The organism is Kitasatospora phosalacinea (assembly GCF_000716545.1).
Lineage (GTDB): Bacteria > Actinomycetota > Actinomycetes > Streptomycetales > Streptomycetaceae > Kitasatospora > Kitasatospora phosalacinea.
In genome coordinates this window covers 1-45505 of sequence record NZ_JNWZ01000056.1, presented here as the reverse complement: position 1 = coordinate 45505, position 45505 = coordinate 1, and the positions used below count along the sequence as shown (strand labels likewise).

Sequence of the window (45505 nt, the reverse complement as noted above, 5' to 3'; positions counted from 1 at the left end):
TTCGCCTACAACACCGCCGCCCTGCCCCTGGCCGCCACCGGACTCCTCAACCCCATGATCGCCGGCGCCGCCATGGCCTTCTCCTCGGTCTTCGTGGTCGGCAACAGCCTGCGCCTGCGGACCTTCAAGGCCCGCTGAACCGTCCGAGCACCGATCGGTCCGGCCCGGGAGCCCCCTCCTCGGGCCGGACCGGTCAGTTTCCGAGAAGCCCCCGGCCCCGGCCCGTTCCTAGGATTGGGGACGTCAGCAGGGAACGGGAACGGGAGGACCGGTCATGGCGGAGAAGCACGAGGGTTTCACGGCGGACGAGCGCGCGGCGATGAAGGAGCGCGCCAGGGAGCTGAAGGCGGAGTCCAAGCGGGCGTCGGCGGCGGCGAAGGCCGCCGAGGCGGAGAAGGACCTGCTGGAGAAGATCGACGAGATGCCGGAGGAGGACCGGGTGCTGGCCCGGCGCTTCCACGAGATCGTCACCGAGGTCGCGCCGCAGCTGGCCCCGAAGACCTGGTACGGCATGCCGGCCTACAACAACGCGGACGGCAAGCCGGTGTGCTTCTTCCAGAGCGCCGCCAAGTTCAAGTCCCGCTACGCGATGATCGGTTTCAGCGACAACGCCAAGCTGGACGACGGCGCGATGTGGCCCACCTACTTCGCGATCGCCGAGCTGGGCGAGGCGGAGGCGGCCCGGGTCGCCGAGCTGGTCGAGCGCGCGGCGTCCTGAGCCGCCGTCAGCCGGTCCGGCGTCAGCGTCCGGCGAACAGGCCGTTGAGGGTGCCGTAGTCGAGCGCGCCGTCCAGCGTCCCGTACGTGCCGGGGCCGAGCAGTTCGGCGGCGGCCCGGTGGGCGGCGGTGTACGCGGCCTGGGCGAGCGCGGTGCCCAGGCTGATCCGGCGGACCCCGGCGGCGGCGAGCTCCGCGACGGTCGGGCCGCCCGGGACGGCCATCGCGTTGACCGGCAGCGGGGACGCGGCGGTCAGCTCCTTCAGCGCGGCGAGGTCGAGCAGGCCGGGGACGAACAGCGAGTCGGCCCCGGCCGCCGCGTACGCCCCGGCCCGGCGCAGCACCTCCGCCGGGCGGTCCCGCTCGGCGCCGATGCCGAACAGGTGGACGTCGGTGCGGGCGTTGACCAGCAGCCCCGGCAGTCCGGCCTCGGTGGCGGCCGTCCGGGCGGCGCGCAGCCGGGCGGACTGCTCGTCGACGGTGAACAGCGGGCCGCCGGGGGCCGTCGAGTCCTCCAGGTTGACGCCGACCGCGCCCGCCGCGACCACCGCGCGGACGGTCTCCGCCACGTCCTCGGGGGCCGGCCCGTAGCCGCCCTCGACGTCGGCGGTCACCGGGACGTCCACGGCGGCGGCGATCCGGCGCACCATCTCGGCCATCGCCGCCCGGTCCAGGCCCTGCCCGTCGCCGCGCCCCGCCGACCAGGAGACGCCGCCGCTGGTGGTGGCGATCGCGGACGCCCCGGCCGAGGCGATCACCGCCGCGCTGCCCGCGTCCCAGGCGTTGGGCAGCAGCAGCGGCGCGTCGGCGGCGGCCAGCGCGCGCAGGGCGGCGGCGTGCTCGGCGGAACGGGCGGGGAGGGTGTGGTTCGGCATGGGGGGCTCGCTTCCGGTGCGGTGCTCGGGGTGACGCGACCATCCTGGCGGAGCCGACCGGGCGGGGCCGACTGATTAAGCTGGGGCCGAATCGGCGGTGGCGTACGGCGGAGGTGGCGGGGTGCGGACGGGGCTGCCGCTGTCGGTGGGCGACCTGGCGCTGACCAGGTTCGCGGTCTCACCGATGTGGGAGGTGGTCGCCGCCTTCCGTGCGCTGGCCGCCGACCCGGTGCCCGCGCCGCACCGCCGCTGGGCCGCGCAGGTCCGGCCGCGGCTGGCCGCCGCCGGGCTGGACCGGGGCTGGCTGGCCGAGCTGATCCCGCCGCACGGGCACCTGCCGGACTTCCTCAACCCCGTCCCCGGCGTGCCGGTCGCCGAGCTGGCGGCCGAACTGGCGGCGATCCGGGCCACCGGGCCCGAACTGCTCCGGCACGACCTGGACTGCCTGCGCACCGACCTGGGCGCCCGGGGCGGCGGGCGGGGCGTCCGGGCCGGCGGGCGGGGCGTCCGGGCCGGCGGGCGGCTGCGCGTGCTGGAGCGCGAACCCGAGCAGGCGCTGCGCCGGATCACCGTCGAGATCGAGGCGTTCTGGCAGCTCGCCCTGGCCCCGTACTGGTCGCGGATCCGCGCGGTGCTGGAGGCGGACGTCCTGCGGCGGGCCCGGCAGGCCGCCGAGCGGGGCAGCGCGGCGATGCTCGGCGAACTGCACGGCACGGCGCGCTGGGCGGACGGCACCCTGCACCTGTCGGAGCGGCACTGCGCCGTCACCCGGATCGCGACCGGCGCCGGGCTGCTGCTGGTGCCCTCGGTGTTCGCCTGGCCCCGGCTGCTGACCCGCACCGTCGCCCCCGACCCCCCGCAGCTGTGCTACCCCGCGCTGGCCGCCGCGACCGTCTGGGAGCACCGCCCGGGCCCGCGCGCCGAAGCGCTCGCACCGGTGCTCGGCCGCACCCGCACCCTGCTGCTGGCCGAGCTCGACGCGCCCGCCTCCACCACCGAACTCGCCGCCCGCTGCGGGCTCTCCGCCCCGGCGGTGTCCCAGCACCTCACCGCGCTGCGCGCCGCCGGGCTGGTCTCCTCGCACCGGGCCGGGCGCTGCGTGCTGTACGCCCGGACCGGTGTCGCGGACGCCTGGTTGGACGTCCTGCCCTGATCTCACCCCCCGTACGCGCGGAGGGTGAGCAGGGCGGCCAGGGTGACGCCCGGGCGGGCCTCGTTCTCGGTGGCGGCGGACCAGCGGGCCCAGTTGACCGGCCAGCCGCCGTCCGGGAGTTGGGCGGCGGCGAGGTGGTCGAGGCCGCGTTCGAGTTCGGCGTCGGTGAACCAGGCGCGGGCCAGGCTGTCCGGGCGGGACGCGTAGTCGTGCGGGAAGTGGAACTCGCCGGGCGCGTAGCCGGGGGCGAGCCGGGCCTGCTCGGGGCGGGCCGGGTCGAGCAGCACCAACCGCTGCTCGCGCACCGACTCGCCCAGCCGGGCGGCCTGTTCGGCGGCCCAGGCCCGGTCCGGCGCGGCGTCCAGGAAGCCGACGGCGGTGATCACCTCGTACGGGTGGGTGGTGCCGATCGCCTCGATCGCCCGGCGGCAGAAGGCCTCCGCGCCGGTCAGCCAGGGGTGGCGCAGGCCGGCCCGGAGCAGCGGGGCGGCGATCTGGCCGGTGGAGAGCAGTTCGGCGGGAGGGTCGTCGGCGATCGGCAGGAAGGGCGGGTGCGGGTAGCGGCGCAGGCTGGGCAGGACGGCCGGGACGCCGCCGTCCGGGGTGGTCGACGTGGCCGCCCAGTCGCAGAGTTCGGCACCGCGCGGGCCGTCCAGGGCGCCGGCCTCGGCGAGGATCCGGGCGGCCGCGCCGGCCGCGAGCGGTTGGGCGGCGGGGCCCCGGACGTCCGGTTCCAGGCCGTACGCCCAGCCGCCGTCCGGGGCCCGGTAGGCGTCCAGGGCGGCGAGGACGCCGGCCGGGTCGGGGGCGGGGCCGAAGAGGTGCGCGAAGCGCCGCTGTTCGAGGACCCGGCCCGCCGTCCACAGGTAGTCGGCTGCCCGCCCGATCGTGCTGTCGTCGATGCGTGTCACGGCCCGACCGTACGGGCCGGAGGGGATTTCCGCACGGACCGATGAGTTCCGCCGGTGCGCCTCGTCCATCCCTGTGACAGCAACAGGCAGCGCGGCGAGCAGCGCGCGGAACGGACGGAGCGGCAGGATGGGCGAGCAGAGGACGGGCGTCAAGGGACCGGCGAGCTACTTCCCCTCGATCGAGCAGAAGTACGGGCGTCCGATCGCCGAATGGCAGCAGTTGATCATCGACTCGCCGCTGACCAAGCACATGGAACTGGTCGGCTGGCTCAAGTCCGAGTACGGGCTCGGCCACGGCCACGCCAACGCGCTGGTCGCGCACACCCTCGCCACCGCGGGCAAGTAACCACCGACGTTCACAGGGGAGTTGGAATGACCGAGTACACGACCTCCGCCGACGGCACCCGCATCGCCTACCAGGTGGCCGGGGACGCCGGCCCGGCCGTGGTGATCGTGGACGGCGCGATGTGCCACCGCGCGTTCGGGCCCTCGGGCGGGCTGGCCGCCGAACTCGCCGACGCGCACCGGGTGTTCAGCTACGACCGGCGCGGCCGCGGCGAGAGCGGCGCCGGCGGGCCGTACGCCGTGCGGCGGGAGGTGGAGGACCTGGCGGCGCTCGTCGCGGCGGCGGGCGGCCGGGCGACGCTGCTGGGCCTGTCCTCCGGCGCGGCCCTGGCGCTGCGGGCCGCCGGGGCGGGCGTCGGGGTGGAGCGGGTGGTGGCGTACGAGCCGCCGTTCAGCACCTCCGAGGAGCAGCGGGCCCGGTTCAAGGAGTACCGCGCGGGCGTCGAACAGGACGTGCTGGCGGGCGAGCCGGGCGAGGCGGTGGCCCGGTTCATGGCCTTCGTCGGCACCCCCGGACCGATGGTCGCGCAGCTGCGCGAGTCGCCGGCGTGGCCGGCCTTCCTGGCGGTGGGGCCGACGCTGGTGAACGACGCCGAGGTGCTGGACGGTGCGGAGGGCGCGCCGGTGCCCGCCGGGCTGCTGGCCGGGCTGCCGGTGCCGGTGCTGGTGGCCGACGGCGGGCTGAGCCCGGCCCTGCTGCGGGACGCGGCCGCCGCGACGGCCGCCGCCGCGAACGCCTCCGCCGGGGGTGCCGAGTACCGCACCCTGGAGGGGCAGACCCACGAGGTCGCGCCGGAGGTACTGGCGCCGGTGGTGGCCGAGTTCATCGCCCGGGGCGCCCAGGGCTGAGCCCGGGCCGAACCGGGCCGGGGCTGGGACAGGACAGGGCCGGACCGGGCTGGGGCAGGACCGGGCTGGGACAGGGCTGGGACAGGGCTGGGACAGGGCTGGGGCGGGCCCGGGCCGTCAGGGCGCGTCGACCAGGCGGCGCAGCAGTCGGCTGAGCCCGTCCCCGTCGAGGGCCGGTGAGCCGTGGGCGGCGGGGGCGAAGAAGGCGCGGTCGACGGCCTCGACGGCCGGGATCGCGGCGCGGGCGAGGGCGACGCCGCGCGGGGTGATGCGCAGGCGGCGGGCCCGGGTGTCGTCCGGGTCGGTGGTGCGGTCGAGCAGGCCCTTGGCCTCCAGCTTCCGCACCACCTGGGAGGTGGTGCGGACATCGGTCCCGGCCTGCGCGGAGAGCTCCTGCTGGTTGGGGGTCTCGCCCCGTTCGTTGAGCCACCAGGCGCAGGAGAGCAGCACGAACTGCGGGTGCGTCAGGTCGTGCGGGGCGAGGGCGGCGGCGACCTCACGCTGCCAGCGCAGGGTGGTGTGCCACAGCCAGAACCCGGGGCTGTTCGCCGGGCCCTCGACCAGTCCGTCCATGCCGCTCTCTCCTCCGCGCGTTCCAGTCGCTCCGGCCGCTCCGGCCGGACAGTCAAGCACGGCCCGGCGGTCAGACGGTCCGTCCGGGCCGCTCGGGCCGCTCGGCGCGGGCGAGCAGGGCCGCCATCGCCTCCGGGAAGTCCTCGGTGATCATCGGGCCGAGTTCGGGGCCGAGCAGGGCGGCGTCCGGGCCGGTGATCTCCAGGCGGTGGACCACCCGGGTGCCGCCGCCGGGGAGGGCGGTGAGGGTGTGCGAGAAGTCCAGCACCGCGCCGCCGAACTCGGTCCGGTCGGCGTAGGCGCGCTCCGGCTCGATCCGGGTGATGACGGAGACGATCGGCTGCTGCCCGGCGGGCGTCATCGTGACCTTGCCGCCGACCTCGAACGGGCCGTCCAGGGCGACCGCCTCCATCGAGGTGTCCCAGTCCGTCCAGTTGTCCAGGTCGCTGAGCACGGCCCAGACGGCGTGCGGCGCGGCGGCGGTCTCGGCGGTGTACTCGTGCTGCCACATGGCGGTTCCCCCTGGTTCGGCGGCCGGGCGGCCGACTCCGCCCGACTTCATCTACGCAGAGATTATCTCCGCAGGGATCATCGCCGCAAGGCAGGGGCGCGCACCGCGTGCGACGGGGCGGAAAGGCACTGCACCGGCTTCCCCGGCCCTGCTACGGTCGGGACGAATCCACCCCGCCGAAACCGTTGCGACCCGAGGAGAACCGACTCCGATGCATGATGCCCGCGTCCTGATCGACCTGGGGGACGAAGCCGTCCGACTGCTGGCGCGTCGTGGCTACCGGCTCGACCTGTCCGCGCTGGAGGCACTGCAGTCCCGCCGCAACAGCGGCATCCAGGCCGGCGACGAACTGCGGGCCCGCTCGAAGCAGGTCGCCCAGGAGGTGCAGCGCACCGCGAAGCAGGGCGGGGACGTCACCGAGCTGAAGGAGACCGCCCGGGCGCTGAAGGAGCAGGTTCAGCAGAACGAGGCGGAGTTGGAGCAGGTCCAGCAGGAGCTGACCGACCTGCTGCTGACCATCCCCAACCTGCCGGCCGACGAGGCCCCCGACGGCTTCTCCGACGAGGACGCCCGCGAGCTGCGCCGGGTCGGCGAGCCGCAGCGCTTCGGCTTCGCCCCCAAGGACCACGTCGACCTCGGCGAGACCATGGGCATCATGGACTTCGGCCGGGCCACCAAGTTGTCAGGCTCGCGCTTCAGCGTGCTGCGCGGCGCCGGCGCCGCCCTGGAACGGGCCATCGTCGCCCTGCTGCTGGACGTGCACACCCGCCGCCACGGGTACGTCGAGCACTCGGTGCCGTACCTGGTGAACCGGCGCACCATGACCGGCACCGGGCAGCTGCCGAAGTTCGAGGAGGACCTGTTCAAGACCGGCGTCGCCGACCGGGACCTCTTCCTGATCCCGACCGCCGAGGTCCCGCTGACCAACCTGTACGCGGACGAGATCGTCCCGCCGGCCGACCTGCCGCTGGCACTCACCGCGCACACCCCGTGCTTCCGCTCGGAGGCCGGCTCCTACGGGCGCGACACCCGCGGCCTGATCCGGCTGCACCAGTTCTCGAAGGTCGAGATGGTGCGGATCTGCGCGGCCGAGCAGTCCCGGGAGCAGATGCAGCTGATGGTCTCGCACGCCGAAACCTGCCTCCAGGAACTCGAACTCGCCTACCGCGTCGTGGCGCTGGCCGCCGGCGACACCGGCTTCTCCGCTCGGCTGACGTACGACCTGGAGGTGTGGCTCCCCAGCCAGGACACCTACCGGGAGATCTCCTCGGTGTCGGACTTCGGCACCTTCCAGGGCCGCCGGGCCGGCATCCGCACCCGGGACGAGAAGGGCAAGCCGACCCCGGCCGCCACCGTCAACGGCTCCGGCCTGCCGCTGGGCCGCACCATCGCGGCAGTGCTGGAACAGCACCAGCAGGCCGACGGCTCGGTGCTGCTGCCCAAGGCGCTGCACCCGTACCTGGGCTTCGCCCGGATCGCCGCCGACGGCACGCCCGTCGCGGAGTAAGGCTGCCGGAGCGGCCGGTGGCGCGCGGCGGTCGGCCGCGCGCCACCGGCGCGCTCGGGCTCGGCGTTCAGTCACCGGTACCGCGTCACCGGTACCGCGTCACCGGTACCGCGTCACCGGTACGCGAGCGTCGACGCTCACGCACCGGCGTTCACGCACCGGTGGGAACCCGAGCGACGACCCGCCAGCCCGGCCCCTCCGGACCGGCCGCCAACTCGCCGCCGAGCGCGGCGATCCGCTCGCGCAGCACGGCGAGGCCGGTGCCGCCGCCCGGGTGCGGGCGGGGGTGGGCGGGGCCGTCGTCGGTGACGGTGGCGGTGAGGCCGGTGCCGGGGGCGTGGGCGAGTACGACGGTGACGTGCCGCGCGGCGGGGGCGTGCCGGCGGACGTTGGTGAGCGCCTCCAGCACGACCCGGTAGGCGGCGTCCTCGACGGCGTCCGGCAGCGCGGGCAGTCCGGCCAGGCCGTGCAGCTCCGGCGGGGTCGCGGAGTCGCCGAGCAGTTCCGGGAGTTCGGCCAGTGCGTGGCGGCGGGGCGTAGCGCCTCCGGGATCCCGCAGGGCGTCCAGGGTGTGGTCCATGGAGGCGAGGGCGCGCTGCCCGGCGGCCTCCAGCCGGGCCAGCAGCCGGTCGTCCTCCGCCTCGTCGCGGCCGCCGGCGAACCGTGCGGCCTGCACCTCCAGCAGGATGCCGGTCAGCTCGTGGGCGACGTAGTCGTGCAGGTCCCGGGCGACGGCCAGGCGCTGTTCGCGGCGGGCGTCGTCGACCGCGCGGGCCCGGCGCTCGTCCTGCCGGCGCAGGTACAGGCCGGTGCCGACGGCGGCGGCGACCGGGAAGGCGGCGAGGAACAGCCCGGCGACCGAGGCGTCCAGCGGCGCCGGCTGCCGGAGCGTGAACCGCAGCGGCAGCGCCGGCGCCGCGAACGCCCCCAGCCCGCCGCCCCACCAGACCCGGCGCCCCGGCAGGACGCGGACCGCGCGCACCGTCAGCACCAGCAGCGCCGCGTACTCGACCGGCATCCAGAGCAGTGTCAGCCCGTTCTCGCCGACGTAGCCGACGTAGCCGAGGTCGACGGCGAGCGACAGCCCGGCCGCCCCGAACACCGCCGACGGCCCGCCCAGGACGGTGAGCGCGAGCACCACGACGGCCGTCAGCGCCGGGATCCAGGACTGCCACGGGCCGAACGGAGCGGGTGCCAGCAGCAGCGGCGCGGCCGCGGCGGTCAGCACCCGGCGGGCGGTCACGGCAGGTCCGCCAGGTAACCCAGCTCGAACGCCCGCATCGCCACGCCCACCCGGTTGCGGACGCCCAACTTGCGCTGCACGTGCGCGACGTGCGTCTTGACGGTGCCCGGCGAGATGAACAGCGCGGCCGCGATGTCGGCGTTGGTGCGGCCCTCGGCGACCTCCCGGACGATCTCGATCTCGCGCGGGGTGAGCGGCTCCGGCAGCGGTTCGGCGTCCGGGCGGCGGCCGGTGACGTGGCGCAGCAGCCGGACGGTCACGGACGGGCTGATCAGGCTGTCCCCCGCCACGGCGGCGCGCACCGCCTCGATCAGCAGCGCCGGCCCCGAGCGCTTGAGCAGGAAGCCGGACGCGCCGCCGCGCAGCGCCGGGTACACGTACTCGTCCAGGTCGAAGGTGGTCACCACGACCACCTTGACCTGCGGGTCGGCGCCCGGCCCGCACAGCCGCCGGACCACCTCCAGGCCGTCCATCCGGGGCATCCGGACGTCGACCAGGGCGACGTCGGGGCGCAGCGCCCGGGCGGCCTCGACGGTGGCGACGCCGTCGCCCGCCTCGCCGACCACCTCCAGGTCGGGCTGGGTCCCCAGGATCCGCCGCAGCCCTCGCCGCACCATCTCCTGGTCGTCGGCGATCAGCACCCGGATGGTCACCCGCGGATTCTGCCACAGGGGCACCCGTGGGGATGCGGGGCGCCGGGCGGGGTAGCTGACAGGACGTTACCGTCGATGGATGGGAGAGGCGGCGATGGTGGAGCAGCCGACGAGGGCGGTGTGGCTGGCCCGGGCGGCGATCGGCTGCGGGCTGCTGGCGGTACTGGTGCTGGCCGCCGGAGCCGGGTTGCGCGGGGCGCTGGTGGTCGCGGTCGGGGTGGCCGCGCTGGCGCTGATGGCGATCGGCGTGTGGTGGGCGCTGTCGCGGCGCGGGCCGCTGCGCTGGCTGGGGGTGCTGCTGGCGGCGGCGGCCCCGGCGGGGGCGGTGGTGCTGTACGTCGGCGGCGGGACGTGGCCGTGGGTGCTGGGCGCGGTGGCGCTGTGGGCGGTCGGCCTGTGGCTGGCCCGGGTGGCGCTGCGTTCGGCCCGGGGCGCGAAGGAGATGCCGGAGCGGGAGGTGGACGCGCCGCGCAGGCCCGTCCTGATCATGAACCCGAAGTCCGGCGGCGGGAAGGTGGAGAAGTTCCGGCTGGCGGAGCGGGCCCGCCGGTCGGGCGCGGAGGTCGTCCTGCTGGACCCGGACGCCCACCAGGACGTCGTGGAGCTGGCCGAGCGGGCCGTCGCGGACGGCGCGGACCTGCTGGGCGTGGCGGGCGGCGACGGCACCCAGGCGCTGGTCGCCCAGGTCGCGGCGCGGCACGGGCTGCCGTTCCTGGTGGTCTCGGCGGGCACCCGCAACCACTTCGCGCTCGACCTCGGCCTGGACCGCGACGACCCGGCGCGCTGCCTGGACGCGCTGACCGACGGCGTGGAACTGCGGGTCGACCTGGGCGAGGTCGCGGGCCGGGCCTTCGTCAACAACGTCTCCTTCGGCACCTACGCGGAGATCGTCCAGAACCCCGAGTACCGGGACGCGAAGACCTCCACCGTCCTGGCGATGCTGCCCGACCTGCTGGTCGGCTACGCGGGCGCGAAGCTCACCGCCGAGGTCGGCGGGGAGCTGCTGGAGCACCCGCAGGCCGTCCTGGTCAGCAACAACCCGTACGACGCGGGCGACCTGCTCGATCCGGGGCGGCGCTCGCGGATGGACCGCGGACGGCTGGGCGTGCTGGGCGTGCGGGTGGACGGCGCGGCGCAGGTCGCGGACCTGGCGCTGCGTGGTACGAGTGCCGAGGCGGTGTCGGTGCTGGCCGGCCGCGAGGTGCTGGTCACGGCGGACGTGCCGAGCATCCCGGTCGCGGTGGACGGCGAGGCCCTGGAACTGGACGTCCCGGTGCGCTGCGTCATCCACCCCGGTGCGCTGCGGGTGCGCGTCCCGCGTGACCGGCCGGGCACGGTGGCCCCGGCTCCGGCCTTGAAATGGAGCCGCCTGGCGCACCTCGCGTCGGGCCGAACGAACACGAACGGCGGTGTGTGGTGAAGGCGTTGACGCAGTGGGTGCTGGCCGGGCAGCGAGTGGTCGCGGACCTGTCGGCGGTCGACCAGGCGGTGTACGTCGCGGTGGCCGCGACCCCGACGCCGACCCTGGACCTGCGGCTGCGGCAGCTGTCCACGGCGGCCAACCACTCGAAGATCTCGATCGCGGTGGCCTGCGGACTGGCCCTGGTGCCGGGACGGTCCCGGCGGGCGGCGGTGGTGGGGCTGGCGTCGGTGGCGACGGCCTCGGCGGCGGCGAACCTGCTGGGCAAGTCGCTGGCCCGGCGCAAGCGGCCGGACCGGGTGGCGGGCAAGGTGCCGGAGGCCCGGTTCGTGCCGATGCCGGAGTCGGCGTCCTTCCCCTCCGGGCACACCGCGTCCGCCTTCGCCTTCGCCACCGGGGTCGCCTCCCACCTGCCCTGGGCGGCGGCCCCCCTGGGCCTGCTGGCCGCCTCGGTCGGCTACTCCCGCGTCCACACCGGCGTGCACTACCCGGGCGACGTGGTCGCCGGCGCGCTGCTGGGAACGTTCGCGGGGAGCGTGGTGGCGGGCATCGACGAGTGGTGGCCGCAGCGCTGAGCGGCGGGAGGCGCGCGTTCCGGGCCTCCGACCGGCTGCTACGCCGCGAAGGAGGCGGCCAGGGCGGTCAGGGTCTCGCCGAGCGGGCGGTCGAGGCGGACGGCGGCCAGGTCGTCGCCGCGGGTGGTGCCCCGGGTGACGATGGCGACGGGTTTGCCGGTCTTCGCGGCGTGGCGGACGAAGCGCAGGCCCGACATCACGGCCAGCGAGGAGCCGAGGACGAGCAGGGCGCGGCCGTCGTCCACCAGGCGGTAGCAGTGCTCGACGCGGTCCTTGGGGACGCTCTCGCCGAAGAACACCACGTCCGGTTTGAGCACGCCGCCGCAGGAGGCGCAGGGGGCGACGGCGAACGAGGCGACCAGGTGGTCGGGGAGTTCGACGTCCCCGTCCGGGTTGATCCGCGAACCGGCGTCCCGGAAGGCCGGGTTGAGGGCGGCGAGGCGTTCGTCGAGGGCGGCGCGGGGGGTGACGGCGCGGCAGTCGAGGCAGACCACCCGGTCGAGGCCGCCGTGCAGTTCGACGGCGTCGGCGGTGCCGGCGGCGCGGTGCAGGCCGTCCACGTTCTGGGTGATCACGGCGGCGATCCGGCCGGCCTCGCGCAGCCGGGCCACCGCGAGGTGGCCGGCGTTCGGGCGGGCCCGGGCGATCACCGAGCGGCCGGCGTGGCTGCGCGCCCAGTAGCGGCGGCGGGCGTCCTCCCCCGCGACGAACTCCTGGTACGTCATCGGGGGGCGGTTGCGGCGCACGCCGTCCGGTCCGCGGTAGTCCGGGATGCCGGACTCGGTGGACAGCCCGGCCCCGCTCAGCACCACCACCCCGCCGCCCTCCAGCAGTCGGGCCACCTCGGGGAGTCCGTCCTCGTGCACGCTCATGCCGTCCATTGTGGAACGTCCGGCTCGGGAGCGGAGGAACCCGGCGGCCCAGGCAGTACCCCCACGCACCGCCCGGGCCGCCCCGGGTGCGGCCGTTCCGGCCCCCACAGCCCGAACTTCCGCTGCCTCCTTTGTACTTCCATTCACCACCTGGGCAGAAGGCGCGTACGGACCTTTCTTGGGAGCGCTTCCACGCGGCCACCGCGCGCCGGTCGGCCACCGCGCCGGAAACCGCCCCGCGCGGGCAGGTCGAAATGTCAACTCGCTTGTCATACAAGCAAGTTGACTGGAAACACGGAAGCGGTTCGAATGGTTCCGGAACCTGTCAGACCGAGCCTTCAGCACCGCCCCGGGAGCGACACCATGCACGTCACGCTGTTCCGCCGGGTCCGCCCGTTCGGCGGCCCGGTCACCGACCTGGTCGCCGTGGACGGCGTCCTGGCGGCCGGACCCCCGCCGGGCGCGCGCCCGTCCGTGGTGGAGGGCGGCGGCCGGATCGCGCTGCCGACGCTGGTGGACGCGCACGTCCACCCGGACAAGACCGGCTGGGGCGAGCCCTGGTACAGCCGCCGTCCGGCGCACAGCCTCCCGGAGTACGTGGCCGCCGACGTCGAGCTGTACGAGCACCAGCGCGCCCCGGTCGGCGTGCGCGCCCACCGGCTGCTCGCGCACGCCGTGACCCGGGGCACCCGGGCGGTGCGCGCGCACGTGGACGTCGCCCCCGCGTACGGCCTGGCCGGCGTCACCGGCCTGCGCGAGGCCGCCGAGCGGCTGGCCGGGAAGCTGGACGTGCAGTCGGTGGCGTTCCCGCAGCACGGCGTGGTGCGCACCCCGGGCGCGGCCGAGCTGCTGACCGAGGCGGCCCGCGAGCACCTGGTGGACGCGGTCGGCGGCATCGACCCGGCCGGGTTCGACGGCGGCGCCCCGGACGGCCACGAGCAGCTCGACCTGCTGTTCGGCCTCGCCGAGCGGTACGGCGTGCTGCTCGACGTGCACCTGCACGACCGCGGCGCGGCCGGCCTGGGCCCGCTGCGCGCGCTGGCCGAGCGGACGGTCGCGGCCGGGCTGCAGGGCCGGGTGACGGCCAGCCACGTGTTCTGCCTGCCCGGGCTGCCGCCCGCCGAACTCGACGCGGTGGCCGACCTGTTGGCGGCGGCCGGGATCGCGCTGACCACCGTCGCCCCGTCCGCGCACCAGGTGCTGCCGTTCCGCGAGCTGCGGGCCCGCGGCCTGCGGGTCGGCCTCGGCTCGGACGGCGTCCGGGACTCCTGGAGCCCGTACGGCAACGCCGACATGCTGCACCGGGCGCACCTGCTGGGCTGGACCACCGACGCCCGCACCGACGCGGAGCTGACCGACTGCCTGGAGCTGGCCGCGCACGGCGGCGCCGAGCTGCTCGGCCTGCCGAGGGCCGACCTGGCGCCCGGCTCGCCCGCCGACTTCCTGCTGGTGGACGGCGAGTGCGTCCCGCAGGTGGTGGTCGACCTGCCGCCGCGCGAGCTGGTGGTGAAGGCCGGCCGGGTGGTCGCCGAGCACGGGAGGCTGGTCGGCTGAGGCACGCCGCGACGGCGGCGCCCGCCCCTTCGACAGGGCGGCCGCCGCCGTCCGCGCGCCCGCTCAGTCGCGTTCGACGTCGACCTCGGTCAGCCGGGCGAACCGCTCCGGGTCGGTGCGCCGGATCCGCCGGGCGACCAGCCAGCCGGCCGCCGCGACCACCGGCATCGGTACCAGCAGCAGCCAGTTCACCAGGCCCGAACGCCCGGTCAGCAGGTCGAAGTTGAACAGGGCGAGCACCGCCAGCACGCCCAGCCCGGCCGCCGCCAGCAGCGGCGCCCAGACCACCCGGAACGCCGACATCCCGCGCCGGTCGGTGCGGAAGAACGCGAACACCGCGACCGCCGCCAGCGCCTGCATCACCATGACGCCGAGCACGCCCACGCTGTTCGACCAGAGCAGCACCACCAGGTACGGGTCGACCGCGAGCACCGCGCCCAGCCCGATCACCAGCGCGTTGAACACCGACTGCACCAGCACCGCCTGCCCGGGCGACCCCGTCCGCGGCGAGACCCGGCCCAGGCGGCGCGGCAGCAGGCCCTCGCGGCCCAGCGCGTACAGGTAGCGGGCGGCGGCGTTGTGGAAGGCCAGCGCGGACGCGAACGCCGACACGATGATCAGCACGTGCATGGTGTCCGACAGCCACAGGCCGACGAACCGCTCGGCGGCCCGGAAGGTCAGGTCGGGGCCGCCGTCGGCACGGGCCTGCGCGACCGCCTCGTCGGTGCCGTACGCGCCCATCACGATCCAGGTGCCCAGGGCGTAGAACACCGCCAGGAAGCCGATCGCGATGAAGGTCGCCCTCGGCACGGTGCGGGCCGGGTCGCGGGCCTCCTCGGCGTAGATCGCGGTCGCCTCGAAGCCGGTGAAGGCGCCGATGACCAGCACGAACATGCCCGCCACGCCGGCCTGGGTGAGCAGCGAGGGGTCGAAGGAGACCGGGTCGAGCGCGGCCGTCCCCCGGTCGGCCAGCACCCCGCCCTCCATCAGCAGCAGCGACAGCACCTCCAGCACCAGCGCCACGCCCAGCACCTTCGCCGACAGCGTGACCTTCAGCCAGCCGAGCACGCCGACCACGGCCACGCACGCCCCGGACAGCAGCCACCAGGGCACGTGCGCGCCGGTGCGCTGCTCGATGTGCCCGGCCGCGAAGTAGCCGAACGCGGCCGCCACGCCCGGGGTGATCAGGTTGTAGCTGACCACCGCCACGTAGGCGGTGACCACGCCGAGGGTGCGGCCGAGCCCGCGCGCCACGTACGCGTAGAACGCGCCCGCGTTGCGCACGTACCGGCTCATCGCGGTGAACCCGGCGGCGAACAGCACCAGCAGCGCGCCCGAGATCAGGTACGCGGCCGGCGCGGACGCCCCGCCCACCCCGATCGCGAACGGGGCGATCCCGGCCAGCACGGTCAGCGGCGCGGCCGCGGCGACCACGAAGAACACCAGGTCGGTGGTGCCGATCAGGCCCTTGCCCAGTCGGCCCGGGGCCGGGTCGGGCGGTTCGGCCGGGGCGGACGCCCGGTCCACGGAGGGGTCGAGGGTCATGGTGGGGGTTCCTTCCGGGGTGCTGCGGAGGTGCGTGGGGGTGGGGAACTGCGTTACTGCGGAAGGTCGTCGAGCCGGTCCAGGACGGTGCGGCCGCGGTGCAGCACCAGCAGCCGCCCGGGGTGCGCGGCGACGGCCTCGGGCACCGAGTACGCGGCGACGGCCACCAGGTTCGCGGGCCGCCCGACGGCGATCCCGTACTCCTCGACCCCGAGCGCCCGGGCGGCCTGCCCGGTCGCCAACTCGGCTGCCAGCACGAGTTCCTGATCTGTCATCAGCTCGCCCTGCAGCCCGATGACGGTGGCCCGCTCCAGCATGTCGCCGGTGCCGTACGGCCACCACGCGTCGCGGATGTTGTCGGAGCCGGCGAACACCAGCACGCCCAGCTCGTGCAGCAGCTTCACCGGCGGCATCGTCCGGGCCGGGCCATTGGTCATCACGGCCACTCCGGCCGCCGCCAACGCCGAGGCGGTACGGGTGAGTTCGGGCTCGGCCAACTGGCCCAGGCAGTACGCGTGGCTGACCGCGACCTTCCCGCCCAGGCCCAGCGCGGCCGTCCGCCCGGCGATCGCCCGCAGCTGCGCCGCGCCGGCCCCGCCGCCGTCGTGCAGGTGGATGTCGACGCCCGCGCCGTGCCGCTCGGCCAGGCCGAACACCACGTCCAGCTGGCCGTCCACGTCGTTGTCGAAGCCGAACGGGTCGAGCCCGCCGATCAGTTCGGCGCCCTCGCGCAGCGCCGCGTCCAGCAGGTCGGCCACCCCCGGCTCGGCCACCACGCCGCTCTGCGGGAACGCCACCAGCTGGACGTCCAGCAGCTCCCGCACCCGCTCGCGCGCCTCCAGCACCGCGTACAGGTGGTCCAGCCCGGTGTCCGGGTCGACGTCCACGTGCGAGCGGACGAAGCCGGTGCCCAGCGCCGCCATCCGGCGGGCCAGCGCCTCCGCCCGGTCCGCCACCGGCGTCTGCGCGGCCACCTCGCGGCGCAGCCGCCGCTCCGAGGCGATCTGCCCGCGCAGGTCCGCCGTCGCGCGGTGCGGCTGCCAGGGCGCGCCGAGGAAGGTCTTGTCCAGGTGCGCGTGCCCGTCGACCAGCGCGGGCAGCAGCAGCGCCCCGTCCAGCGCGGCCTCGCCCGCGCCGGGCGCGACGCGCTCGCGCCCGGCCGGGACGGGGGTGATCGCCGCGATCCGGCCGTCGGCGATCCGCAGGTCGGCGCGGGTGCCGTCGGGGAGAGTGGCGTCCAGCAGCAGGTGCGGGCCTGGTGGCGGGAGGGCGGTCACGGGCGGGCTCCGGTGCTCGTCGGGGCGGTGAGCGGCCAAGGTATCTGGTATACCGAATACCAGACAAGAGGGTGTCCGCACCGATCTGGAATGATCTGATCTACTGCCCGCTCCGTCCGCCCGCTTCCGCCTGGAGCCCCCGATGACCGACACCCTCGGCGACGCCCACCAGTCGCTGGCGGACCTCGTCTACGTCCAGTTGCGCGAACGGATCATCGAGGGCGAGTACTCCGCCGGGCAGCGCCTGGTCGAGCGCGAACTCGCCGACAGCATGGGCGTCTCCCGGATCCCGGTCCGCGAGGCCATGCAGCGCCTCGAACGCGAGGGCTTCCTCGCCGTCCAGGCCCGCCGCGGCGCCGTCGTCGCCGACTTCGGCCCCGAGGAGGCCGAGCACTTCTTCGCCGTCCGCGAGTCCCTGGAGGCGCTCGCCGCCAGCCTCGCCGCCCGGCACGCCACCCCCGCCGGCGTCCGCGGCCTCGAACGCCTCCTGGCCCGCACCCGCAAGGCCGCCGAGGCCGGCCGGCTGCGCGAGACCGTCAGCCTGAACGCCGACTTCCACCGCGAGATCGTCGAACTCTCCGGCAACCCGCTGCTGCGCGACATGATGGCCCCGCTCGACGGCCGCCTGCGCCGCCTGTTCCGGCTCACCTCCGACGTCGACACCAGCCTCCCGATGTGCACCGAGCACCAGCAGTTGCTCGACGCCATCAAGGCCCGCGACCCGGAGACCGCCGCCGCCCTCGCCCGCCACCACGTCGCCGGCACCCGCGCCTTCGCCCGGCAGGCCCTCGGCGGATAGCTCCCCGGGGGCCGAAAACACCTACCCGAACTGCGCGAATGGCCGCGTGGCCCCCACCCCGGCACACCCCCTCCTCATATGATCGGAGCGACATGCGTCATCCTTGGTGGTGAGTAGCACTGCCCAGACACCAGCAGGAGGAAGCTCGTGGACGACGTTCTGCGGCGCGCCGCGCTGTTCGCGGCACTCGACGACGACCAGGCTGCCGAGCTCCGCGCTTCCATGACCGAGGTGACGCTCGCCCGCGGTGAGTCGCTGTTCCACGAGGGCGACCCGGGCGACCGGCTGTACGTCGTGGTCGAGGGCAAGGTCAAGCTGCACCGGGCCTCGCCCGACGGCCGCGAGAACATGCTCGCCGTGCTCGGCCCGTCCGAGATGATCGGCGAGCTCTCGCTCTTCGACCCGGGCCCGCGCACCGCCACCGCCACCGCCCTCACCGAGGTCAAGCTCCTCGGCCTCGGCCACGGCGACCTGCTCCCGCTGCTGCACGCCCGCCCCGAGGTCTCCATCGCCCTGCTGCGGGCCATCGCCCGCCGCCTGCGCCGCACCAACGACGTGATGTCCGACCTGGTCTTCTCCGACGTGCCCGGCCGCGTCGCCAAGGCCCTGCTCGACCTCTCCCGCCGCTTCGGCGTCCCCTCCGACGAGGGCATCCACGTCGCCCACGACCTCACCCAGGAGGAGCTGGCCCAGCTGGTCGGCGCCTCCCGCGAGACGGTCAACAAGGCGCTCGCCGACTTCGCCGGCCGCGGCTGGCTCAAGCTGGAGGCCCGCGCGGTGGTCCTCCTCGACGTGGAACGCCTCTCGCGCAGGTCCCGCTAGCGCGGAGCGCGCCCGGACCCCACCGCGAACGCGCTGCGAGGTCGCGACGGACGGCAGGTCATCGCCCCCGTCGCGACCTCGTCGGCGTTCGCTTTCCGCCCCCGGCCCTGCAGGGGGCCGGGAGGTGCCCCTCCGCGCGGTTCCCCGCGCCCCTGTTCCCGCCCCACCGTTCGCCTCAGATGAGGCCCCGGTCCTCCAGGTACGTGAGCTGGGCCCGCACCGAGAGCTCCGCCGCGGGCCACAGCACCGGGTCGACGTCCGCGTACACCCGGGCGACCACCTCGGCGGCGGTGCGGCACCCGGCCTCGACCGCCGTCTCGACCTGGGCGAGCCTGGCCGCGCGGTGGGCCAGGTAGTAGTCGACGGCGCCGAGCGCGTCCGCCAGGACGGGGCCGTGGCCGGGCAGGACGGTGCGCACGCCGTGCTCGGCGGCCATCGCGTGCAGGCGGCGCAGCGAGTCGAGGTAGTCGCCCAGGCGGCCGTCGGGGTGGGCGACCATCGTGGTGCCGCGGCCCAGGACGGTGTCGCCGGTGAGGATCGCGCCGTCCGCGGGCAGGTGGAAGGTCAGCGAGTCGGCGGTGTGCCCGGGGGTGCCGACGACCCGCAGGTCGAGGCCGCCGACGTCGAGGCGCTGCCCGCCGCGCAGGCCCTCCTCGCCGAGCCGCAGCGCCGGGTCGAGGGCGCGGACGGGGCTGCCGGTGAGTTCGGCGAACCGGGCGGCGCCCTCGGCGTGGTCGGCGTGGCCGTGGGTGAGCAGGGTGAGCGCGATCCGCTTGCCCTGCCGTTCGGCGGTGTCGACGATCCGGCGCAGGTGGGCCTCGTCGAGCGGGCCGGGGTCGACGACGGCGGCGAGGTCGGAGCCGGGTTCGGAGAGCAGCCAGGTGTTGGTGCCGTCCAGCGTCATCGGGGACGGGTTGGGGGCGAGCACGCACTGGGCGCGCGGGGTGGCGACCCCGCCGACGGCGTCGGCGGGGTCGCCGGGGAGCCGGCCGCTCACGCGGCGTCCTCGGAGTCCGTGCCCATCCGGTGCGCTGCGCTCACGCGGCGTCCCGTTCGTCGCGGCTGAGCCGGCGCGCGGGAAGCGGGCGGAGCAGGGCGCGGCCGGGCAGGTCGCGGGTCAGCGGGCGGACGGTCTCCCGGGGCGCGCTCCCGTCGCGGGCGGCGGCGCGGGGGATGACGGGGCGGGCGGGCAGGGCCGAGGTCCGGCGAGCCACGTCGTTGTGGGCCATCGGAGTCTCCTTCCGAGGTCAAGACGGTCGGTGCGGTTGCAGGTCAACGGTAGGGGCCGGCACGGGGCCCGCCCCGGAACGGGTCGCCCGGCGGGGCCGGTGATCGTTCCGGGGGAAGGTTCTCACGCCGGGAACTCTCCGTCGATAGTCAGCTCGTCATACCCGTCCCAGCGCACCGTCATGCGGTCCCCGGCGACCTCCGCGCGCCCCAGCACCGGCACCACCTTCCGGCCCTCCGCCGCCCCGGGCAGCTCGGCCGCGGCCCGCAGCGGCAGCAGCTCGCGCAGCACCGTGACGGTCGGCGGCAGCATCCCGAACTCGCCCGCCTCGAACCCGGCCACCGCCTCGGCGGGGGTGAGCCAGGCGACCCGGTCGGCCTCCCCGACGGTGTCCGCGGCGGCCTGCCCGGCCGGCAGCGCGGCGGCGAAGAACCAGGTGTCGAAGCGCCGCTCCTCGAACTCGGGCGTCACCCAGCGCGCCCAGGCCGCCAGCAGGTCGCTGCGCAGCACCAGCCGGTGCTCCAGCAGGAACTCGGCCAGCGACACCTCGTGCCGCTCCAGCGCGCCCCGCTCGGCGGCCCAGTCCCGGGGCTCGACCAGCGTCCGCGCGTCCGGCCCGGCCAGCAGCACCCCGGCCTCCTCGAAGGTCTCCCGGACGGCCGCGCACAGCACCGCGCACGCGGTCGGCTCGTCCACCCCCAGCCGCCCGGCCCACTCGGCGGGCGACGGTCCGGCCCACGGCGGGCGCACCTCCCGGTCGCGCGGGTCCACCCCGCCGCCCGGGTAGGCGTACATGCCCCCGGCGAAGGCCATCGTGGCGCGCCGCCGCAGCAGGTACGCCTCGGGGCCGGCCGCGCCCTCGCGCAGCAGCACCACGGTGGCGGAGGGCTTCGGCGGCACGGGGACGAGCTCCCCCGCGGCCAGGGCGCGGATTCGGGCGGGCCAGGACGGCGGCATCTCCAGCATGTTCACGGATGTTAACCGCACCGCCCCGGCGCTCCCCGCCCGGGAACGCGGCGGGCCCGCCACCGCGAACGGCGACGGGCCCCACGACATCGGATCCGGGTCAGTCCCGGACCCGCACCATCAGCTCGACCTCGACCGGCGCGTCCAGCGGCAGCACCGCCACGCCGACGGCGCTGCGGGCGTGCACGCCCTTGTCGCCGAACACCTTGCCCAGCAGTTCGCTGGTGCCGTTGACCACCCCGGGCTGGCCGGTGAAGTCGGGGGCGGAGGCGACGAAGCCGACCACCTTCACGACCTGCTCGACCCGGTCCAGGTCGCCGATCACCGACTTGACCGCGGCCAGCGCGTTCAGCGCGCAGACCTGCGCCAGCTCCTTGGCGTCCTCGGCGGTGACCTCGGCGCCGACCTTGCCGCTCAGCGGGAGCTTCCCGCCGACGAACGGCAGCTGGCCCGAGGTCAGCACGTGCGCGCCGTCGCGCACCGCCGGGACGTACGCGGCGACCGGGGCGGCGACCTCGGGCAGCGTCAGCCCCAGCTCGGCGAGCCTCTGCTCGACCTGGCCCATGCCCTACTCCTTCTCGCGCTTGAGGTACGCGACCAGCTGCTCCGGGTTCGGCCCGGGGACGACCTGGACGAGCTCCCAGCCGTCCTGGCCCCAGGTGTCGAGGATCTGCTTGGTGGCGTGCACGAGCAGCGGCACGGTGACGTATTCCCACTTGGTCATGGGGGTGACTCTAGCCGCCCGGGCCGGTGTGAGGTGGGACACAAAGCGGGCATGATTCGCCGGGGCCGCCGGGGTGCTCCCGGCATCCGGACCACCGGCTGGTTACGCTCGCGGTGGGGGCGGCCCCGGAGCGGCCGGCGGGCACGGCGGCGGACAGCGACGGACAGCGACGGACAGCGACGGACGGAGAACGGGCGTGGCGGGCACCAGCGGCACGGCGGGGCCGACCGATCGGGCACCGCTGCGGGAACCCGACTGGGAGGGCGTCCGGCTGCACGTGGTCAGCGGGAAGGGCGGCACCGGCAAGACCACGCTGGCCGCCGCCCTGGCCCTGGCGCTGGCCGCCGACGGCGGCCGCACCCTGCTGATCGAGGTGGAGGGCCGGCAGGGCATCGCCGAGCTGTTCCAGATCGCCGCGCTGCCGTACGAGGAACGCCGGGTGGCCACCGTGACGCCCGCCCAGCTCGGGCTGCCCGGCCGGGGCCACGGCGAGGTGCACGCGCTGGCGATCGACACCGAGCAGGCGCTGCTGGAGTACCTGGAGATGTTCTACAAGCTGGGCCGGGCCGGGAAGGCCCTGCAGAAGGTCGGCTTCGTGGACTTCGCCACCACCGTCGCCCCCGGCGTGCGGGACGTGCTGCTCACCGGCAAGGCCTGCGAGGCGGCCCGCCGCAAGGGCCCGGACGGGCGCCGCCGCTACGACGCGGTGGTGATGGACGCCCCGCCCACCGGCCGGCTGACCCGCTTCCTGAACGTCAACTCCGAGGTCGCGGGCCTGGCCCGGATAGGGCCGATCCACTCCCAGGCGCAGGCCGTGATGCGGGTGCTGCGCTCCCCGGAGACGGCGGTGCACTTCACCACCCTGCTGGAGGAGATGCCGGTGCAGGAGACCGTGGACGGGATCGCCGACCTGCGCGCCTCCGGCCTGCCGGTCGGCGGCGTGCTGGTCAACATGGTGCGCCCGCCGATACTGGACGCGGCGGCGGTGGCGGCGGCCGACGGCGACCACCGCGAGGAGGTGGCGCTGGCCCTCGGCGAGGCCGGCCTGGGCGGGCGCTCGCGCAAGCCGGAGACCGTCCGGGCGAACGTGGAACCGCTGCTCGACCCGCTGCTGGAACAGGCCAGGGAGCATGCCGAGCGGGTCGAGCTGGAACGCGCCCAGCGCGCCGAGATCCAGCAACTCAAGCTCCCCACCTACGAGTTGCCGCTGATCGGCGAGGGCATGGACCTGGCCGGGCTGTACCGGCTGGCGGGCGAGCTGAAGCGGCAGGGAGCGGCATGACCGGGCTGGACATCGACACCCTGATCGACGACCCGGCGACCCGGATCGTGGTCTGCTGCGGCTCCGGCGGCGTCGGCAAGACCACCACCGCCGCGGCGATCGGCCTGCGCGCCGCCGAACGCGGCCGCCGCGTCGTGGTGCTGACCATCGACCCGGCCCGCCGGCTGGCCCAGTCGATGGGCCTGAGCGAGCTCGACAACACCCCGCGGGTGGTCCGGGGCACCCGCGGCGAGGGCGAACTCCAGGCCATGATGCTGGACATGAAGCGGACCTTCGACGAGGTCGTGCTGGCCCACGCGGAGCCCGACCGGGCCAAGGCGATCATGGAGAACCCGTTCTACCAGTCGCTGTCGGCCGGTTTCGCCGGCACCCAGGAGTACATGGCGATGGAGAAGCTCGGCCAGCTCCGCGCCGAGGACCGCTGGGACCTGATCGTCGTCGACACCCCGCCGTCCCGCTCCGCGCTGGACTTCCTGGACGCCCCGAGCCGCCTCGGGTCCTTCCTGGACGGCCGGGTGATCCGGCTGCTGACCGCCCCCGCCAAGGTCGGCGGCCGCTCCGCGATGAAGTTCCTCAACGTCGGCATGGGGCTGATCAGCGGCACCCTCGGAAAGATCTTCGGCGCCCAACTGCTCAGCGACATCCAGACGTTCGTCTCCGCGACCGACTCGATGTTCGGCGGTTTCCGGGAACGCGCCGACCGCACCTACCAGTTGCTGAAGGCCGAGGGCACCGCGTTCCTGGTGGTCGCCGCCCCGGAACGGGACGCGCTGCGCGAGGCCGCCTACTTCGTCGACCGGCTCGCCGACGACGACATGCCACTGGCCGGCCTGGTGCTCAACCGGGTCCACTCCAGCGGCGCCCCGCAGCTCACCGCCGAACGCGCGCTGGCCGCCGCCGAGGCGCTGGAGGAGAACGGCACCCCGCACGCCGGGGTGGAGGCCGAGACGCTGGCCGCCGGCCTGCTGCGGCTGCACGCCGAACGGATGCAGATCATGACGAGGGAGCGGCGCACCCGCAACCGCTTCGCCTCGGTCTACCCGGACGTACCGATCGCCGAGGTGGCCGCCCTCCCCGGCGACGTCCACGACCTGGACGGCCTGCGGGCCATCGGCGACCGGCTCGGCTCCCCCACCGACCGGCTCGACGGCCCGCCCGCCGACGGCTCCTGACGGATCGTCAGCCGGCCTGGGCGTAGTCCCGCAGGACCACTCCGGTCGCCAGCGACTCCTCGTACTCGGTGCGCGCGGTCTCCAGCAGCCGGCGCCACGAGTCCACGGTCGGCCGACGGCGCAGCAGCGCCCGCCGCTCGCGCTCCGTCATTCCGCCCCAGACGCCGAACTCGACCCGGTTGTCGAGCGCGTCCGCGAGGCACTCGGTGCGCACCGGACACCCGCTGCACACCGCCTTGGCGCGGTTCTGCGCCGCCCCCTGCACGAACAGTTCATCCGGATCGCTCGTGCGGCACGCCGCCTGCGCGCTCCAGTCGTCCACCCAGCCCATCCCGGCGCCGTCCTCTCCCGATTCGGGGCTCCCCCACGGCGGCAACGGCATATTCACCGTTGCCAGTTGAGGACGTTACGGAAGAACGGCACGACGCAACAGCCCCTGTATGCCCAATCTCGCATGACCCGATCGGACTATGGGTGTCCAGCAGCTCACTCGTTGGAGTGACCGCAGGTCGGGGGCCTTGCCAGGGTCGAAAGAGGCGCTTTCGTCACGGTGCGCGACAGCCGCCCGCCGCGCATCGGCCCGAATCACGGACACAATGCCACGAATCGGACAAAGCTCATCACTCACAAGAGTGATGACGATGAACAGAGCGAAGCTGTCGCAGTTCTGTGACAAGCGTAGGCGAACACCTGCCGCCCTGTACGGGATTCCGCGACGTAGGGTTCTCCCCATGGCACCTTCGCGATCCACTGGCTCCTTCACGGACAAGGCAGGGCACGGCGTCAAGTTCCTGGGCGGCTCGATCCTGGCCGGCGTCCTGGTCGCCGGAATGGCGCTCCCCGCGGTCGGCGCGTTCGGCCTGACCGCCAAGGACACCGCGGAGTCGTTCGAGAACATCCCGGACGACTTCAAGCAGCCCACCCTCTCCCAGGCGTCGATGATCTACGACGCCAAGGGCGGCCTGATCGCCAAGGTGTACGACCGCGACCGCACCATCCTCACCGCCGAGCAGATGGCCCCGGTGATGCGCCAGGCCCAGGTCGACATCGAGGACGCCCGGTTCTACGAGCACGGCGCCGTCGACCTCAAGGGCGTGCTCCGCGCGATCACCAAGAACGCCGAGTCCGGCACCACCGCGCAGGGCGCCTCCACGCTCACCCAGCAGTACGTGAAGAACGTCTTCGTCGAGCAGGCCGGCGACGACCAGCAGGCGTTCCTGGAAGCCACCAAGAAGAGCCTGGGCCGCAAGATCCAGGAGCTGAAGTACGCCATCAAGCTGGAGGAGGACCTGTCCAAGGACCAGATCCTCACCAACTACCTGAACATCACCTTCTACGGCCACCAGGCGTACGGCGTCGAGGCCGCCGCCAACCGGTACTTCAGCAAGAGCGCCAAGGACCTCACCGTCCCCGAGGCCGCGATGCTGGCCGGCCTGGTGCAGAACCCCACGGCGTACGACCCGATCGCCCACCCGCAGGCCGCGCAGACCCGCCGCAACACGGTGATCAACAAGCTGCTGGAGTACAAGCACATCACCCCCGAGCAGGCCAAGGCCGCCCTCGAGGCCCCGCTCGGCATCAAGTACTCCGAGCCGCAGAACGGCTGCATCACCGCGCAGAACGGCATGGGCTTCTTCTGCGACTACGTGCGCCACGTGGTCAAGCAGGACCCGGCGTTCGGCGCGACCGCGGCGGACCGCCAGAAGCTGTGGTCGCAGGGCGGGTTGAAGATCAACACCACCATCGACCCGGACAAGCAGAGCGCGATGTACAACGCGGTCACCAAGAAGGTCTACGTGACCGACCCGGTGTCCGCCGCCGGCACCATGGTCGAGCCCGGCACCGGCAAGATCCTCGCCATGGCGCAGACCCGCCCGTACGGCCTGGACACCTCGAAGAACCAGATCGTGCTGAACCTCAACGTCGGCGCGTCGATGGGCGGCGGCAACGGCTTCTCCCCCGGCTCGACCTTCAAGCCGATCGTGGCCGCGGCCGCCCTGGAGTCCGGCATCCCGATCAGCCAGGAGTACCCCTCGCCCTACAGCATGGAGTACCCCAAGATGTCGACCTGCGAGGGCTCCACCCACGACCCGCAGACGCTGACCAACGAGTCCAGCAGCGAACGCGGCCCGTACAGCCTGCAGATCGCCATGCAGAAGTCGGTCAACACCTACTTCATCCAGCTCGAGCAGCAGATGGGCCTGTGCCCGGTGAAGCAGATGACCGACAAGCTGGGCCTCGGCACCCTGGCCAACGGCACCAAGATCCAGCAGGTCGCCTCGATGACCCTGGGCACCCAGGAGGTCAGCCCGCTGCAGATGGCCGGCGCGTACGCGGCCTTCGCCGCCCGCGGCCTCTACTGCTCCCCGGTCGCGATCACCTCGGTCACCGGCGCCAACGGCAAGTCGATCGGCGTCCCGAGCGCCAACTGCAACCAGGCGATGTCCCAGACCACCGCGGACGGCATCAACACCCTGCTGCTCGGCGTCACCGAGAAGGGCACCGGCTCCGCCCTCGGCCTCGACGACGGCCGCCAGATCGCCGGCAAGACCGGCACCACCGACAACCGCTACGCGGCCTGGTTCACCGGCTACACCCCCGACCTGGCCACCTCGGTCTGGCTCGGCGGCGTCGGCGGCAACGTCCCGATGCGCAACATCCGCATCGGCGGCAAGCCCTTCGAGGCGGTCTACGGCTCCGACGGCCCCGGCCCGATCTGGCAGAAGGCGATGAACGACGCCCTCGACGGCAGCACCCCGCGCTCCTTCCAGAAGGTCGACATCCCGCAGCCCTCCCAGTCCCCCAACCCCGGTGACAGCCCGTCCGCCCCCTCCGGCGACAACGTCCAGGGCGGGAACAACGGTCGGCCCAACGGCGGCACCACCAACGCCGGCGCCACCAACGGCGGTGCCAACGGAGGCGCCACCAACGCAGGCACCACCAACGGCGGCGCCACCGACGGCGGCACCACCGGCTGGCCCACCGGCGGCATCACCTTCCCGCCCGGCACCATCGCCGGCACCACCACCAAGCCCGGTCGGCACTGACCGGACGCCGGCGGCTCCGACGGCCCCGACGGCGCGCACGACGAAGCCGCCCGCACGAAGGACCTCCTCCGTGCGGGCGGCTTCCGCGTTCCCGGCTCCTCCGGGTCCGGCTCGGGCTCGGGGTCCGGCTCCGGGTCCGGCTCGGGCTCGGACTCCGGCCGTCAGCCGGCCAGGGCGGCCTTCACCGCGGCGGCCACCCGGCCGCCGTCCGCCTTGCCCTCCACCTGCGGGCGCACCAGCTTCATCACGGCGCCCATGCCCTGCGGACCGCTCGCCCCGGACTCCGCCACCGCGGCGGCGACCACGGCCGCCAGCTCCTCGTCCGACAGCTGCTTCGGCAGGAACTCCGCCAGCACCTCGCCCTCGGCCCGCTCCCGCGCGGCCTGCTCGGCCCGGCCGGCGCCCTCGAAGGCGGCCGCCGCCTCCCGGCGCTTCTTCGCCTCCTTGCCGATCACCTGCAGCACCTCGTCGTCGGACAGCACGCGCTTCTCCTGGCCCGCCACCTCCGCACTGGTGACCGCGGCGAGCGTCAGCCGCAGGGTGGACGAGCGCAGCTCGTCCCGTGCCTTGATCGCAGCCGTGAGGTCCTCCTGCAGCTGCTCCTTGAGCGTCGTCATGCCGCCGATTCTGGCACCTGCCCCGCCTCCCTGCCGCCCCATTTACCTCCGGTCACCTCCGGCACCGGCCCCACCACCTCCCCCGGCACCGTCACCGACCCCGTCACCGAACCGCCCCTGACGCCCCGTCGGGCCGCTCGGCACCCGGGCGCCCGTACGGCCCTGCCACCCGTCTGCGACCATGGACCGATGCGACCGCTGTACTCCGTCCCGCTCGGTGTCGCCGCCGCCGGCGCCGCCTGTCTCGTCTACGCCGCCGGGTACGAGGTGCGCTCGTTCCGCCTGCGCCGCGTCGAGGTCCCGATCCTGCCCGCCGGCGCCCGGCCGGTCCGGATCCTCCAGGTCTCCGACATCCACATGGTCAACGGCCAGGCCAAGAAGCAGCGCTGGCTGAAGAGCCTGGCGGGCCTGCGCCCCGACCTGGTGGTCAACACCGGCGACAACCTCTCCGACCCGCTCGGCGTCCCCGCCGCCCTGGACGCCCTCGGCCCGCTGATGGACTTCCCCGGCGTCTACGTCTTCGGCTCCAACGACTACTACGGCCCGGCCCGCAAGAGCCCCACCCGCTACCTCAAGGCCCTGCGCAGCGGCGTCCACGGCCTCAACAACCCCGACGGCACCGGCCGCCGCGGCATCTCCGGCGCCGTCCACAACCCCTGGCAGAAACTCCGCGACGGCTTCGACCAGGCCGGCTGGCTCAACCTCAACAACGCCCGCGGCCGCCTCGCCGTCGCCGGCCTCGACATCGAGTTCACCGGCCTCGACGACCCCCACATCCGCCACGACGACTACGCCTCCGTCGCCGGCGGCCCCTCCCCCGACGCCGACCTCTCCCTCGCCGTCGTCCACGCCCCCTACCTCCGCACCCTCGACGCCTTCACCGCCGACGGCTACCCCCTGATCCTGGCCGGCCACACCCACGGCGGCCAGCTCTGCATCCCCTTCTACGGCGCCCTCGTCACCAACTGCGACCTCGACGCCGACCGCGTCAAGGGCCTCTCCACCCACACCACCCCCCACCACCGCTCCTACCTCCACGTCTCCGCCGGCTGCGGCACCAACCGCTACACCCCCGTCCGCTTCGCCTGCCCCCCCGAAGCCACCCTCCTCACCCTCACCCCCGCCCCACGCTGACCAGCCCAAAACCGGATTTCGTCTCTGGCCCCACCTCCTGTAGAGTTCTACTCGTTGCGCCGGAGACGGAAGGCAACGAAGCAGGACCGGGGTATAGCGCAGCTTGGTAGCGCGCTTCGTTCGGGACGAAGAGGCCGTGGGTTCAAATCCCGCTACCCCGACTTCGTAGTAGCAGGCAAGGGCCCTGCCGGAGAGATCCGGCAGGGCCCTTCCTCGTTGTGCGGGTCTAACTGAGTGACTACCTCTCCGGCGCGTGTCCGAACACGTCGTCCATCACGGTCGCGCCGGTCTGGATCACCGGGCGGATCTGCTTTCGGTAGACCTCCTCCGTGACGCTGGTGCTGGAGTGGCCGACCAGCCGCGAGATCTCCTCCAGCGGGACGCCCTGGTCGGAGAGGATCGACACGAAGCTGTGCCGCAGCTCCCGGGGCGTCCAGTCGGCGGCGTTGATCCCCTCCGCCTTGGCGATGGCCGTCCGGAAGGCCCGGCGGACGTGGGACGGGTCCAGCTCGGTGCCCACGGCGGAGTGGAAGACGAGGCCGTTCTCCTGCCAGTCGTCGCCGGCGGCGAGCCGGTCCCAGCCCTGATTCACCCAGTGATCCAACAGGGCTTCGACGCACCGGGCGGGCAGCGCGAGGGTGCGCCGGGACTTCCGGGTCTTGGTGTCGCCGCCGGCCCGGACCGAGCGCCACACCGCGATGTGCGGCGGGACGCCGGCCGGGATGCCCTTGAGGAAGGCGTGGTCCCAGGTGAGCGCCCGCAGCTCCTCGGTCCGGGCGCCGGTCAGCAGCGAGACCACGATGTAGGCGTACATGCCGGTCTTCTCGGCCGCCTTGAGGACCGCCTCGGCCTGAGCCAGCGTCAGCGCCTTGGAGGGCCGTCCAGGGCGGCCGGTGGGCACCGTGCAGAGCTCCACCACGTTGCGCTTCACCTTGTCCCGGGCCATCGCCCGCTTCACCGCCCGATTGAGGCAGGAGTGGAGCGCCTGGAGGGTCCGGGTGCTCAGCTCCTTGCTCTTGGTCGCCAACCAGCGGTCCACGTCTTCGGCGCCGAGGTCGCGGAGCTTGCGGGCGCCCAGTGCCGGGATCACGTGGGTGCGGCAGAGGGTGGTGCAGGTCTCGACGGTCCCGGCGTCGCGGCCGGCCAGCCCGTAGGTCAGCCAGTCGTTCACCGCGTTGCCCACGGTGTAGTTGGTCGGCGCGATGGCAAGGCCATCCTCGTGGTCGCGCAGGATCTCCTTGAGCTTGGCCTTCGCCTCGGTCTTGGTCCGGCCACTCCCCCGCTTCACGATGCGCTTCCCGGCCGGGTCGAACCCGAGGCTCGCGCTGGCGATCCAACGTTGGCGCTTCTCGTCCCAGTGGAGGCCGCCGTCCCCGCGGCTACGACGAGTCGCCATCAGCCGATCACCTCGGACCGCGACGCCACGAAGGCTCGGTAGGCACCGTACGGAACCCGGCGCGCCCTGCCGATCGTGATCGAGTGCAGCCGCTTGGAGCGGATCAGGTCGTAGACCGCAGAGCGGCCGAGCTTGAGCCGGGCCATCACTTCCGGCACGGTCAGCAGGTCGTCATCAGCCATTCGTCGGCTCCCCTTCCGTTCCGGGTGCGGGTTGGACGGCGGCGGCCAACCAGGACTCGCCGCGAGTGAGGCCCCGGCCGGCGAACTCCCAGTGCGCGAGCACGAGGGTGGTCTCCTCGTCGGCGGGAACGTCGGGGCCATGGAGCTGTTGGAGGGTCTGCGCGCGGCGCCAGGCGGTGCGGGCGGCCCGGAGGGCGCCGAGGGTGGTCGAGTACTTCCGGGTCTTGGTGGAGAAGTGCCCTCGGAAGCCGAGCATGTGGGCCCAGGCGCGGAGGCGGAGTTCCGCGAGTTCGGGGTCCGCGCCGAGCGTCCAGCAGGTGCGGATCAGCCGCCGGGCGTGCTCGGGGATCTCCAGGTTGGCCACTTCAGCGAGCAGCCGAAGGGGCCGGTCGAGCGCACCCGTGGCGGTCTCCGCGCCCTTGGTGGCGTACTTGGCGATGTAGGCCGCGACCGCCCGCTCCGTGATCGGGACCGGGCCGGTGAAGTCCGCGCTGCGAATGATGCGGACGTCGAGTTGGCGGCCCCAACTGAATTGATGCACCCGGCCGTTGACGATCGGGCCGGGAATTTCGGTGCGGGCGGCGGCGGCCCGGACCGCATCGGTGAGCAGCTCGGCCGAGGCCCATGCCGGCGGGGGCTCGTGGCCACCCTCCGGGCCGTCGAGGCGGATCACCGCGTGGAAGTGGATCGCCCCGCGCTTCTGGTACTCGGCGACCTTCCCGAAGGACACCCGGGCGTGCTCCTGGAACTCGCGCTGCGACAGGCCGGCGCGCTTGGCGACCTCCCGGCGGAGGTAGATCGAGAACCGGGCCCAGAGCTTGCCGGCGTGGGCGTTCCACAACACGGCGGCTTCGTAGTCGTATGCCTCAGGAGCGAGCGGCGAGCCGAGCAGGGCATCGTCGGGGGCGTGCACGGTGCCGCACCTGCAACGGCCGGAGGCAGGCCGGTTGTGCACCGGGCCGAACGACGGGGCGGTGAAGGTGGCGAAGACCCGGGGATGTGCGGCGACGGACTCCGGGATGCCCTTGCCGCCGACCAGACCGGCGGTGATCAGGTGGTAAGTGTCCCGCCGGTACGTCTCGGCGCACGGGGCGCAGCGGGTGATCCGCCGGTTTCCGCACCGCACCAGCAGATGGCCGGCGGGCAGGCGCGAAGAGTCCAGGTGGTGCAGCACCTCCCCGGTCCCTCCGTTGACCTCGGTTCGCCAGCCAGCGAGCCGGATCGGCGAGGTGCACCCGGCGAGCCCGGAGAGCTGTCGGACCAACGCAGGCATGGTGCCCAGCGACGCCAGCGCGGACAGATCCGCGATGGGAGGTTCAGCGGTCAGGGGCACAGCTACTCCTTTCGAAGTGGGGCCCCGGAGGCAGCAATTGAAGCCTCCGGGGCAGAGGGGTCAGGACTGGTCGGGCGCAGACTTGGCGTGCCGCTCGGTCCACTGCTCGGCGCAGACCTTGTGGACGGGCTTGCCACGGTCGGAGCGGAGGTTGGTGGGCTTGGTGCAGACGCCGCAGGGGGCGGGCTTGTTGTCCCAGTGACGGGAGTCGCGCCAGTCAAGGAGTGCCATGTCAAAGCACCGGCAGGAAGGCGCGGGCGACGGTGCCCCGGCCGTGGCAGGTGGGGCAGTTGACCGGGGTGGTGGTGCGGGTACCGTCGTGGCGGTGGCCGGTGGTGACGGCGCGGCCGAAGCCGTCGCAGTTGTGGCAGATCAGGCGTGCCGGACGGGCGTGCTGGGGCATGATGGTGCTCTCCTTCGCGGACTTCGGTTCGGGGAGGGTTGAGGTCCTCGGCGCGGCGGGATGCTTGGCGGCTTGCTGCCGTGCCGAGGACCGGTTCGTTTTCAGCGGCGGCGCGCGGTGCGGGCGCCGGGCTTGGCGGCGTACATCTGGCGGTCGGCCGCCGACAGTGCCTCGGTGAGCAGCAGGGTGGCCGGGTGCGAGGTGCCGACGGAGGCGCCGACGTTCAGCAGCTCGGTGCCGAACGGGACCGGGTGGTGGAGCAGGTCGTTCAGGTCGGGGACGCGGTGTTCGGCGTCCAGGACGACGGCGGCGAACTCGTCTCCGCCGAGGCGGGCGGCGATGCCGTCGGTGCCGCACCAGGTGGCCAGGCGGCGGGCGGTGGCGGCGAGCACGGCGTCTCCGGCGGCGTGGCCGTGGGTGTCGTTGACGGCCTTGAAGTCGTCCAGGTCGATCAGCAGCACGGTGGTGCGCTCGGGGTGCCGGCGGATGAGGCGCTCGGCCCGGGTGGTGAAGCCGTCGCGGGTCAGGAGCCCGGTGAGGGGGTCGCGGCGGGCGGTGGCCAGGCGGCGGGCCAGGACGGTGCTGTGGGTGGTCCAGCCGAGCAACGGGACGCCGGCGACGAGGAGCGGGGCGAGTTCCATGGCGGTCCTTCCGGAGCGGGTCGAGGTCTCCGGGGCGGCGGGATGGCTTGGCGGCTTGCTACCGCCCCTGGGACCGGTTCAGATGCCGAGGGAGAGCGCGCGGGCCGAGGCCCGGTCGAGCAGGCGGTGCACGTCGGCCTGCCGGGTGCCGGGAGCGTCGTTGAAGACGTCCGGGGAGACGACGGGCCGTCCGGCGGCGTGCAGGACCTCCATCACCTGATTGCGGGCGCGGCTGACCGTGTACGGCGTGCCGTAGCCGTTGAGCAGGACGGCGGCCTGGGCGCCGAGGAGGCAGACCCGGCCGGCGGAGTCCCACAACCGGCCCTGAGTCCAGCCGAGTTCGGCGAGGTAGCGGGAGGTCAGTCGCAGGTGGTCCGCGACGGTGACGGTGACCGGTCGGGCGGGGCGGTGCGCGAGCCGGTCCAGCACGGACAGCCGAGGCTGCGGGAAGCCCGCGTTCCACCGCTGAACCGTGCTGCCGAAGTTGCAGATCAACGGCACGACCGCGCGGGCCTGGATGGGCAGCGTGGCCAAGTACGCCTGGATCTCCGCGACCAGGGCCGAGCCTTCCGGGGTGAGCGACAGCGAGTCCGGCAGCAGCAGCGTGGGTGTCATCGTCCGGCCCTCACTTGCTACCAGTGTGGTTGACGACCTCAACGCCGGAGCGGGTGGTGTCGTCGATCAGCGGCGCGGCCGGGGTGCTGGCGAGGTAGAAGCCGAGCAGCAGCAGCGCGGTAACGGCCCACCAGCGGAGGCGCGTGTGCCGGACGACCAGCCAGCCGACCACGGCGAGGACGGCGACGAACGGGAGCGTGAGCGTCATCTCGGGCTTCTCTCAGGTCAGTTCGGCGGCGAGCGCCGAGGCGAGGGGATCCGCGATGCCGAGTCGTGCGCGCAGGGTGCCGGCGTCGATCGAGTTGCCGGTCCGGGCGCGGTGGTCGTCGGCGAGCTTGCGGGCGTGGTCGAGCAGGAACGGCGGGATGGGCGTGGCCGTGGCCGGAGCGGGGGCGCTGACCGGCGGAGCGGGTGGCGGGGCCGGAGGCGTGGGCGGGGCTGCCAGCGCGGGCACCGGTTCGGCTTCCTCGATGGCGGCCGGTTCGGGCTCGGGCTGAGGTTCCGGCTCCACGACGTACATCGGAGGGAGGTCTTCCTCGACCTCGAACTCCACGGGCTCGCTGACCGGGGTGCGAGCTGCGGAGTGGACCAGCAGGGTTCCGCCGAGGAACGCGGCGGCGGGCCAACCGGCGACGATGATCCGCAGCCAGGTCGGGGTGTGGCCGAGGTCCAGCAGCCCTGCGGTGCCGATGTTGGCACCGAGCGAGGCGGCGAGGGCGATTACGAACCAGACCCAGGCGAGTCGGACGGAGGTCCTGGAGCGGAGCCGACGCCAGGCGGCGACCAGCAGCAGGTCCACCGAGACCGGGTAGGCCCACGCCTTCCAACCGGTCTGGCCGGCAGCGTCGGCCAGGTCGTGCAGGTGGGCGAAGGATAGCGCGGCGGCGATCGCGGCCTGGAACAGTACGGCGTCCAGCTTGGGCAGGCGGCGCATCGGGTCACCTCCCGTTCGGCTGTACGGCAGGCTCGACCGAGGTGGTGCCGGCGCCGAGGCAGTCCAGGCAGGTGGCTTCCTGGTCGGCGACCTGACGCCGGCGGTTTCCCCGGCCGATGTGGACCGCGACGCTGATCTGCCCGGTGCCCTCGCAGGCGGGGCACTCACGGGACGCGGGTGCGGCGGTCACGGCGCTACCGGTTCCGGCTGGACTGGTCGGCGGCGCGGCGGGCGTCCCGGGCCACCTCGGTGGCCTCGCGGTCGTGCGGGTTGCTCGCGGCGATCCGCTCCAGCAGGTCGGCCTTCTCGGCCAGCAGCGGGCCGGTGTCACCGCCGGCGCGGACGCGGGCGAGGAAGGCTCCGATCTCGGCGATGGAGGGCTTACGGGCCATGGGAGTTCAGCTCCATTCAGGCATGGCGCGGGTAGGGACGTGGCGCGATACGGTCGCGCCGGCCGTGTGTGAGAGGGGTGCTACTCGGCGACCGGGGCCGGGGCGTAGAGCGGCGGGGCGGACGGCATCGGCGGGACGTCAGCCGAGCTTCCGAAGGCCGCCGCATCCTGCGGGCAGAACGCCGCCAAGCGGTACAGGTCGGGCGTCAGGTACGCGAACTTGGCGCAGCGGTAGGCGACTTCGCCGAGCGAGCGGTACGGGGTGCGGATTTCGTACCACCGGCCGGAGGTGTCGCCCGCGATGGCCATGCCGGGCATGGTCGGGCTGATCCGGGTGGCCGCAACCATGGCCGCCTCGGAGATGTCCCCGAGGCCCATGCGCGCGGTCTCCACGTCGTTGACGCGGTGGACAGTGCGGCCGGTGAGCTGGGAGCGCAGCATGGTCGCGCCCTTGCCCAGGTCGGATCCGAAGCGCTGACCGTTGATCTCCAGGAAGATGCCTGCGGCGCGGGCGAGTTGGGCGAGCCGGATCAGCGAGGTGACGATCTGGTTCCGGCGCGGTTCGTCGGCCTTCGACGCCACGAGGAACAGTTCGGCGATCTCGTCCACCAGCACCACGATCGGCACCGGGCGGACCTTCTCTGGCAGGCCCCAGACGTCGGCGGTCATCTCCTCCGCCGGCACCGAGCCGGGCATGCCCTGGTAGGCCCGGATCAGGTCGTAGCGGTCGTCCATCTCGATCAGCAGTGCCAGCAGCAGGCCGAGAGCTTCCTCCTGGCTGGTGGCCAGCGCCGAGAGGCGAGGGGCGAACGGCCGCTGCTCGATGCCGCCCTTGCAGTCGATGCCGACCAGGGCGACCGGCTGTGCGGCCAGGCCGTGGATCAGGTTCCGGGTCAGCATGGACTTGCCGGACTGGCTCGCGCCGAGGGTCAGCCCATGCGCGACCTCGCGGAAATCCCGGACGTGCGCCGTGCCGTCCGAACGCTGGGCGACCGGGATGCGCAGCAGGCTATCGCCCTTGATGCCGGTCCGGCGCGGCATCCGAACTTCCCGGAGCACGTCGTAGCCGACGATCCGCAGGTCCACGATCCCGGGCTTGACCTCGGTGACGTACACCGCGTGGACGCCCCAGGCGTGCCGGAGCCGCTGGGCGGCGTTGGCCACGTCCTCGGTCTCCTGCCCACGGGCGAGCCGGAGACGGATCCGCAGACCGGTGGACGAACCCCGGATGCCCTTGATCTTCGGGGCGGCGGGCTTGCTCTCCCGATTGGTCGCCTGAGCAGCCATGGCCCGCCAGAACGAGGGCTCGACCGTCAGCCCGCAGGACTCCATCACGGCGTCGTAGTCGCGGTGGATCCGGGCGATGGTCAGCGGCAGTCCGACCGTGGACCAGTACGCGCGCGGGTGCTTCACCTTCGCGTAGAGCGCGGCCCCGGTGCCGGCGGCGGCCGGGATGCCGAGCTCAAGGAGAGCGGTGGTCAGCGCGGACACCGGTCATCAGCCCTTCGCACCGACGAGCGCGGGCATCGTGGCGGTGACGGCCTCGGCGCGGAAGGCGATGCCCGTGCGCTTCTGGCCGTTGAACTCGTTCTCCCAGGGGCGGGCGATCAGCTTGGTGAGCGCCACCAGCGTCCCGGGAACCAGGCCCTCCGGGAGGCCGGGCTGCGGCACGGTCAGCGACAGGATCTCGGCCTGGCCGTTGGCGACGAACGTGACGTCGAGCGTCATCAGCGGGGCGCCCGTCTCGGTGTCCATCGCCATCTCGCCGGTCCGCCGGTCCTTCAGCTTCGGCCGGGGCTCCTGGGCGACCATCACCAGCGCGCCGGTCGTGTCCACGGGGATGAGACGCATCTTCGGTACTCCTTCGCTGAGCCGGGGCATACGTCCCCGGGCACCGATCGGCCCCATGGGAGGGCCGAAGGTCATCAGCTCCTCAAGTCCTTAAGTCCTCATGAGGAGTTGATATGAACTATGACGGCGCATCAGCTAGTCGTCAACTCCTCTTGAGGACTTAAGATGTTCGGGAGACCACGACAGGACGGTGACGGCCCCATGGCCAACCAGTACGAGCGGATTTCCACCGATCTGCGGCAGCAGATCGCCAGCGGCGAGCTGGCCCCCGGCGAGAAGCTGCCGGCCGAATCGCAGCTCGCGAAGCACTACGACGTGAGCGTGCCGACGGTCCGCCAGGGCGTGGGAGTGCTCCAGGCCGAGGGGCTGGTCGAGAAGCAGCACGGTCGCGGAACGTTCGTCCGTCGACAGCCGAAGAAGGTCACCCGCAGCAACGAGCGGCACCAGTGGGAGAAGGACCGGGCCCGCCAGCCGGAGGACGTCCGCAAGAGCACCGGCGCGACCGAGCACGACACCGGCCTGACGGTGGACGACCTGGCCTTCCAAGCGAAGTACGACACGGTGCCGGCGTCGGCGGACTTGGCCGCAGAGTTCGGCGTTCCGGAGGGAACCGACCTGCTCAGGCGCGAGTACCGGACGAGGTACAGCCAGGAACGGCACCCTTTCAACCTCGTTCGCTCCTACCTCCCGCTCGACCTGGTCTCGGCGAACCCGGAGCTGCTGCGCGAAGACTGCGAACCGTGGCCCGGCGGGACGCAGAGCCAGCTCCACACGCTCGGGATCGAACTCGACCGCATCGTGGAGACCTTCCGGGCCCGGCCCCCAACGCCCGAGGAAGCCGAAGAACTCGGCCTGCCAATCGGTGTCGCGGTGGTGCTGCTCCGGAAGACTTCGTACGACACCACGGACCGCGTGGTGGAGGTCTCCGACGTGACCCTGCCCGGCGACCGCACCGAGATGGTCTATACGACCAAACTGGAGAGGTGGTGAGCATGGCCAACACCGTCAGCATCATCACGGCAGTGCACGGCCCGGCGGCGAAGTTCCTGACCGACGCCTACAAGTCGCTGTTGGAGCAGGACCTGCCCGCCGGGTGGGACTGGCAATGGGTGATCCAGGAGGACGGCGAGACCGAGGACGTGGCCCCGCACGTCCCGGACGACCCGCGCATCAGCTTCGGCCAGGGGCGCCACGGCCGCGCCGGCATGGCCCGCACGATCAGCCTGGCCCGCGCGACGGGTGAGTTCGTCAAGGTGCTCGACGCCGACGACATGCTGACACCCGGAGCCTTGGCCCGAGACCTCGCGGTACTCACCAGCCAGCCGGACGTGGCGTGGACGACCTCCCGGGTGCTTGATTTCCTCCCGGACGGCAAGACGGTCGGTTTCGACCAGGACCCGCCCGAGGGCCCGATCGAGCGCGGTGAAGTGCTCCAGCACTGGAAGGCCCACAACTACCGGGCCCAGGTCCACCCGGCCACGCTGTGCGCCCGACGTGATCTGGTGTTGGCACTAGGCGGCTGGATGGCGCTCCCCGCCTCTGAGGACACCGGGCTATTGATGGCGCTGGACGCCGTCAGCCGCGGGTGGTTCGTCGCCGACACCGGACTGCTCTACCGGAAGTGGCCGGGACAGAGCACCAGCCAGGTCGCACACGTGCTGGAGATCGAGTGGGAGTCCCGAATGGCGGTGATCGAGGCGCGGGCCGAGGCCCTGTCCGCACTGAACACGTGGCGGTTCGATGGCGCCTGATGCCTGGCATTGATCAGTACGGCCCCGGTAGCGAGGGAGACCTTGCCGCCGGGGCCGTTCGCTGTCTGCGGGTTCTATCCTTCGGTCGAACTCTCGCGTTGCTCAGGGAGAATGAGGCCACGGGCGGTGTGCTGGTCACTGACGAATCCGCCGGATACCCCGAGGTCGGCGCGAGCGACTTCGTGGAAGACGTTGATCGCGCGGAAGATCTCCGTATGGAGGGCCCGCCACTCTTCTAGAGAGCCGTCCACCAGCCGGCGGGCTCGCCAGTCGATCGCCAGCGCGGCAGCGTTCACGGCGTGAGCCGACTCGATCACCTGGTCTCCGGCGAGCATCATCAGCCGCTCGAAAGCGAGCGCGCGACGGCCCTCGGCCTCGGTGAGGTCCATCAACAGCTCGTGCTCCGTCCTCGGCATGTCGCGGATGGAGTGCGTGACCTCATAGGCCAGGACAGACGCGTAGATGCAGGACCGGACGCTACCCACGTACTCGACGTAGGCGTCGAGCTTCTTCTCGTCCCAGCGGACCCGAAGGGTGTCCCGGCGTTTGCTGCGTTCCACGAGCTGATTCGTCGCGTAGGTGCTCAGCCCACCCAGTAGCACGGCCGCGATGGTGACGAGCTGTGTAACCGTATCCATGATCCCCCGATGTGACGCGACGTCAGCCGAACCAGCCGAGCATACGGACGGTCGGGCCAGGTCAACAGGGGGCAAGGGAAGTGAACAGGGGGAGGTGGAGGGGGTGCGTAAAACTCTTCTCTACGGGTTCAAGGCGCGCACAGCGCGCCAGCGCGCGGCCCTGGCCGCTCGCCGACGCTCCTGTCTTCGCCCCGCGCCGGCGGCGCCCCGGCCGCGCCGGCGGACGGACGGCAGAAGAGGGCTGAGCCCAGAACCCCGCCGTGGCTGGGGGCGGGCGGCTCCACGGTTTTACCCACCTGCCAGGACCGGGCCCCGCGTCGAGCAAGAACGGGGGGCCACTCGGCCAAATTGCGGTCAGGCCCAAAAGCCCTGACCGAGTCGCAACAGCTTACGGCCCCCCGATCATGCTCGACCCCAGACCAGGCAGGACACCGGCCAAAACCGCTCCACCGCCCTCGTTTCCCGAGCGCGCCATTAGACCGGCTCTAGCACAACCAGGCTCTCGCGCAAGAAAGGAGATTGCCCGAATCTGCGCTTAAGCATGCGCGCGATCTTAATCTCAGAAACGCGCCAGCCGCACAACTCGGCCAGCCGAGCCATAATCACGTCAGCCGCGATGACATATTTTGCGTCACCGGAGCCGTGCAAGGAGTTGCCAACCACAAATACCAGGCGCCCATCTTCGCGGATCACCTTTCTGCTGTCCGCGAGGACCTTGAGCATATCGTCCGCATAGCCTGCGATTACTTCTTTCCGCCCCTCGTGATACCGGTCGCCAATGGGAACCTGGGCAACAATAGGGTCGATCAACGACTGGACATCTGACCTAACCTCTGTATCCAAGTATCTGTAATCCATTGCGAACCGAATGCTGGGGTGGCTCCGAATTGTCAACTGGCGCTGCGTCTTCATCTCAACTTCGCTGCCGTAGCAGCCTAGAACCCAGGCCTCAACCTTATAGATCTCCGTATAGTCGATATTATTCGGATATGGCGGAGAGAATAGGATCAGGTCGAAGGTTCTGCTTCCCGCCAGTGCGGCCATATCTCGGGCGTCACCCAGAACGACTTCCCCCACGCCAGAAGCTGGCTTAGTGGCAGTCAGATCCTGTCTGATCAACTCCATCCGTTGCAAAAAAAGCTTCCATGGATCCTTTGGCTCCTTGGAAACCTCAAAGCGAAGCGCTCTGCCGTCCCTGCGCAGTCGACTCGCCGGTTCGACGCAAGAGGCCAAGCATATGCGGAAGATAGACGCAACGGCCGGATCGACAACAGCCTCAATCGAATAGCGGACGCGCATGAGCGCTTGCACATGTTCCGAAGAGAAATACTGCTCATTCCGAAGGGTGGACAACTCCGGAATAGGAAAGAGATCGGCTTCGGTACTCGCATACGCCCTCTTTAGTCGATCGAGCTCCTCAGCGACTACTCCTGAAAGGGAACTGCCAGCAATCCTAGCTCGAAGTTTCGCCTGAGCCAGTTCCCAGATGAAGGGGTTTCGCTCCACGCCGAATACTTGGGCCTCCCCGCCGGCTTTCTCGCACGCAGAGACGCCACTCACGAGTGTCGTGCCGCTACCCGCAAACGGATCGGCAAGAGAAAGGTGAGGATTTGTTGACAGCTTCAGCTCGTCAAGCAATCGATCAAGCAAACGCGAAGAGAAGGCCTCTTTCAAATGAAACCACCGATATAGCGGCTCTTCGGCATTGCCGTGCGGAACAACTAGGCGACCGTAGTCTGCCGAGCGATCTGCCACATTCCAGTCATCTTGAAAGCTGTCGTAGTGACGATCAAGCGTCTCTACGCCTCCGATCGCCATCACTCACACCTCGTACGCTCAGCTGCCTCGGTCGGACGCCCCAACCTCACAGGGGCGCTCCAGTCTGACACACCCCTAGCACGTAGGAGGGCATCCCGCCCCCGACCGTGGCACTCGTCACGCCATCCGAGCGCTACCGACCACGTTGGACGCCGGCTTTGGGCGAAGTAGCTGCGCGATGCAGTGGGATCGCCCTATCGTGACCCTGGAGACCCACAGGTGACGTGCAGAGGGAGAACGCATGAGCGACACAGAACGGGCTGTGCGGCTGCCCGTCATCCGCAAGCTGGAACTGTCTCACTTCACGCTCTATCAGAACCGCAACAAGATTTCCGTCAATTTTGGCGACGGGGTTTTCTGCCTCGCAGGAGCAAACGGCCTTGGAAAATCCACCTTTCTCGCCATCCTAAACTATGGAATCACGGGAATTGTCGCCAACCCAAATCAAAAGTTCCAGTCAGCCAAAGAGTACCATCAGGATAGCATTAAGTATGCGCAAAGCTACTTTCAGGGGCGCGTCAGCGAGATCTATCGAAATGACGCGGAAGTCACCGTAGAGTTTTCCATAGGGGACTTGACCTACAAGGTGTCTCGCGGGTTTTTTGAGCCTCAAGAGATTAGGCGCCTAGAAATCTCATCAAGGTCCGGGACTCAGATCTGGGAATTGCATGACGATCGCGGACTCGACGGCACTGCTATCCATGATGAGTACGTCGCAGCGATGCTTAGGGATACGGGCCTTGCGGGATTTGAACAGCTTGTATTTCTGCAACACTTCCTCGTGACATTCGACGAGCGACGCCATCTTCTATTCTGGGATTCCCAAGAGGCGATTCTATATGCACTCTATCTTGTCTTCGGGGTAGATCCAGCAAAGGTTGCGGACGCAGCCGAGTGGGCCCGGCAGGCGGAACGCCTTGAATCGCAGGCGAGAAATGCCCAATATCAAGCAACCACGGCCAGGGACAATCGGAACGAGGTCCTGAAGAGATCGGGACCAGACACTCTTCCCAACATGGATCTACTCGACCAACATGAGCGATTGGTCGCGAATCAGCTCAAAAAGCAGAGGATCTTGGAGGCGAAGACCGCCGAGGTTGAAGATGCTCGGCTCCGGGTCAGCGTCCTTGCTGCTGAAAGCACAACTCTCCGGCGTGACTACAATAGATCATTCGCATCGCGCTTTGACTCGCCGATCACCCCTTCTCAGCATCAGCTAATTGCCCAGCTCCTCGAAAGCTGCGAATGCTCCGTATGTGGGCGTACCGGCGAGGACGTGACTCACGCCGCTAAGCATGCACTGGCAGCGGGGGAATGTCCTCTCTGCCGCCTTGAGATTCCCAGTCCAGTTGACCGAGGAGAGGATGCATTTAGCCAGCTTGAGGAAATTGATAGCAAGCTGGCCGAGGTAAAAGAGGAGCTGTCGGCCGCCCAGGCCTCTTTCGAGCGGTTGAATACCGAGCTCATCTCTAGTCGGGCCGATCTAGTCGAAGCCACAGATGCGCTCCGTTCTTTCGAGCAAGAGAACGCCGAAGAGCTAAAGCATGAAAAACTTCCCAGCGACATCGATGCCATCACCAAGATCCTCCAGCAGTACGACGATGAGCGCCGGGAGGCAACACGGAGGCGTGACGACTTCAGGACAAGGAGAGAAGAGTACCGCCGAAGGCTAGCTCCCATTCAGAAGGAGCTAGCTGAAAGGTACACTGCTGCCGAGCTTGAGTTCGTCCCTACGTTTCAGCGCCTGGCCTACCAATTCTTGGGGCTCGACCTTGAAGTGCAGATGTATGAGCGTGCCCGCGGGCCGGAACTTGTGCTGACTATCAATGGAACCCGGCGGCGCGAGACAAGTCAGCTCTCCGAGAGTCAGCAATATTTCGTGGATATCGCTCTACGAATGGCTCTGGTTCAATACCTTGTTGGACTTGAGGGAGTGGGTGGCATGTTCATCGACACTCCTGAGGGTTCTCTGGATATCGCCTATGAGGGCCGGGCAGGCCAGATGTTTGGCCAGTTTGTAACTCAAGGAAATCGCCTCATCATGACAGCTAACATCAACTCCAGTCGGCTGGTTTTGCGGCTAGCAGAAAAATGTGGCGCAAGGCGGATGCATGTTGAGAGGATGACCGCTTGGACTACCCTTTCGGAAGTCCAAGCAGAGTCCGAAGCTCTATTTGATGAAGCCTATATGAGAATTGAAGAGGCGTTGGAGCGAGGTGGCTCCTAATGAGGTCGCCAAACCCCGAGGCGTCATTCGATATCCTGTATATTATTCGAGAAATGGCACATCAGGGCTATGAGGTTTCTTCGCCTGAGGTGCAGCTTTTCTGTTATCTCTCGTGTCTGCTCGGATTGTACGACGGGCGGCCTGTTGCCGATTGGGGCTACGAGTTCGCCGCAACGCCGTCTATCGCCCCATTCAGCACGGCATGTGCCGATTCGCTTGAAATCCTAACATTCAGGCGATTTGTAGCAGACCGAGACGGATCTTTCTCTATAACTGCTAGCGGCTCCTCAGAGTTGGAACGCTGGTCCAAGCTTTCCCTTATGCGCTCTCGAATTACGTACCTCCGGGGCGCAACTGGTGCTGCCACGGCGATTCCCGTTGCAGCCGTGGGGCAAGGGGTATCGCTCGAACCTCAGATCGTCCGTGCAACTCAACTGCATGATTCGCGCCCTCTTCTTGAAGAAGTTGGGCTTTCTGGGGTTTACGAGCAGTTCAGGGCGTTGGAATCAGCGCTGGGAGCGCCAGTCCGTGACTTCATGGTCCCAGCTGTGATTTGGCTCAGTTACCTGCTGCAGCAGGACCAGAGAACAGAAGAGGAGAGGGCGGGGGGCCTGTGAGCATTTCAGATGCCATGCGGAACATTGTGCGTGATCACTTTGTGGTTCGAGTCTCCGATGGTCTTGGCGACGATGGCATGGAAGCACTTAGAAAGTTCCTCCCCGTCATTAAATCTGTGTATGCCGCCATCGACTACGAGTCGATCAGCCAGACTCTCACGATCTTCAAAAGCGTTGCCGGCTCGGCTCCGCTATCGCCGAGTGAGGCTTACCATCTTGACGAGCCAGCCGAGCTGGCAATGCACAATGAAGGTGTCCTAACAATTCAGGTCCATCCTAGCGGAAAGCTTCTCGCCTGGAAGCAGGAAGTTGATCTCTCGTTGATATCGAAGGGGGCGATTGTCTATCGCTTTTCTGGCGAATCAGGTGAGAGGTTTTGGGTTGATGGCGAGGAGGCCTCTGTTCCTACTATGCCGGGATACCCGCTGCTCTTCGCTATTCCAAGCTTCCGTGATCTCTCGGAGGCATTGAACCACTATGCATCACATATCGCGCGCCCTAGCGAGTGCTCAATTCTTTCCGACCTCTGGCGCGACGAAGGGCGCGTCATGTGGAAGCCGGGGCCGGAATCCAAAATGCAGCGCTCTCTCTATTACTATCTCAAGTGTACATTGAGGGATGGTCACCCCGATATTCGCCAAGAGAATCCCGTTGATGAGAAGAATCCGGTCGACCTTGAAGTGCAATGGGCTGGATCAAATCGAATTGCGCTCATTGAGGTGAAATGGCTAGGGAGGAGTGGGACCCTCGCTCCGCCAAGGATCACGAAGGAATTCACGGCGGTTCGAGCCAAGGAGGGACTGGCTCAGCTTGCTGACTATTTGGATCGGACGCGCGATAGAGCGCCCTTTAAGGACCGGCGGGGATACCTGATCGTCTTCGATGCGCGGCGGCGCAGGGTCAAACCAGAGACTCGCATAGTTGGTCGCGAGGATGGCTTTCACTATCGAGACCAGCATATTGACTATCAAGAAGATCTCGTCTCGCGCCATGATATGGCCCCGCCGATTCGATGCTTTTGCGAGCCGAGTCTTTCGGCAGGTTTGTCGCCTAGTAGTATGCCGGTATCTAGCTGACCGTTGCCGATCTCAAGCTCCTATCTGCTGATGGAGCTATAGGCGAGGCCCCAGATAGGCTCTGGGGCTTCTCCCTGCGGAGTTCGGCCCGGCCGTTCTGGTATTCGGCGATGGCCGGGACTAGCCTGTTGCAGGCTAGGTGGGATGAACGGTCGCCTCGGCCTGATAGGCCTTCGGTAGGATTTCACGATCTCCTGTCCGTGAAGGCCCCATGTCAAGCCTATAGATGATCTGCGACCAGCGGAGTACGCGCCTGTCTCCAACTAGCCGACACCCGCATAGCTCTATCTAGCTACGTGCCCCAGCTGCGCCTCAAGGGGTGGGGACAAGCGGTAAACAGCGGACAGCAGGGGTCCCCTGTGACGAGGTCGCGACGGGGTCTCCTAGCCCATAGCTACAGGTGAGAGACGTTCCCAGTTGCCGCAGTATGCGAGATTCCCAAGCTCAGCACAGCCTTGACGACACCCCGCAGCCAAGCGAGGGGGCACCGGCGTGGTTCTCACCCACATCTCGTATCAAGATCTAGCGTTGAGCTATGGATGATGTGCGCAAGGTAGCAGCCGAGTTCAATGCTGGAGCCATGTTGCGTGTGGATGTGGCAACGAATGGGCCCCAGGGGGGAGACAGCGGCCATGGTGGATGGGTTGAGATCACGTTGACAAACCTCGCCATGATGGATATGGGCGACGCTCGCGGCAGTGATCAGAGCCCGGTCGTAATCAGGGTCGGTGGGGACATGGAGATGGGCCTGATCGGTAGCGGGCTTGCGTGGGCCGGCCAACAGGTCCTGGCATTGACTGGTAGGGGAACCCTTCCTCCGGAGCCAATCTCGTAGCGTGACCACGCGATGCGTGATCGGCAGGGAATCACGCCGGCATGCCTGTAACGATTGCAACCGGCCACCTCATGCCACATCCTGACGCCGAGGCATTTCGGCGAGGCATGTGGCGGGAGAGCACGGCTACCGAACTGAGTGTCTAACTGCGCTACATCAGCCCCGTACTTCGGCGGACAGTCGCGGACGTTCCGGGACTGTCTGTGCAGGTCAGCGGCACAGCTCCCCCATGTCGACGGAGTGCCCAGTTTGCTTCGGGACGAAGAGGCCGTGGGTTCAAATCCCGCTACCCCGACTTCGTAACACCAGCTAGGGCCGGTGACTCGCAAGAGTCACCGGCCCTAGCTGTTTTCCGTCGACCGTCCGGGGAGAGGGCCGGGAGAGGGCCGGCGGGGCGGGGGTTGTCCACAGGGTGTGGACGGGGGT

The 45505-nt window shown here is 71.1% G+C and carries 48 protein-coding genes and 1 tRNA gene; 19 read left to right on the top strand and 30 right to left on the bottom strand.

What is annotated here, in order from left to right:
* Positions 1–274: 274 nt before the first annotated feature.
* Complete coding sequence (locus OO48_RS25195; RefSeq protein WP_033220186.1) at positions 275–718, top strand: iron chaperone; 444 nt, start codon at positions 275–277, stop codon at positions 716–718.
* A gap of 22 nt (positions 719–740) precedes the next feature.
* On the opposite strand, the gene OO48_RS25190 is transcribed toward OO48_RS25195, so the two are convergent.
* Positions 741–1592 (bottom strand): isocitrate lyase/PEP mutase family protein, encoded by an 852-nt coding sequence (locus OO48_RS25190; protein WP_033220184.1) that lies wholly within the window; start codon positions 1590–1592, stop codon positions 741–743.
* 121 nt (positions 1593–1713) lie between these two features.
* Here OO48_RS25190 and OO48_RS25185 point away from each other — a divergent pair, with 121 nt between their 5' ends.
* Positions 1714–2745 carry an ArsR/SmtB family transcription factor gene (locus OO48_RS25185; RefSeq protein ID WP_033220183.1) on the top strand — a complete coding sequence of 344 codons (1032 nt, stop codon included), beginning with the start codon at positions 1714–1716 and terminating at the stop codon, positions 2743–2745.
* A 2-nt stretch (positions 2746–2747) separates the two neighbouring features.
* On the opposite strand, the gene OO48_RS25180 is transcribed toward OO48_RS25185, so the two are convergent.
* The gene (locus tag OO48_RS25180; RefSeq protein WP_033220181.1) at positions 2748–3656 is read right to left on the bottom strand and encodes a hypothetical protein; all 909 of its coding nucleotides are present in this window, start codon (positions 3654–3656) and stop codon (positions 2748–2750) included.
* A 127-nt stretch (positions 3657–3783) separates the two neighbouring features.
* Between OO48_RS25180 and OO48_RS25175 the strand changes: the two genes are divergently transcribed.
* Both OO48_RS25175 and OO48_RS25170 read left to right on the top strand, forming a co-directional pair.
* A complete protein-coding gene (locus OO48_RS25175) occupies positions 3784–4002 on the top strand; it encodes a DUF4287 domain-containing protein (RefSeq protein ID WP_033220179.1) in 219 nt (72 codons plus the stop codon).
* Between the two features lie 26 nt (positions 4003–4028).
* The gene (locus tag OO48_RS25170) at positions 4029–4850 is read left to right on the top strand and encodes an alpha/beta fold hydrolase (protein WP_033220177.1); all 822 of its coding nucleotides are present in this window, start codon (positions 4029–4031) and stop codon (positions 4848–4850) included.
* 117 nt (positions 4851–4967) lie between these two features.
* On the opposite strand, the gene OO48_RS25165 is transcribed toward OO48_RS25170, so the two are convergent.
* Both OO48_RS25165 and OO48_RS25160 read right to left on the bottom strand, forming a co-directional pair.
* The gene (locus tag OO48_RS25165) at positions 4968–5423 is read right to left on the bottom strand and encodes a MarR family winged helix-turn-helix transcriptional regulator (RefSeq protein WP_033220175.1); all 456 of its coding nucleotides are present in this window, start codon (positions 5421–5423) and stop codon (positions 4968–4970) included.
* A gap of 70 nt (positions 5424–5493) precedes the next feature.
* Positions 5494–5934 carry an SRPBCC family protein gene (locus tag OO48_RS25160; RefSeq protein ID WP_033220173.1) on the bottom strand — a complete coding sequence of 147 codons (441 nt, stop codon included), beginning with the start codon at positions 5932–5934 and terminating at the stop codon, positions 5494–5496.
* Between the two features lie 211 nt (positions 5935–6145).
* On the opposite strand from OO48_RS25160, the gene serS reads away from it, so the two are divergent.
* Entirely contained in the window at positions 6146–7441 is a 1296-nt protein-coding gene (serS, locus tag OO48_RS25155; protein ID WP_033220171.1) for a serine--tRNA ligase, read from the top strand.
* A 151-nt stretch (positions 7442–7592) separates the two neighbouring features.
* Here the strand turns inward: serS and OO48_RS25150 are convergent, their stop codons facing one another.
* Positions 7593–8684: a sensor histidine kinase gene (locus tag OO48_RS25150; RefSeq protein WP_051732729.1), complete on the bottom strand. Its 1092-nt coding sequence runs from the start codon at positions 8682–8684 to the stop codon at positions 7593–7595.
* A complete protein-coding gene (locus OO48_RS25145; protein ID WP_033220164.1) occupies positions 8681–9337 on the bottom strand; it encodes a response regulator in 657 nt (218 codons plus the stop codon). The genes OO48_RS25150 and OO48_RS25145 overlap by 4 nt, the downstream gene beginning before the upstream one ends.
* 79 nt (positions 9338–9416) lie before the next feature.
* Here OO48_RS25145 and OO48_RS25140 point away from each other — a divergent pair, with 79 nt between their 5' ends.
* The gene (locus OO48_RS25140) at positions 9417–10757 is read left to right on the top strand and encodes a diacylglycerol/lipid kinase family protein (RefSeq protein WP_051732727.1); all 1341 of its coding nucleotides are present in this window, start codon (positions 9417–9419) and stop codon (positions 10755–10757) included.
* Complete coding sequence (locus OO48_RS25135; RefSeq protein WP_051732732.1) at positions 10754–11332, top strand: phosphatase PAP2 family protein; 579 nt, start codon at positions 10754–10756, stop codon at positions 11330–11332. Before OO48_RS25140 ends, OO48_RS25135 begins: the two co-directional genes overlap by 4 nt.
* A 38-nt stretch (positions 11333–11370) precedes the next feature.
* Here the strand turns inward: OO48_RS25135 and OO48_RS25130 are convergent, their stop codons facing one another.
* Entirely contained in the window at positions 11371–12213 is an 843-nt protein-coding gene (locus OO48_RS25130; RefSeq protein WP_033220160.1) for an NAD-dependent protein deacetylase, read from the bottom strand.
* Between the two features lie 300 nt (positions 12214–12513).
* On the opposite strand from OO48_RS25130, the gene OO48_RS25125 reads away from it, so the two are divergent.
* Positions 12514–13758, top strand: coding sequence for an amidohydrolase (locus OO48_RS25125; RefSeq protein ID WP_051732725.1), 1245 nt, complete (start codon positions 12514–12516; stop codon positions 13756–13758).
* Between the two features lie 63 nt (positions 13759–13821).
* Here the strand turns inward: OO48_RS25125 and OO48_RS25120 are convergent, their stop codons facing one another.
* The gene (locus tag OO48_RS25120) at positions 13822–15303 is read right to left on the bottom strand and encodes an APC family permease (RefSeq protein WP_033220156.1); all 1482 of its coding nucleotides are present in this window, start codon (positions 15301–15303) and stop codon (positions 13822–13824) included.
* Positions 15304–15356: 53 nt separating this feature from the next.
* Positions 15357–16619, bottom strand: a complete 1263-nt coding sequence (locus tag OO48_RS25115; RefSeq protein ID WP_245194792.1) for an amidohydrolase — start codon at positions 16617–16619, stop codon at positions 15357–15359.
* 103 nt (positions 16620–16722) lie between these two features.
* On the opposite strand from OO48_RS25115, the gene OO48_RS25110 reads away from it, so the two are divergent.
* Together OO48_RS25110 and OO48_RS25105 are read left to right on the top strand one after the other, a co-directional pair.
* Positions 16723–17379 (top strand): GntR family transcriptional regulator, encoded by a 657-nt coding sequence (locus OO48_RS25110; RefSeq protein ID WP_033220152.1) that lies wholly within the window; start codon positions 16723–16725, stop codon positions 17377–17379.
* Positions 17380–17526: 147 nt separating this feature from the next.
* Complete coding sequence (locus OO48_RS25105; protein WP_033220149.1) at positions 17527–18201, top strand: Crp/Fnr family transcriptional regulator; 675 nt, start codon at positions 17527–17529, stop codon at positions 18199–18201.
* A gap of 175 nt (positions 18202–18376) precedes the next feature.
* Here the strand turns inward: OO48_RS25105 and OO48_RS25100 are convergent, their stop codons facing one another.
* The 5 genes from OO48_RS25100 to sp36 all read right to left on the bottom strand — a co-directional run bounded on the left by OO48_RS25100 (position 18377) and on the right by sp36 (position 21119).
* A complete protein-coding gene (locus tag OO48_RS25100; protein WP_033220148.1) occupies positions 18377–19198 on the bottom strand; it encodes an MBL fold metallo-hydrolase in 822 nt (273 codons plus the stop codon).
* A 40-nt stretch (positions 19199–19238) separates the two neighbouring features.
* Positions 19239–19430 (bottom strand): hypothetical protein, encoded by a 192-nt coding sequence (locus tag OO48_RS25095; protein ID WP_033220147.1) that lies wholly within the window; start codon positions 19428–19430, stop codon positions 19239–19241.
* A gap of 122 nt (positions 19431–19552) precedes the next feature.
* Positions 19553–20395 (bottom strand): NUDIX hydrolase, encoded by an 843-nt coding sequence (locus tag OO48_RS25090; protein WP_033220146.1) that lies wholly within the window; start codon positions 20393–20395, stop codon positions 19553–19555.
* 100 nt (positions 20396–20495) lie between these two features.
* Complete coding sequence (locus tag OO48_RS25085) at positions 20496–20960, bottom strand: RidA family protein (protein ID WP_033220145.1); 465 nt, start codon at positions 20958–20960, stop codon at positions 20496–20498.
* A 3-nt stretch (positions 20961–20963) separates the two neighbouring features.
* Positions 20964–21119: a Sp36 family protein gene (gene sp36, locus OO48_RS39025; protein WP_014136749.1), complete on the bottom strand. Its 156-nt coding sequence runs from the start codon at positions 21117–21119 to the stop codon at positions 20964–20966.
* Positions 21120–21360: 241 nt separating this feature from the next.
* Between sp36 and bagA the strand changes: the two genes are divergently transcribed.
* Together bagA and bagB are read left to right on the top strand one after the other, a co-directional pair.
* Positions 21361–22401 (top strand): ATPase BagA, encoded by a 1041-nt coding sequence (gene bagA / locus OO48_RS25080; RefSeq protein WP_033220190.1) that lies wholly within the window; start codon positions 21361–21363, stop codon positions 22399–22401.
* Entirely contained in the window at positions 22398–23573 is a 1176-nt protein-coding gene (bagB, locus tag OO48_RS25075; RefSeq protein ID WP_033220143.1) for an ATPase BagB, read from the top strand. Before bagA ends, bagB begins: the two co-directional genes overlap by 4 nt.
* Positions 23574–23580: 7 nt before the next feature.
* Here bagB and OO48_RS25070 read toward each other — a convergent pair whose 3' ends face one another.
* On the bottom strand, positions 23581–23904 hold the full coding sequence (locus OO48_RS25070) for a WhiB family transcriptional regulator (protein WP_030461873.1): 324 nt from the start codon (positions 23902–23904) through the stop codon (positions 23581–23583).
* 400 nt (positions 23905–24304) lie between these two features.
* Between OO48_RS25070 and OO48_RS25065 the strand changes: the two genes are divergently transcribed.
* Entirely contained in the window at positions 24305–26620 is a 2316-nt protein-coding gene (locus OO48_RS25065) for a transglycosylase domain-containing protein (protein WP_033220141.1), read from the top strand.
* Positions 26621–26781: 161 nt separating this feature from the next.
* Here the strand turns inward: OO48_RS25065 and OO48_RS25060 are convergent, their stop codons facing one another.
* The gene (locus OO48_RS25060; protein ID WP_033220139.1) at positions 26782–27237 is read right to left on the bottom strand and encodes a GatB/YqeY domain-containing protein; all 456 of its coding nucleotides are present in this window, start codon (positions 27235–27237) and stop codon (positions 26782–26784) included.
* Positions 27238–27426: 189 nt separating this feature from the next.
* Between OO48_RS25060 and OO48_RS25055 the strand changes: the two genes are divergently transcribed.
* Together OO48_RS25055 and OO48_RS25050 are read left to right on the top strand one after the other, a co-directional pair.
* Positions 27427–28371: a metallophosphoesterase gene (locus OO48_RS25055; RefSeq protein ID WP_033220137.1), complete on the top strand. Its 945-nt coding sequence runs from the start codon at positions 27427–27429 to the stop codon at positions 28369–28371.
* An 87-nt stretch (positions 28372–28458) separates the two neighbouring features.
* Positions 28459–28532: transfer RNA gene (locus OO48_RS25050), tRNA-Pro, on the top strand.
* Between the two features lie 77 nt (positions 28533–28609).
* Here OO48_RS25050 and OO48_RS25045 read toward each other — a convergent pair.
* From OO48_RS25045 to OO48_RS24995, 12 genes are all read right to left on the bottom strand, one after another.
* Complete coding sequence (locus OO48_RS25045; RefSeq protein ID WP_033220131.1) at positions 28610–29767, bottom strand: tyrosine-type recombinase/integrase; 1158 nt, start codon at positions 29765–29767, stop codon at positions 28610–28612.
* Positions 29767–29949, bottom strand: a complete 183-nt coding sequence (locus OO48_RS25040) for a helix-turn-helix domain-containing protein (RefSeq protein WP_033220129.1) — start codon at positions 29947–29949, stop codon at positions 29767–29769. The genes OO48_RS25045 and OO48_RS25040 overlap by 1 nt, the downstream gene beginning before the upstream one ends.
* Complete coding sequence (locus tag OO48_RS25035; RefSeq protein WP_033220188.1) at positions 29942–31222, bottom strand: replication initiator; 1281 nt, start codon at positions 31220–31222, stop codon at positions 29942–29944. The genes OO48_RS25040 and OO48_RS25035 overlap by 8 nt, the downstream gene beginning before the upstream one ends.
* A gap of 120 nt (positions 31223–31342) precedes the next feature.
* Entirely contained in the window at positions 31343–31513 is a 171-nt protein-coding gene (locus OO48_RS39020) for a hypothetical protein (protein ID WP_167346477.1), read from the bottom strand.
* Position 31514: 1 nt separating this feature from the next.
* Complete coding sequence (locus tag OO48_RS38535) at positions 31515–31685, bottom strand: hypothetical protein (protein WP_157845532.1); 171 nt, start codon at positions 31683–31685, stop codon at positions 31515–31517.
* A gap of 101 nt (positions 31686–31786) precedes the next feature.
* The gene (locus OO48_RS25030; RefSeq protein WP_033220127.1) at positions 31787–32326 is read right to left on the bottom strand and encodes a GGDEF domain-containing protein; all 540 of its coding nucleotides are present in this window, start codon (positions 32324–32326) and stop codon (positions 31787–31789) included.
* Between the two features lie 78 nt (positions 32327–32404).
* Positions 32405–32941, bottom strand: coding sequence for a DUF6197 family protein (locus OO48_RS25025; protein ID WP_033220125.1), 537 nt, complete (start codon positions 32939–32941; stop codon positions 32405–32407).
* 10 nt (positions 32942–32951) lie between these two features.
* Positions 32952–33149 (bottom strand): hypothetical protein, encoded by a 198-nt coding sequence (locus OO48_RS25020; RefSeq protein WP_033220123.1) that lies wholly within the window; start codon positions 33147–33149, stop codon positions 32952–32954.
* Between the two features lie 12 nt (positions 33150–33161).
* Positions 33162–33875 (bottom strand): DUF2637 domain-containing protein, encoded by a 714-nt coding sequence (locus OO48_RS25015; protein WP_033220121.1) that lies wholly within the window; start codon positions 33873–33875, stop codon positions 33162–33164.
* 194 nt (positions 33876–34069) lie between these two features.
* Positions 34070–34267 carry a hypothetical protein gene (locus tag OO48_RS25005; protein ID WP_033220116.1) on the bottom strand — a complete coding sequence of 66 codons (198 nt, stop codon included), beginning with the start codon at positions 34265–34267 and terminating at the stop codon, positions 34070–34072.
* A gap of 80 nt (positions 34268–34347) precedes the next feature.
* A complete protein-coding gene (locus tag OO48_RS25000) occupies positions 34348–35757 on the bottom strand; it encodes an FtsK/SpoIIIE domain-containing protein (protein WP_033220110.1) in 1410 nt (469 codons plus the stop codon).
* 6 nt (positions 35758–35763) lie between these two features.
* On the bottom strand, positions 35764–36117 hold the full coding sequence (locus tag OO48_RS24995; protein WP_033220108.1) for an SCO3933 family regulatory protein: 354 nt from the start codon (positions 36115–36117) through the stop codon (positions 35764–35766).
* 201 nt (positions 36118–36318) lie between these two features.
* Here OO48_RS24995 and OO48_RS24990 point away from each other — a divergent pair, with 201 nt between their 5' ends.
* Together OO48_RS24990 and OO48_RS24985 are read left to right on the top strand one after the other, a co-directional pair.
* Positions 36319–37107, top strand: coding sequence for a GntR family transcriptional regulator (locus tag OO48_RS24990; RefSeq protein WP_033220106.1), 789 nt, complete (start codon positions 36319–36321; stop codon positions 37105–37107).
* A 2-nt stretch (positions 37108–37109) separates the two neighbouring features.
* Positions 37110–37868, top strand: coding sequence for a glycosyltransferase family 2 protein (locus OO48_RS24985; RefSeq protein WP_033220104.1), 759 nt, complete (start codon positions 37110–37112; stop codon positions 37866–37868).
* A gap of 74 nt (positions 37869–37942) precedes the next feature.
* On the opposite strand, the gene OO48_RS24980 is transcribed toward OO48_RS24985, so the two are convergent.
* Positions 37943–38506 carry a hypothetical protein gene (locus tag OO48_RS24980; protein ID WP_033220102.1) on the bottom strand — a complete coding sequence of 188 codons (564 nt, stop codon included), beginning with the start codon at positions 38504–38506 and terminating at the stop codon, positions 37943–37945.
* A gap of 474 nt (positions 38507–38980) precedes the next feature.
* A complete protein-coding gene (locus tag OO48_RS38530) occupies positions 38981–40324 on the bottom strand; it encodes a hypothetical protein (RefSeq protein WP_157845531.1) in 1344 nt (447 codons plus the stop codon).
* A 241-nt stretch (positions 40325–40565) separates the two neighbouring features.
* Between OO48_RS38530 and OO48_RS38525 the strand changes: the two genes are divergently transcribed.
* Entirely contained in the window at positions 40566–42551 is a 1986-nt protein-coding gene (locus OO48_RS38525) for an AAA family ATPase (protein WP_157845530.1), read from the top strand.
* 613 nt (positions 42552–43164) lie between these two features.
* Positions 43165–44244, top strand: a complete 1080-nt coding sequence (locus OO48_RS38520; protein WP_157845529.1) for a hypothetical protein — start codon at positions 43165–43167, stop codon at positions 44242–44244.
* Positions 44245–45505: the final 1261 nt, after the last annotated feature.

Excerpts from the sequence above, each read along its gene's own strand:
- OO48_RS25195 (WP_033220186.1), top strand. The coding sequence starts at position 275 with ATGGCGGAGAAGCACGAGGGTTTCACGGCGGACGAGCGCGCGGCGATG.
- OO48_RS25190 (WP_033220184.1), bottom strand. The coding sequence starts at position 1,592 with ATGCCGAACCACACCCTCCCCGCCCGTTCCGCCGAGCACGCCGCCGCC.
- OO48_RS25175 (WP_033220179.1), top strand. The coding sequence starts at position 3,784 with ATGGGCGAGCAGAGGACGGGCGTCAAGGGACCGGCGAGCTACTTCCCC.
- OO48_RS25170 (WP_033220177.1), top strand. The coding sequence starts at position 4,029 with ATGACCGAGTACACGACCTCCGCCGACGGCACCCGCATCGCCTACCAG.
- OO48_RS25165 (WP_033220175.1), bottom strand. The coding sequence starts at position 5,423 with ATGGACGGACTGGTCGAGGGCCCGGCGAACAGCCCCGGGTTCTGGCTG.
- OO48_RS25160 (WP_033220173.1), bottom strand. The coding sequence starts at position 5,934 with ATGTGGCAGCACGAGTACACCGCCGAGACCGCCGCCGCGCCGCACGCC.
- serS (WP_033220171.1), top strand. The coding sequence starts at position 6,146 with ATGCATGATGCCCGCGTCCTGATCGACCTGGGGGACGAAGCCGTCCGA.
- OO48_RS25140 (WP_051732727.1), top strand. The coding sequence starts at position 9,417 with ATGGGAGAGGCGGCGATGGTGGAGCAGCCGACGAGGGCGGTGTGGCTG.
- OO48_RS25130 (WP_033220160.1), bottom strand. The coding sequence starts at position 12,213 with ATGGACGGCATGAGCGTGCACGAGGACGGACTCCCCGAGGTGGCCCGA.
- OO48_RS25125 (WP_051732725.1), top strand. The coding sequence starts at position 12,514 with ATGGTTCCGGAACCTGTCAGACCGAGCCTTCAGCACCGCCCCGGGAGC.
- OO48_RS25120 (WP_033220156.1), bottom strand. The coding sequence starts at position 15,303 with ATGACCCTCGACCCCTCCGTGGACCGGGCGTCCGCCCCGGCCGAACCG.
- OO48_RS25110 (WP_033220152.1), top strand. The coding sequence starts at position 16,723 with ATGACCGACACCCTCGGCGACGCCCACCAGTCGCTGGCGGACCTCGTC.
- OO48_RS25095 (WP_033220147.1), bottom strand. The coding sequence starts at position 19,430 with ATGGCCCACAACGACGTGGCTCGCCGGACCTCGGCCCTGCCCGCCCGC.
- OO48_RS25090 (WP_033220146.1), bottom strand. The coding sequence starts at position 20,395 with ATGCTGGAGATGCCGCCGTCCTGGCCCGCCCGAATCCGCGCCCTGGCC.
- OO48_RS25085 (WP_033220145.1), bottom strand. The coding sequence starts at position 20,960 with ATGGGCCAGGTCGAGCAGAGGCTCGCCGAGCTGGGGCTGACGCTGCCC.
- sp36 (WP_014136749.1), bottom strand. The coding sequence starts at position 21,119 with ATGACCAAGTGGGAATACGTCACCGTGCCGCTGCTCGTGCACGCCACC.
- bagB (WP_033220143.1), top strand. The coding sequence starts at position 22,398 with ATGACCGGGCTGGACATCGACACCCTGATCGACGACCCGGCGACCCGG.
- OO48_RS25070 (WP_030461873.1), bottom strand. The coding sequence starts at position 23,904 with ATGGGCTGGGTGGACGACTGGAGCGCGCAGGCGGCGTGCCGCACGAGC.
- OO48_RS25065 (WP_033220141.1), top strand. The coding sequence starts at position 24,305 with ATGGCACCTTCGCGATCCACTGGCTCCTTCACGGACAAGGCAGGGCAC.
- OO48_RS25060 (WP_033220139.1), bottom strand. The coding sequence starts at position 27,237 with ATGACGACGCTCAAGGAGCAGCTGCAGGAGGACCTCACGGCTGCGATC.
- OO48_RS25055 (WP_033220137.1), top strand. The coding sequence starts at position 27,427 with ATGCGACCGCTGTACTCCGTCCCGCTCGGTGTCGCCGCCGCCGGCGCC.
- OO48_RS25045 (WP_033220131.1), bottom strand. The coding sequence starts at position 29,767 with ATGGCGACTCGTCGTAGCCGCGGGGACGGCGGCCTCCACTGGGACGAG.
- OO48_RS25040 (WP_033220129.1), bottom strand. The coding sequence starts at position 29,949 with ATGGCTGATGACGACCTGCTGACCGTGCCGGAAGTGATGGCCCGGCTC.
- OO48_RS25035 (WP_033220188.1), bottom strand. The coding sequence starts at position 31,222 with ATGCCTGCGTTGGTCCGACAGCTCTCCGGGCTCGCCGGGTGCACCTCG.
- OO48_RS39020 (WP_167346477.1), bottom strand. The coding sequence starts at position 31,513 with ATGGCACTCCTTGACTGGCGCGACTCCCGTCACTGGGACAACAAGCCC.
- OO48_RS38535 (WP_157845532.1), bottom strand. The coding sequence starts at position 31,685 with ATGCCCCAGCACGCCCGTCCGGCACGCCTGATCTGCCACAACTGCGAC.
- OO48_RS25030 (WP_033220127.1), bottom strand. The coding sequence starts at position 32,326 with ATGGAACTCGCCCCGCTCCTCGTCGCCGGCGTCCCGTTGCTCGGCTGG.
- OO48_RS25025 (WP_033220125.1), bottom strand. The coding sequence starts at position 32,941 with ATGACACCCACGCTGCTGCTGCCGGACTCGCTGTCGCTCACCCCGGAA.
- OO48_RS25020 (WP_033220123.1), bottom strand. The coding sequence starts at position 33,149 with ATGACGCTCACGCTCCCGTTCGTCGCCGTCCTCGCCGTGGTCGGCTGG.
- OO48_RS25015 (WP_033220121.1), bottom strand. The coding sequence starts at position 33,875 with ATGCGCCGCCTGCCCAAGCTGGACGCCGTACTGTTCCAGGCCGCGATC.
- OO48_RS25005 (WP_033220116.1), bottom strand. The coding sequence starts at position 34,267 with ATGGCCCGTAAGCCCTCCATCGCCGAGATCGGAGCCTTCCTCGCCCGC.
- OO48_RS24995 (WP_033220108.1), bottom strand. The coding sequence starts at position 36,117 with ATGCGTCTCATCCCCGTGGACACGACCGGCGCGCTGGTGATGGTCGCC.
- OO48_RS24990 (WP_033220106.1), top strand. The coding sequence starts at position 36,319 with ATGGCCAACCAGTACGAGCGGATTTCCACCGATCTGCGGCAGCAGATC.
- OO48_RS24985 (WP_033220104.1), top strand. The coding sequence starts at position 37,110 with ATGGCCAACACCGTCAGCATCATCACGGCAGTGCACGGCCCGGCGGCG.
- OO48_RS24980 (WP_033220102.1), bottom strand. The coding sequence starts at position 38,506 with ATGGATACGGTTACACAGCTCGTCACCATCGCGGCCGTGCTACTGGGT.
- OO48_RS38530 (WP_157845531.1), bottom strand. The coding sequence starts at position 40,324 with ATGGCGATCGGAGGCGTAGAGACGCTTGATCGTCACTACGACAGCTTT.
- OO48_RS38525 (WP_157845530.1), top strand. The coding sequence starts at position 40,566 with ATGAGCGACACAGAACGGGCTGTGCGGCTGCCCGTCATCCGCAAGCTG.